Origin of the sequence: Lewinella sp. JB7, from assembly GCF_024297185.1 — a bacterium.
Classification (GTDB): domain Bacteria; phylum Bacteroidota; class Bacteroidia; order Chitinophagales; family Saprospiraceae; genus Neolewinella.
The window spans coordinates 288,358-346,028 of record NZ_JANCTD010000006.1 but is presented as its reverse complement, the minus strand read 5'-3'; the positions used below and the strand labels follow the sequence as shown (position 1 = coordinate 346,028).

The following is a 57,671-nucleotide window of genomic DNA, read 5'->3' as shown; positions in this document are numbered from 1 at the left end:
CCGGCGGGCGCATCAATATTGTCGAATACCACGAGCCTACCGCCACACTGATCATCGTGTACGACAACAGCACCATCGACCTGCTGCGCGACGGGCGCTTCACGACCCTCCGGCAGATCGATAACTTCAACTTCAGTGGCGATAAGCGTATTTACGGCGTCTCCTTCGGGGACAACAACCGGGTATACCTGGCCGCGGGCTACGGAGTATCGGCACTTTCGCTCACCGACGAAACTTTCCTATTTACCACCTTCACCGGCGTGGGCGTGGCCCAGGCGGCCGAGTTCGACGGCAGCCTCTACGCCGCTACCGAAGAAGGGCTCTACCGGGTTCCCCTGACCGGCGTGAACCTGAACGACTTCAACAACTGGGACCTGCTCGGTCCGGGCGTCGGACTACCGGGCGACTACAGCACCAACACGGTGACTGTCTGGAAGGGAAAACTGTACTTCGGCGTGAACGAGGACGTATGGCGACTGACGGGCAGCCGTGCCGACCTGCACTACGATGCTCCCGTGCGGCGAAACCGTCTACAGTACCTCGCCGGCGGCGGTGACCTGCTACTGGCCGGCTACCAGTGTACGACGGGAAACTGCGCCGACCGGGCCGTGATCGCGCTGGAAGAAAATCCGGGGGCCGAACGACAACTTCCCGACTGCGCCTACCGCACCGTCAACGCGATCGAAGACGAGCGGGGGCGCATCTGGTTCGGCGATGCCGCCGAGAGTATCCGCTACCTGACGGCACCGAACGGCGACTGCCGGCGGATAGCCTATCCCGGCCCCCTCGACGACAAGAACTACCGGCTGCTGCACGACGGCACCTCCCTGTGGGTCGCCCCCGGCCAATTGGACGAAAACACGACGCCGACCTTTGACTTTAAGGGCGTATACCGCTTCCGCGACGGCAGCTGGACGACCGTCGATCGCAACAATACTCCCGCCTTCCGGGGACGGAACGGGTCGGTCGGGGGTGACGACGACGTGGCTACCATCATCGACGTTGACTACGACCCCGTCAATCGAGTACACTACTTCAGTTCGTTCTTCGAGGGCGTCGTCGGCTTGGACGCGGAAGGGGAGGCTACCCTGTACGACGAAACCAACAGCAGTCTGCAACTGGCTCCGGATGCGGGGCCCGGTCGCATCCGGGCGGCCGGTGCCGCTACCGATGCCGCCGGCTTTACGTACTTCGGCGTAAGTCGGGCGGACCAGAACGGGATCGTGAGCGTACGGAGTCCGGACGGAGCGTGGGCGGCCCTCGGCCAGAGCTGCGAGTTGAACATTGCCATCGACATTGCCGTCGACCGGCAGGGATATGTGTGGGTGCTGCACCGTGGGGGCGGCGACGGCGGGATCACCATTATCGATCCTATGGGTACGCCGCTGGATCCGAGTGACGATCGCTGCCGCACCATCACGACCAGCACCAGTGAACTGCCGACCAACGAAGTGCGCAGCATCGCGGTCGACCTGGACGGGGCGGTCTGGATCGGTACGACCATGGGCATCGTGGTCTTTGAGTGCGGGGATCGACTCTTTGACGTGACGACGTGTCCGGGCCGGCGGCCCCAGGTGGAAGCGGATGATGGTTTCGGAGGCTTCCTGCTGGAAACGGAAGAGATCCGGGCCATCGCCGTAGACGGGGGCAACCGGAAGTGGATCGGCACGAACGGCGGAGCCTACCTGCTGTCGGAAGACGGGCGTGATCAACTGCGGTTCTTCGACCGGGGCAACAGTCCGTTGCTCGACGATCTGGTGCGCGACATCGCCATCGACCCCAACAGCGGCACGGTTTACTTCGGTACGGAACTCGGCGTGATCAGTTACCGCAGTAACGCTACGCTGGCGGCGCCGTCCTTTGCCCCGGAGCTCGTCGTATTTCCTAATCCCGTGGAACCCGGGTACGCGGGGCAGATCGCCATTCAGGGGCTGATGCGGGACGCCCGGGTGAAGATCACCGATCTGAGCGGTAAACTGGTAGAGGAAGGTACGGCGATCGGCGGGCAATTTACGTGGGCGGGGACCGACTACAACGGACGCCGGGTCACGACGGGGGTTTACCTGATCTTTGCTTCAAGCAACGGGCAATTCAGTCTCGAGAACGAGCAGCACGCCGTGGGGAAGATCGTTTTTCTGCGGTGATCCTGCCCGGGCGGTTATCTTCGCTGGCGTGATACCTGACTATTCTTTCCGGACCGACCATCCTAATCCGCGCACGACCCGGATGCTGCACCTGCTCTTTTACTTCGGAGCGCTGCTCCTCCTGGTAGCCGCCGTTCATTCGCTCTATCTCTACTTCACGGCGTGGACCACGGGGGACGACGGTAGCCACCTGTGGTCGCTGGTGCTGGGGCTCGTTTACCTTTTGGTGAGCGTCCTGATCGCTTACTTCACCTACAACCACGGGGACGACGAAGTCGCCCCCCCGGACCGGTACGTGGAGATCGAAGACGGGGTGCTGATGTTTTCCCTGGATCAGGTCAGTGGCCGGCAGGTCGTGGACCTTTCCGCCGTGGGGAGCGTGAGCCGTCCCTCCGTACGCGAACTCGTGCTTGCCCTGCGCGACGGCCGGCAGGTGGTCTTGCCCGTGTACCTCATCGACGACGAGGAGAAACAGCGGGAGCTGGAAGCGATCCTGACGAAGCTTTAGGCCTTATTGGCCAGTTGACCGCAGGCCGCGTCGATGTCCTTACCGCGGCTACGGCGGACGGTGACCATGATGCCCCGGTCGCGGAGATAGGTAGCGAAGTCGTCGATCCGGTGCTCGCTCGATTTACGGAAGGGGGCGTTGTCGATGGGGTTGTACTCGATAATGTTGACCATGCTGGGTACGCGCCGACAGATCTGGTAGAGCCGTTCGGCGTCTTCGAGGCTGTCGTTAAAATCCTGGAAGGTGATGTATTCGAAGCCGATCCGCTTCTTGGCCTTGGCGTAGAAGTACTCGAGGCTCTCGATAATAGCTTCAAGGTTATTGGTTTCGTTGATCGGCATGATCTCGTTGCGCTTCTCATCGTCGGCGGCGTGGAGGCTGAGGGCGAGATTGACCTTGGTGTCCTCGTCGGCCAGTTTACGGATCATCTTGGCGATTCCGGCCGTGGAGACGGTGAGTCGCCGCGGCGCCATGTTCAGACCGGTGTGGCTGGTGATGCGGTCGATGCTGCCGACGACCTCCCGGAAGGCGAGGAGGGGTTCGCCCATCCCCATATAGACGATATTGGTGAGGGGCTTACCAAAAATCTCGAGGCACTGTTCGTTGACCAGAAATACCTGGTCGTAAATTTCGGCGGCGGTGAGGTTGCGGAGACGCTTCATGCGGCCGGTGGCGCAGAAGGTGCACGTAAGGCTGCACCCGACCTGACTGGATACGCAAACGGTGAAGCGATCGTCGGCCACGACGGGGATCAGCACCGATTCGATCAGGTGGCCGTCGTGAAGGCGGAAGCGGCTCTTCACCGTACCGTCGGCACTACGTTGCAGCTTGTCGAGGGTTACGACGGGCAGCTCGTACTTTTCCTTTAATTTCTCCCGCAGATCGAGGGAGAGGTTAGTCATCTCGTCGAACGAGCGGGCACCCTTCTGCCAGAGCCATTCGTAGACCTGTTTGGCCCGAAACTTTTTTTCGCCGGAAAGAATCAACTGAGAGGTGAGCTCTTCGAGGCTGAGGGAGCGGATATCCATACCTTGCCAACGCCCGACCCGTAAGACTGGTTGAGCACGCAACCTCGACTACCCTGATACGTTAATAAGCCCCGGAAAACATTTCCCACCTTACGGCACATGGACCTACCGCCCAACCATCTGGACCTCTACGAGCAGGCGCTCCGCTACGACAAGGTGGGGGACCCCTACACGGCCGTGAAGCTGCTGAAGAAGGTGACGCGTTTGGTGCCGGAATGGTCCGATGCCTTCCGCAGCCTGGCCGCGATCTATACCCGCCGGAAGGAATGGAAACCGGCCTTCCACTACTGGAGTAAGACCGTCGCGCTGGATGCCGACGACCGCGACGCATGGTGGCAACTGGGCCTGGCCGCCGTGCCCCTGAAGCGGATGCGCGTCGCCCAGACGGTCTGGACTAAATTCGGCTTCGATCGCCTGCGAACCGATGCCCCCCTGGGGCTGCAGCTCCGCCACGAAAAGGGCTACGAAATCCTGTGGATGCAACCCCTGGACGCCGCCCGCGGCCGGGTAGTAAGCATTCCGCATCCCGGTAGCGGCACCCGGTACCGCGACCTCATGCTGTACGACCGGCGGGGCCGGAAGGGCTACAACGTAGTGGCCCGGCGGCGGGTATCGATCTACCAGGCGGTCGACTGCATCAAGCGGTCTCCCTACCAAACGTTCAGCTGCCTATTACACACCAGTGGCGAGGCGGCGATCGAGCAACTCGAGCAATTGTGCTACGATGCCGGTCTGGGATTTGAAGTATGGAGCAACGCCACGCGGGCGGTGCAGCAGGACCGTGCCCAGGCCAGCGAAGACGAGCGCCGGGCTTTTCCCGAATACTACAGCGACTTACTGCCCAGACCGGAAACCGGAAGTACCCTGGTCGCGCTGGCGGCTATTCACCCCGCGGAAGTGGAACGTACCCTCAACGACTGGCAGATCATCTCGCTGCAGCAATACTCAGACCTGCGTGCGTACTGAGGTCCGTGAGGAAGGAGAGCATCTCCTGCAGACCCGCTACCTTATCCACCCGCTCGAATCCGCTCAGATCGTGCAGGCTCGCCTGGTAACCCGACAACAGGAGCCGGGCATCGGGGCACTGCTCCAGCATATCGGCGACCAATTCCTCCACCGGCCGCTCCACGTAGCTGTTGGATAGGAGGGTGAGCAGGTAATCCACGCGGGTAGCCCGGCAGAGGTCCGCCAGGTCGGTGGGGGATATGCCTGTTCCCAGGTACAGGGTAGGGAAGCCGCGCTTGCGCAGGAGGTACTGGATAAAGAGCATACTCAGGTCCTGCCGCTCTCCTTCGGGGAGGAAGAGCACGAAGACGGGTTGCCGCGACCGTTCGGCGGCGGGGAGCCGGTCGGTGGCGGAAAGAATTTTCTGCCGGATGATCCCACCGACGAAGGATTCCTGCACGGGGGCCACGGAACCCGTGAAGTACAGAACGCCCAGCTTATCCAGGAAGGGGTAGACGACCTCCATCATCGTTTCCTCGAACCCGCGCTGCTCGATGTTGGTGTTCAGGATGAGGCTGAACTTGTACTCATTGAGTTCCACGACTGCCAGAGTAAGGGCATCCAGTTGGGTGTCGGGACTGACGTTGAGCGAGGAGAGGGAGGTGACCAGCTCCGTACGCTCGTCCGGACTCATGGCGGCGATCTTACTGATGCGGTAGCCGTGTTTGTTGAGCAGGGCGATGCCGGAGAGCTCGCGCAGATCCTCTTCCAGGTAGTAGCGCACGTTGGCCTTGCTGCGGCGGGGGGCGATCAGGTCGTAGCGTTGCTCCCAGGCACGAAGGGTGTGCGCCCGGATGCCGGTTAGTTTTTCTACGTCGTTGATGGAGTAAACCGCCAAATCGGGGGAATAAAAAGGTGATTGTCTGCTGGCCGGGTGACTAACGCCACGGTACCCAAATGGTTCAGCCACTTTGCCGCACGTCGTTCGCTGCCTTTGTGGTATTTTTCGGACCATGCGACACTACCTACTACCCGCCCTGATTTTGCTCGTAACCGGACTGGGCGCCCAGGACTGTTTCTACCAATTGCGCCTGCAGGACAGTGGGGGTGACGGTTACCGGGGAGCCGCGGTCACCGTGACCGTAGCTGGAGTGCCGCGCACCTTTACCCTCGACGCCACGGTGGACGACGGCAGCCGCCGCGACTTCTTCATTCCCGTGAATAACGGCGATGCCGTCAACGTAGGTTACCGGGCGGAAGCCTTCCCCGAAGAGGTGAGCTTCTCCATTTTTGACAACAACGACAGTCTCATCTACCGGGTAGAAGCTCCGGAAACCAATGCCAACCTCACGGCTTTCACCGCGAACTGCCGCGCCTGCGCCCCGCCGCCCCTCTCCTCCATCGAACTGTACCGGGTACGCTACAACTCCGTCGACATCCGTTTTCGCTCGACGCCCGCCGCCGCCGGACCCACTTACCTGATCGAGTACGGACCGGGGGACTTCGATCCCGCCCAGGGGGAGGGCACGCGGGTGACTACCCAGGATACCATGCTACGTATCACCGGTTTAGCGCCGACCACTACCTATACTTTTTACGTATCGACAACGTGCCAGACGCCGGAGGAGACGACCGTACGCCGGGGCCCTTTCCGCATCCGGACGCCGCTGCAAAAAGACATCGGCGTGACCCGCCTGGTGAAGCCGATCGAAAAATGCGCCGGCAGTACCAGCGATTCGGTGACCATCGCGATCACCAACTTCGGGGGAGAGGCCCAGCAGTTTTTCGAAGTCGATTTTACCCTCAACGACGCCCCCAGCGGGGTAAATACCCCCTTCGACGGCATCTACACCGGGGTACTGGGGGTAGACAGCACCAAAAACTTCACCTTTGACGCCATGGCGGACCTCAGCGTTCCCGGCTATTACAACTTTAAGGTCTTCACCAAACTCGAGGGCGACGAGAATCCGGCCAACGACACCCTGGACGTATCGGTGCTCAGCGTACCGGTGATCTCCACCTTTCCCTACGTACAAGGTTTCGAAAGTGGTACGGGCTTCTGGCGGGACGAACGCGCGGGAGCCGGCCCCTCCACGTGGCAGCGGGCCAAACCCGGCAACACCCTGATCGACCGGGCCGGATCGGGAAGCTACGCGTACGTCACCAACGCCCGGGGCGATTACAGCAACGACGAACGCAGCTACCTACGGTCGCCCTGCTTCGACTTTTCCGGCCTGGCCACCGATCCGTTCCTGTCCTTCCTGCTGTACGTGGACACCGAGGAGAACTTCGACCGACTGTTCCTGGAGTCCTCGACCGACGGCGGGAACAGCTGGCAGCGGCTTGACCGCAACCCGACGAGCATCAACTGGTACAACAACGGTCGCGACCGGGTCTGGGACGGTGACGGCGGCTTCGGCGGCGGCTATGCCCTGGTGGGGCAGCAACTCAGCGGACTGAAGGGGGCCGACAAGGTACAACTGCGCTTCGTATTCACCAGCGACGGAGACGGTCAGCGGGAGGGCGTGTCGATCGACGACATCCGGATCACGGCCGGGAACGAAACGGACCTGGCGGCCGTCAGTGCCCGGGTGGCCGGCTACGGGAGCTGCAACGAAACGGGGGATACCCTGCAATTTACCTTCACGGATGTCGGTACCCAGCGGGTGGATAGCGTAACGGTGAGCTACCGCGTCGGAGACGGCGAAGTCAATTCCACCCGCGCCGCCGCGCCGGCCACCCGGGGCGGCCGACGGACCGTAACGTTCGTGGCCGATCTCGGAGTCACCGCCCCGGATCCGGTCACGATCCGCGCCTGGGTGATGGCGGAAGGCGATACGACCCCGGAGAACGACACGACGACGCTGGTCTTTCAACCGGTGCGGGAACTTCCCTTCCTGGTCGACTTCGAGAACGGTCGCCGACCGACGGACTGGCTACTGGACGGAGATCTCGTAATTGCCCGACGCGCGGGCAATCCGTCGGTGACCCTTGCGGACAACCTCTCGGCGCGGGATACGGCCCTGTCCTTTACCACGGCCCGCTACGGCCCGGTGGCCGCGCAGGACTCCCTCCGGTTCTCGCTGGCTCTGACACCGACCACGGACGGAGAACCGGCTGGTGGCACCTTGCGGGTAAGCGCGCTGATGGACTGCGACGACGAGGCGACCGTACTGACGGAGCAAGAACTTACCGCCGGTAGTCAAGAAATCGCGTTGCCGCTTGACTTCGCCGGTGAGAGCGTGCGCTTCCTGGTTGAAGTGGAATGGAGCACCGGAGATTTTTTTGTGGACATCGATGACCTTCGCGTCCGGCGCTGTACCGGCTCCCTCGACATTCGGGTCACGACGGACCCCCCCTCCGGCATCTTTGCCGACGACGGTACGGCCTACCTCACCGTCCGCGGTGGCCTGTCTCCCTACAGCTACGCGTGGAGTACGGGCGACACTACTCAATCGGTGGGTAATCTGAGCGTGGCGGACTACTCCGTGACCGTCACGGACGTGCTGGGCTGTACGAACTCCCGCACGATCTCGATCGATCTGACGGCGGTCGCGACCCAAAACGAAGGCGCACTCCCCGGGCTGGAATTATTTCCTAATCCCACCTCCGATCGAATAGAGGTACGCCTCGCGCTGCAGCAGTCCCGGGAACTGGAAGTGGAAGTGTACGATCCGACCGGCAGGCGCGTGGAGTGGCTACGCTTCGGAACGGGTAATCAGTTGACGGCCACCATCGACCTCGGTAACCGGCCGGCCGGACTGTACTTCATCCGGGTGCGGGCGGGGGAGGAAACGCGGACGGTGCGGGTCGTGCGCCGCTGACGCCTACCGAATGCCCCGGGCCTTCAGGTTAGCGACGTAGATCGCGATGTTGCGGGAATGGCCGGCCAGGGTACTGGCGAAATTGTGGAGGCCGCTACCGTCGCCGCGGGCGCAGAAGTACAGAAAATTGTGTTCCTCCGGCGACAGCACGGCATCGATGCTGCCCGCGCTGCTCATCGTGATGGGGCCGGGGGGCAGGCCCGGGTAGCGGTAAGTATTGTAGGGGCTATCGAATTCGATGTGGCGGTGCAGTACGCGGCCGACGTCGAACTCCCGGGTAGCGAACACCGCCGTCGGGTCGGCCTGCAACGGCATCCCGATGCGCAGGCGGTTGAGGTAGACACCCGCGATGCGGGGGCGCTCCACGGCCTGCAGACTTTCCTTTTCCACGATGCTGGCCAGGGTGTACACTTCCGCGGGGGAAAGACCGACCGCGGCCGCCTTGTCGAGGCGGTCGTTGGCGCGCCAGAAGCGTTCGTGCTCCTTCACCATCCGGGCGACGAACTCGCGCGGGGTGGCATTCCAGTACATCTCGTAGGTATTGGGAATGAACAGCGTCTGAAGCGTCTCGGGGGTATACCCGATACTATCCACGAAAACGGTATCCTGAAACAAGCGCCAGAAGGCCAGACTGTCGGGTTCCAAAAACCGCGCGACCTTGGCCGCTACGTTCATGGGCTCCCGTTCCGTCGTCAGCACTACGTCGACGGTGGCCTGGGCTCCGCTACGCAGCCGGCGGATAAGCCCGATGGCGCTGGTGCCGGGGGGAAGGGAAAAACGACCGGCGCGCATCGGTTCGCGGCGAAAGCGCATACGGTTAGCAAGGGGATCGAAAAAGGTCCGGTTGGGACGGATGCCCCGCACGGCCAGTGAGTCCATCACCTGCTCGTAACTGCTGCCAGTCGGAAACTGCACTACGATCGGCGCTTCGGAATCCTTTGGGACGACGGGGACCACCATAAGCTGGTAGTAGGCGAAGCCGGCCAGGAGTACGATGGCCACCACGAGGAGTGCGATAATTTTCTTCATCTGTTCGGTACGGCCGGGCCGTGCTAGTACTGTTCTTTGTCGTTCGGAAAATCGCCGGCCTTGACGTCGGTTACGTAGCTTTCCGTAGCCGACCTGATCACGTCGAATAGCTCCGCGTACCGCCGTAAGAAACGCGGATGGAAGTCTTTGGTTATCCCCAGCATATCCTGGGTGACGAGCACCTGTCCGTCGCAGTAGGCCCCGCCGCCGATGCCGATGGTGGGAATATCTACGGATTCACTGACGCGGCGGGCCAGTTCGGCCGGTATCTTTTCCAGCACCATCCCGAAGCAGCCGAGCTCGTCGAGCATCTTAGAATCCTTGAGGAGCCGGCGGGCTTCCGCCTCCTGCTTGGCCCGCACGGTGTAGGTGCCGAACTTGTAGATCGACTGGGGGGTCAGGCCGAGGTGCCCCATCACCGGAATGCCCGCGCTCAGGATGCGGCGGATGCTATCCGCCACTTCCTGGCCGCCCTCTAGTTTGACCGCGTGGGCGCCGCTTTCCTTCATGATGCGGATGCTGGACTTGAGGGCCATCTTGCTGTCGCCCTGGTAGGTGCCGAACGGGAGGTCGACGATGACGAGGGCCCGCTGCACTCCCCGCACTACGCTGGCGGCGTGGTAGATCATCTGATCCAGGGTGATGGGCAGCGTGGTTTCGTGGCCCGCCATTACGTTACTCGCCGAATCGCCCACCAGCAGCACGTCGGCACCGCCCGCGTCGAGTATCCGGGCCATGGAATAATCGTAGGCGGTGAGCATGGCGATTTTTTCTCCGGCTTCCTTCATGGCCTGGAGGGTGTGGGTAGTGACCCGCTTGACGTCAATGACCTTATGTACACTCATTGCCCAAAGGTATACCAGGGCGGGGAGATCGTCCTACCACACCAGCAAACGCCTGCTGCCCCGGCTACCATCAGAGACGGTTAGGCGCACGAAGTATACCCCGGGGACTAGGTTGCGTACGGGAAGCCGCAGTTCGCTCGCGGTCGACGGGACCGGGGAAGCAAGCACCCGACGCCCGTCGGCACCGTAGAGCTCAACGCTCAGGACGGTCCAGTCCGCCGGCCAGTCGACGGTAGTGAAACCCGTAGCCGGATTGGGATGCACGCTCCAGCCGTGATCGGTGAGCACTTGGGGAGGGTCCGATACGCAGTCGTCCCCGAAGTAGATCGTCCGGAAACTGCCCGCCGCGCCATCGCATTCACTGGCGATCTGTACCTCGTAGCTGCTGCACAGATCTACGTTGCGGATGGTGGCGCTTATGCCCTCGACCTTCCTTTCGGTATAGTCGGAGGCGGTACGCTCCCGGTACCGCAGCACGTACTTCCCGCCCGGCGCGGCCGAGGCCCCCCAACTCAGGGTGGTGGAATTGTTGGGTTCATCGTAAAGGGCCGCGACCGAATCCGGTGGTGGACAACCGCGGGCGGGCGTCACGTCCAGGCAGTAATCTTCTACCTCCCCCCCGGGGCGCTGCCCGGAGCCCGTCAGGCAGGGTTCCGTATTGACCGCGGAGAACTGCATGATGAGGCGCATCCGCGTCAGGCCGGTCCGGGCTTCCCCGGGGACCGTAATTACACCGGTCGCGGACTGCCCCGGTGCCGCGGATTGCTGCAGGACAAGCTCCTCGGCAGCAAAAATGCCGTCCTGGTTCCAGTCGACGTACAGGTGAAAATCTTCCGTAAAGCTGCTGCTCCGGAAGCCCGGCAGTAAGCGAACCGGGTAGACCCCGCCGGGAACCATGGCTGCCTCGGTCAGGTCACCGAAGTTGGTGTAGGCGCCGGTGCCCCGCTCCGACGCGTGGTTCAGAATGCCGGGAATATGCACCTCCGCAATCCACTCCTGTTCGTTGCGGTACACCGGCGGACTGCAATAACTGATGTCCAGGCACACACCACAGCCCAGTGTTTTTTGCACCAGCCGCCCCGAGAAGGCGGTGCTCTGCGCGGCGCAGTCCGTGCGTACCTGAAACTCATAGTCGCGGCAGTTGCGCAGGTCGCTCACTTCCACCTGTGGGTCGGGAGTAGTAAACTCCGTCCATTCGCCCCCCACGTTGCGGTAGCGGAGGGTGTAAGTATGGGCGGTAAGGAGGGGGGACCATGCGGCCTCGATGCGCCCACCCGACAGCGCTCGGAGCCGAAAATCTTCGGGGATCCGGCAACATCCGGGCGTCTCCACTTCCCGGATGTCGGTCAGCGCCGACCGGTTGCCGTTGCAGTCCGCCCGCAGCTGCAACTCGTAGGGAGTGCAGGACGGCAGTCCGGTGAGCCGGTAGGGGGATACAACTTCAGCTACTTCCGTCCAGGTAGCCGAACCGACGGGGCGGTACCGGAGCACGGTCCGGGTGACCGACGCGACCGAGTTCCAGGAGAGCAGCAGATCGCTAGACGCGTCGTCCGGCGCGGTGATGGTGAACGAAGTGGGTGGGGCACAGCTACCACACCCCGCCATCAGGGCGGTCAGGGCGGCTCCGGCGTCCAGCGATCCGCCGGTGACGGTGATGCCCCGCAGCGCGGACTGGGGCCGCAGGTTGCCGTAGAGCAGATCGCGGACGTAGCGGGCCGCCGCCGCCGGATCGCTGCGCAGCAGTTCGGCGAAGGAGGGGCAGGGGGCGGAATAAAGTAGGCCTAGCGTACCGGTGACGGCCGGTGCGGCGAAGGAAGTTCCGTACACGGGGCCGTATCCGTTGCCCAGTACGGTCGTGTACACCCCTTCCCCGTAAGCCGCCAGGTCCACGGAGAGGGCACCCCGGGCCGCGTCCTTTACCTTATTGTTGTTCATGCCCAGGCTGGTGACGACCACTAGGTACTCGGAAGTACACAGGGCGGGCAGGTCGCCGACTTCGTCCACGTCGATGTCGCTGTTCGGTACGGCGGCTACGTTCAGGATGCCGTGGTGGCCCAGGGAATCATAGATGGCGCACCAGATCGGACTATCGGAGGGAAAGGCGCGGTCACGTCCCCAACTGGCGTTAGTGGCGACGACGTAGGCCCCCTCGCGGCCACCGGTGGCATCGTAGCGCTGGCGGGCTTCGAGGGCGTAGCTGTAGGCCTGGATCACTTCCGATTCGAGGGGGTCGAAGTTGTTGGTGACCGACATCACCTTCACCCGCCAGTTGACGCCCGTGACCCCGATACCGTTGTTGCCGACCGCGCCGATCTGACCCATGACCGGCGTGCCGTGATCGCCGCCCCCGCCCTCGATGTCTTTCGACTCCAGGGCGGTGTTCCAGCCGAAGCGGTCGTCGACGTAACCGTTACGGTCGTCGTCGATGCCGTTATTCGGGATCTCGTCGCGGTTCACCCAGATGTTTTGCTGCAGGTCTTCGTGATCGAAGTCGATGCCGTTGTCAATGGAGGCGACAACGATGGTATCGCCGTTGGCCGTTACGCCCCCGGTCGTGATGTCCCAGGCTTGCTCCAGATTGTAGTCGGCGCCGGCCGTACCGCCGGCCTGACCGGTATTCCGGTGTTGCCACTGCTGCGGATACCGGGGGTCGTCGGGCCTGCGCAGGCGCATGCTCAGCCGGTGATTGAGTTGGGCACTGATGACGGCGGGGTCGTGCGAATACCGGTCGCGCAGGGTGCTTTCGGCGTAGCGGGTCCAGTCGAAATTTACCAGCAGGCTGTTGACGGTGGTGCCCAATCTGCGCCACGCCGTCACTTCGGGCTGACGGTAGGCCCAGGTTTTGGCGTCCACATCGCTACGGAGCTGAACGATGAGTTGTCCCTGTCCGTAATCCAACGTTTGCGCTCCCAACGATACCGCCCCCAGCAGGCAGAACAACAGGATGAAACGGAGTGGATGCATAGCGATCGGTCGGGGTGCGGGAGGCCGGTAAAATAGGACATCGCCGCGCATTGGCGAGTCGGAGTTTACCGTATTGACACCTGCCTTACGCTACTGCGCGCTCAGCTTTCGCGAAGCCAGGCGAACGAAGAATAAGAGCACGAGAAAGATCAGGACCACGTAGCGGACCGGTAAAAGACCGACGTCCGCGACCTGCACCCGGTCGGCCACCCAGAGCAGACCCAGGGCCAGGAGAATGACGGCGAGGAGGCCCGCCAGGCCGCCGAAACCGGGTAGGGACCGCAATTTCACCTGCGTGCGAACGATCAGTACGGTAGCGATCAGACTAATGGGGGGCAGTAGCGACAACACGAGATCGCTCCGCAGTAATCCGCCGTCCCCGTTCAGCAGGGCATACCCGCTCATACCCAGCGAAAGCAGCGCCGGTACGGCCACCAGGTAGAGTAGCGTAGAGTACAGGTAATTCCAGGGGGGGAGGTGGTTTTCTTCCCGGTTCATCGCGCCGAGCAGCAGGGCCGCCAGGGGAAGCAGGGTGAAGTACAGAATCACCGTCGAAGGATGCTCCGCGGCAAAGCGGACGAAGTCGTTGAACGTCATGGGCCAAAGGTAATCAGGGTAAGTCGTCCAGCCACCGCCAGGGCAGCAGGCCGCTCAGATTGAAACGGACGGACAGGCGGTCCAGCAGACTGCCCCGCTCCTCGAGCAGGCGACGGGTTTCCACGTCGGCGGCCAGCGGTAGGTACAGGTGAAAATGGTCGCGAAAGAGGTTGATCGACAGACCCCCCACCCAACGAAATTCATTGGTTGGGTCGCTGCTAAGTGTGGGCCGGAAACCGTACACGCCCGCGTCGAAGTACACACTGACCGGCAACGGAAAGGGAAGATCTCCGTCCACATTGACGGCCCCCAGATAATTGTTGCTGCGTCCAAAATTAAAGGCCGGCGAGATCGGAGCCCGGAAGCCCCCCTGCCGCCGTTCGATCTGCTGTTCGTAGCCCCCGTCCTGGTTGCGACCGAAGTAGAGGTCGTCGTAGCGGTAGTCACTGGCGGCATTATCGACCAGCGAGAGGCTGTAGGCCGGCGAAGTGTTCCGGTCCCGCGCGTCGTGGTGGAGGAAGTACCCCCCGAAGAACCGCCACCTCAGAAACTTCTTCCGCCGGTACTGGTACCCCCCCGTCAGGGTACCCTCCAACCGCAGATAATCGGCCTCGGTAAAGTTCCGCCGGTCCCCGTTGCGGTACTCCACCCGCAGGCCGTAGGCGAGGGGATTAATCGCCCGCTCGAGCACGCTGCGGTAGCCTACGCCCACGAAATTGGTCTGTAAGTGAATGGGGTCGAGCAGTTGCCCGTCCGCACCGAAGGTGGGGCGGGTTTGCCGCAGGTGGATCAGCTGCGTATAGAAGCTGCTTTCCCGGCGGTCGATGGCGGGGTGCTGCAGGAAGAATTCCGACTTCACCGCACTTCGCGTGTATCCGTAACGAAGATCGAGTTCGCGCAGGCGTATCGCGGGCGGCCGGAAGTCAGTGAACCGTTGTACGCCCGCGCCCACCACTACGCGCTGCAGCCACGGCAACGGACGGGTGATGCGGTATCTCCCCCCCGCGAATCCCGCCAGTTTCTTACTGCCGAAGCCGTACAGGGGGGCCAGCAGGAACTCAAACCGCCGGGGCTCCAGCGTGCGGTTGTGCAGCGCCAGACCCAGCAGGGCCCCGTCGTTGGCGTTGAAGCCGGCCAGCGGGCTTACGAAGAGGGCGGGCCGCTCGCTCTCCTGGTCGGTCACCAGTCCGATGGTGGGTAGTCTTCCGTTCCCGGCCGGGACCCGCCGCCGGGCCCGGGCATTGAAGGTGCCGCGGTCGGTGGTGGTCAGGGCATCGTGCAGGTAGTCCCCGCGACCCGTGGCTTCGTCCATGACGGACAGGAAGTCTTGCGGCTGCGGATGACGGAATTTCCACGTCTCGTAGTACGTGCGGAAGGCGGCATCCAGTCGTTCCGGGCCTAGTTCCCGCTCCAGTTCGCGCAGCAGGAGGGCCGGTTTGCTGTAGGCGGAGATCCAGTAATTCATTTCACCGAGGCTGTCGCTGCGGGTATCGGGCGCCTGGTCCTTTCCCAGCCGGGCGGCCAGCCGGTAACCGAGGGCGTTCACGTCGGTGTCGCGCCCCGGAATGATCTGGATGCGCCCGCTGCGTTCGGGGTAAAATTGCCGGGTGTACCGCTCCTCGTAGTAGGAGTTGAGCCCCTCGTCCATCCAGGCGTGGTCGCGTTCGTTGCTCCCCAGGATGCCGTAGAACCAGTTGTGGCCGATCTCGTGGGCCAGGACTTCGTCGAGGGCGTAGCTACTGCCACTTCGTCCGATCACCGTGATCATCGGGTATTCCATGCCGGCTCCTGCGCTAAGCGCCGATTGCACCCCCGTGACCTGCGGGTAGGGGTAGGGACCCACGTGTTCGGAGTAGAAGCGCGTAGCGCGTTTGAGGTAGTGGGGGGCGTTTTTCCAGAGGTTCGCTTCCGTTTCCGTGAAGAAGGCCCATACGTCGACCGGTTCGTGCGGGCGGGAACGCAGGAGCAACGTGTCGTGGAGAACAGCAAACCGCTTGTCGGCAAACCAGGCAAAATCGTGGACCCCGCGGGCGGTGTAGGTGAGGGTTTTGGTGGCTTCCGCCGATGGGGGGAAGGCTTGGTTAACGTAACCGGCAGCGGTCGCCTCCCCATTGGACATGCCCGCGGCGGTGCGTTCGGCGCGTTCGAGTAGCCACCGACGCTCGGCGGCTTCCTGCAGTTCGCCCGTGGCGGCGACCACGTAGTTCTCCGGTACCGTGACCGACACCCGGAAGTCGCCGAACTCCCCGTAAAATTCGCCCTGGTCGAGGTAGGGCATCGGGTGCCAGCCGTCGCGGTCGAATACGGCGGGTTTGGGGTACCACTGGGTTATCTGGTAGGATTCCCCAACGCGCCCGAGCCGGCTGAAACTTTCGGGGATCTTCACCCGGAAGGGGGTAGTGACGACGATGCTGTCACCGGGCGGCAGTAATTCCGGGAGGAGCAGGACGCCGATGTCTGGGTCGCGGGTGAACGTAAAGGTGGCGTCCTGGTCGTCGACGCGGAAGTCCAGGCTGTCCAGATCACCGCGTTCCGGGTCGGTGGAAAAGTGAAAGCGGGTACTGCCATTGCGCAGCTGCTGGCGGGCGAAGGCCGACCGATCACTGCCGTACGCCCGGGGCCAGAGGTGAAAGACGATGGAATCCAGGGCAACGGGTGCCCGGTTGGTGTAGGTAAGCCGGAGGAAGCACTGCAGTTCGTGCCGGCGGTCGTCGAGGCTGGCCCGGATGTCGTAGCTCACCTCCTGCTGAAAGTAGTCGCCGGATTGCGCGCGGAGCACCACGGATAGCAGGAGCAGTAGCAGAATTCGCATGGGGGAAATGATTAGAGCAGTTCGCCGCTGAAGCCGAAGGGGAGCAGATCGCTGGCCCGGTCGAATACGTAGGTAGGGCCGGTCTCCGCCCGGAGAATCAGGCGCAGTTGGTGGCCGAACCGGCTTTCGTGCTCGCTGAGGATTTGCCGGCAACTCCCGCAGGGGCTGGCGGGGGCGCTCAGTATCCTGCCCGGGGCCTTTACCGTTACGGCCATACTCACCACCGGCATACCCGGTTTTAGGGACGCGGCGGCGGCCAGGGCGTTGGGTTCGGCGCAGATGCACATGGGGTAGGCGGCATTCTCGATGTTCGCGCCGGTGACTATGGTGCCGTCCCGGAGGCGGGCCGCGGCCGCTACCCGGAAGTTGGAGTAGGGGGCGTAGCTGGTGGGCAGGGCGGTGGTGGCGGCGTCGAGGAGTTCGCGGTCGGCCGCCGGAAGGTCGGCGGGATCCGGGAATTCGGTGTAGGAAACGGTAAGTTGCTTCTGGTTCATGGTGGGGCGGAAGAGCGGGCTAAGCTACGCAAAGCGGGGCGGACCGGGGGCAGTGAGAACAAGTGATAAATGGGTCAGGATAATAGTAGCTTTACCTCCATCACCTAAAGTATATGCGGCACCTGGCGCTCCACTGGAAGATCATTATCGGTATGGTACTGGGCGTAGTCTTCGGCTTCGTCGCCAGTGCAATCGGCGCGACGGACTTCGTCGTAGACTGGATCAAACCCTTCGGCATCATCTTCATCAACGCGCTGAAGCTGATCGCCATTCCGCTCATCATTGCCTCCCTCATCAAGGGAATCAGCGACCTGCAGGACATCTCCCAACTCTCACGAATCGGCGGCCGCACGCTGGGCCTCTTCCTGGTAACGACCGTAACCGCGGTGATCGTAGGCCTGGGCATCGTCAATCTGGTGAATCCGGGCCGCGTCGTTTCCCCGGAAACGCGGGAGAAACTCCTGGCCGCCTATGCCAACGACGCCAGTCAGCGGATCGAGATCGCTACCTCCCAGGCCGACCAGGGGCCGCTGCGCTTCCTGGTGGACCTGGTGCCGGACAATATCGTCGGCGCGGCTGCCTACAACGGCAACATGCTGCAGGTGATCTTCTTCGTCGTCTTTTTCGGTATCGGTCTCATCCTGATTCCCCCCGACAAGGCGCGGCCCGTCAAGGCGTTTTTCGACAGCGTGAACGACGTGGTCCTCAAGTTGATCGATCTGCTGATGGCCACCGCGCCCTACGCCGTATTTGCCCTGCTGGCGGCCCTGGTGGTGGAAGCCCCGAGTGCCGATCTGTTCGCGGCCCTGCTGTCGTACAGCCTCTGCGTACTGCTGGGCTTGGGCGTGCTGGTGATGGTGCTTTATCCCCTGCTGGTCCGTCTGCTAACGGGTGTCAGTTACGGGGCGTTCTTTCGCGGCATCGCGCCGGTGCAGTTGCTGGCCTTCAGCACCAGTTCCAGCGCCGCGACCCTGCCCGTGACGCTGGAGCAAACCACTAAACACCTGGGGGTGCCCAAGGAGATTGCCAGTTTCGTACTGCCCATCGGCGCGACCGTCAACATGGACGGCACGAGCCTGCACCAGTCGGTCGCCGCCGTCTTCGTCGCCCAGGTTTTCGGCCTCGAGCTTGACCTGGCCACCCAACTCGGGATCATCATAACGGCCAGTATGGCGTCGATCGGCGCGGCCGCCGTGCCGAGTGCGGGCATCGTGATGTTGGTCATCGTCCTCGGACAGGCGGGCATCCCCGTGGAGGGCATCGCCCTGATCTTCGCCGTCGATCGCCCCCTGGATATGTGCCGCACCATTGCCAACGTGACCGGTGATGCGTCGGTAGCGATGGTGGTCGCTAAGTCGGTGGGGAAGCTGGAGCGCGTCTAAGAGTGTTCTATTGGCTATCGGAAGGTAGCTTATCGACTTGGCTACCAAATGGCCATAGTATAGGGTTATCCAGTAATACTAAATTCATTGGGCGAAGGGCCCTTTGATCAACTACTTCCCGGCCTTTACCCCTGAACACCGTCGATTATTTTGAGCAAGGCACGCTCAGTGCATCGTGTTCAGTTCTTGCATCCGCTTGGTGAATCGAATGCGCTTTTTTATCACATGATGTTAAGCTTCTTCCGCAAAGCGTGGATGGCACCTTAGAATCTTTTCTATAGTACAGCGCGATTGAATGTAATAGTCAAGAGTTTTAATGGGGGTGCGGAACATTTGTAAATATGGTGCCACAAAGGTTAGGTCTAAAACTCTTAGATATGCTTACAGAGGCTATTGTATTTTGTTCTAATATTGAACGCTGTATAACCAGTTTTATATACTAACCGGTGTAGTTGAACCATCATAATTGATTATGTTCATATAAAGTAAATTGAACCTGTCGTCTATGATAGAAATTTCACTCGAATGGACGTCATAATTAAATTCCAGCCATACACCAACTTCAAAGTTGTTAGCTCCTGAATGGGATTTAATATCCCCGGGATACTTCTCCTTTCGGACCGTTCCACCATAATTGCCCAATTCATAATCCCTAGTATTACGATCTTCATGAACTTCGGTGGGGAGGTAATATTGAATGACGGCGCGATCTACATACACCCGAGCAACACCATCTGTTATTTTAGATACAGTTGCGCGTTCCAAGTGGATATTTTTTATTTCCGGCAAGAATACATCAGTGCCAGTAAATTTTTTATCGTGACTAAATGCGCTGACGGTATAACTAAGAATTTCGGGCGAAAAGCTCTTGATAATCTGCTCCTCAACCTCCTCGTGATGCTTGCCGAATGCAGCAGCAACTTTTTCAGGATCTAGTACTGCTTGAGCAACTTTATCAGCCAAATTTATCAACGAGTCTAAGTCCATTGTAGGTATTACCATATCTTCCCTGACACCAAGCAAATCTGGATCCGTAGTCAGTAGATATGCTTTCCCTTTGCGCTTCCGGCAATCAGCTAGTATAGTTTCCAGTATAAATGCATCGGGAAACTGATGTTTTTTTCGCCCAATGCCAAATGGTCGTTGACCTTTGAAATACCTATCAAAGACCATGTCAACACTTGATTTACTAACTTCTACGCACTCAATATCATATTTATCAAATAACCGCGAGAACTCATCCCTTATTTCTTTGAGATAGGCTGGAACGTCAAGCTCATTGTCTTGCTGCAGAGTGTCCAGTAAGGGTGAGGCTGGTAATACTTTTACCTTGCTAGAAAATGCCTGAGTTCTCCTCTTGCGTAATTCAAGCACATCGGTAATCTCTCGGTGTGCCCGGTGTAATACCTCATCAACTACGAGGCTTACCAGTTTAATCGAAAAATTATTGTCTTTAGCTAATTCAGCTAATTTTATAAATTTGGGACTTTGCAAGTATTTTTCTTTTATCACAAAGGATGAATCAAGAAAAATCACCTCTGCCTCTAAGGTGGTGGTCAGTGTCATATAATCGGTATTATTTTTAAGTAAAAATAGCTGAAGCGAATATAGTCAACATAACCAACTAAAAGTATCTTTTCGCACTGTTTTAACACTTTTAGTTTGTGATTAATGTGTGCCACCCTACTTTGATTGTAACGCGTTCTTATGATATAATTGCTGAGACTACGATTAACGAAACCTCCTGAGACACTCTTTGGTATCATGCTTCTTAGCGAAACGGACAAAAGGTACATCTTATATCAGTGCTGGTAAGTCAATTTGCCTGCTCAAAATGCAATAGAATGTATAGTAAAAATTTGTGGCACCTGACACTCATCTACCTTCTACTTCTGAACATACTTTGTTGTAATCCAAAATGTGTAAAGGAAGAAGTGGTGACCTTCTTTGATAATGAGTTGTCAATAATCGAGGAGAATCTTGGGCCAGATTATATAATTGGGGGAAGGTCAATGATAGCGGTTTTCACACTTCAAGAAGTTACTGGCATCCAATCATCAGTTCGCTTCGGGGACACTTCTGTATATCCAGGTTTTGATGGTTTCAACAATGATAAATTGAAATGGATGAGGTGGTTAGATGAAAATGGCTGCGAGTTAAGTATATACCACGTCGAATCCATATTAGAAAAAGTTAAGGCTGAGCACCCGTACTTGATATCTTCCCTTGCCCAGTAAATAGGCGAACACCGTCCTGATTTAGATTGGAAGAACAGTAGCCGGCAATTGCGATAACCCTCCCAGTTCGCCTAGTAGCGAGCGAGAACCCAGGCTATCATTACCGAATTTTCACCTCTTCGGCCGCGTTGACGAACAGTACGTTACCAATGTCGTCGTAGCCGGCGAAGAGGCCTTCCTTCATACGCTTCAGGACCTCGTCGCGGAAGCCTAGAATGACCAGGTCCGCTTCTCCGGACTTGCGGGCGATGACGCTGCGGCTGTCGCTGTTATCCAGGCGGCAGAGCACGTCGATGTTGTTGCGGCTGATGGGCAGCTGACCGGTTTCGATCAGGTCGTACAGGCGTTGTTCCTCCTCGGCAAGCTTGGATTCCTCGAAGACCGCGAAGAGCTTGATCTCGGCGTTCTTCCAGTCGGCGTGGCCCGTCATGATGTAAGCCAGCAGGATCATCAGGTTGGCGCTTTCATAGTGGGCGCGGGTGATCCATACGTGAATGGTGCGCTTAAGCCCGAAGCCCCGCTCCGAGAGGCCCAGGATACCGATGTTGAAATCCACTGACTTGATCAACTTGAAGTTGTCGATGATGTCGTCGAGGCCTTCCCCGGTCTGCTTGCTGTACTCCAGCAACAGCAGGTTGTTCTCCGTACCCGCGATGCCCGGAAACTGGATGATCTGGGCGATGGCGGAAGTGTAGGACGGCGAAACGATAGTGTCGACGTAGATCCGGCTTTCGGTAGCCTCCGCCATCCGGATGATGCGCTTCTTGGTCTCCGCGGCGGCCTCGGAGGTATCGTGGCTCAGGTAGCCGTTGATGTAGTGGAGATAGGTGCCGAAGCCGTACTTCTGGGACAACCACCGCAGGAGGTCGAAGGCGCCCAGGCGGGTGAAGGTGGCATCGCTTACGGCAATGATGCTGGGCCGCCAGCTCTTTTTCTCCTCCTTATCCGCCTTCTGCAGGAAGATCTGAATGCGGCGGCTGATCTGGAAGATCACGCCCTGAAAGATGACCGCCAGACTCCGTTTGTCGGGATTGCTGTGGGCGATGTATACGTAGAGCAAGCCGATGAGGACCACCGCCGTAGCCGCGTAAGTGGAGTTCATGAAGAACATCAGCCCGAAACAGGCGATCGCGCCGAACAGGGAGACGTACCACTTGGAGCGGAAGGTGGGCCGGTAACTCGGGTCGGCGGCGAAGTGGTTCAGGAAGCTAATCAGGCAGAGGGAGCCGTAGGTGACCATGAAGAACATGGAGATGATCTCCGCCACGCTGTCCAGCGCCCCGAGCAAAATGAAAAAAGCGGCCAGCACCACGGTGATCAGACTGGCGTTGTAGGGCTCGTTCCGTTCTCCCTTCCCGCGGGCCAGAAATTGGTTGATGCCGGTGGCGGGAAAGATGTTATCGGCCGCGATCGCCTGTAGGGTACGTGGAGCCACGAGTATGGAGCCCAGCGCGCTGGAAATGGTCGCGGCAGCCAGCCCGAGGGGGATGATCCACCACCCCTGCCAGGCAATGTCGGCCATGATCAGGTTACTCGTGTCGGCCAGCACCTCCGGGGGGGCGGAAGCCGCGAGCTTCCAGGCCATGAAGAAATACACGATCATGCCGCCGATCGTGGCCGCCAGGGTCCCCCGGGGGATGGACCGCCCCGGATCGCGCAGATCGCCGGAGAGGCCGACGCCCGCCGTCATACCGGTGAAGGCGGGAAAGATGATGGCGAAGACCGTAAAGAAGCTCAGCGCCGGGATGGCTGGGGTAGCGGGGGCTGCCGGGGGCGGTTCGGTGGCCCGGGCCACCACCTCACTGCCGGGGTAGTAGACGGAATCCGGGTCGGCCGGTAGTCGCTCGTCGGGGGCGGTAAGCTCCGCCTCGTAACTGTTAAAGAAGGAAACCGAGTGGGTCTGGTCGTAGTCGGTCGTGCCGACGAAGAAGGCCAGCAGGGAAAGCGCCAGAGTGGCCACGACGGTGTACAGCACCTTCACGCCCAGATCGGCTCCCTTGGTAAGGATAAGCGCGGTGAGCACCAGCAGTGCCGGAATGCCGATGGTCTGGGGATAGCCCAGCAGCGTATCGAACCACGGCAGCAGCACGTAGGTCTCCCGTAACCAGTCGATCAGGGGTTTGAAGGCCTCGGTAAATGCCATAATATAGAAGGCCACCGAAATGGCCTGGGACATGAAAAGCGCCATGCCTATGGTGGATCCGATCACGAGGCCGAAGCTTCGGGAGATGATGTAGTACTCCCCGCCGCCTTCCACCTTCTGGTTGGTGGCGATCTCGGCGATGGCCATGGCCGTCGGAATCGTGACGGCGTGGCCGATCAGGATGATGCCGATCGTGCCGGCCAGCCCCACCATTCCGACCGCGAAGCCGAAACGGAGAAACATGATCGCCCCCAGGATGGTGGATATCGCCGTGAAGAAAACCGGAGCGGTACCGAACTTCTGCTTGTCCATACGCTAGCCCGGGCTGGGTGCCTCGGCCAGGTAGAGGTAGTTGGAGAGGATGCCCTCGACGCGGTTACGCAGGGTTTCGTTGCCGCTGTCCCGCAGCTGTAGGATCAGTTGCTGGGCAATGGCCTGCCCCTGGCGGTTTTCGTAGAAGTAGCTCTCGTTGAGCACCTGCTCGTCCAGGCTCTCGTAGTAGTTCAGCCGGTCGGCGGTGTTTTCGGCGAGTTGCGCGATCACGTCGGCCGCCCGCTCGGTGTTACCGCTGCGGAAGTAGGGGTCGAGCATGATGAAGGCCTCGTAGTAGAAGGGGAAGTTCATGTTCGGGAACGATTGGAAGTACTTGTCTCCGATCTCGAGCGCGCGCTCGGTGTCTCCCCGCTGCATCAGTTCGTCCATGGTCCGCAACATGACGCCGCGCATCGACTGAATGGCCGGAGCGTAACTGGTATTGACGTGGGTGTTCACCTTGTCGAAGTTGCCCCAGGTCCACTCGTTCATGATCAGCTCGTAGTTCTTGTCCACGTCGATGCCCCCGGCACCGATGTTCTGGTACCGCTGCGTCTGGGAGGGGGTGCGGGTGGCGGTGAGCTGCAGGGCTAGACCTTCCAGTTGCATGTAGTCCTCCAGCCCCATGAACTTGGAGGGCTGACAGGTGACCGCGAAGTAGATCGGCCGCTTGTAGAAGTTGGAGTTGATGATGTCCAGAATGGCGATCTCGTCCTTCTGCAGCGAGCGCTGGTCGATACGGATCGGGATGTTCTGGGCCACCGGATTTCCGTCGGGCGTCAGCCAGGGAGCCTGGGCCAGGCGACCCTGGTCCACGCGGAGGTTCACGTTGCAGGTCGGGTAGACCGTCTCGATGATGCGGCCGCCCTGTACCGGAAGGTTCTTGTCGTCGGCGATCTCGTTCATGAAGGCCTCCAGGGTCATGGGGGGAGCCTCGTTGCACGCCTGATCGGGATTGCGCAGGTTGTAATACTGCACGCTGTTGCGCGATTTTCCGCGCATTTGATCCTCCGTCAGCTGAAGGTCGATGACCGGCGAGTCGTTCATGCGGTAGCGGAGCAGATCGATGTACCAATCGACCGCGATGAGACTGAGGTTTACCACGCGGACGTCGGTGCGAATCCCTTCGACTTCCTGGGCGTACCAGAGGGGGTAGGTATCGTTGTCGCCGTACGTAAAGATGATGGCGTTTTCGTCGACCGACTCGAGGAAGTTATGGGCATAGTCGCGGGCCGCCGTGTGCTGGGAGCGGTCGTGATCGTCCCAGTTCTGAGTGACCAGTAGGATCGGCGCCACCAGGACCAGGGCCGAAGCACCCACCGCCACGCCGGCGCCGCGGGCACGGAACTGGCGTTTGGCCAGTTCGTAAATCGCGGGGACGGCCATGCCGATCCACATGCAGAAGACGAAGAAGGAGCCGACCAGGACGTAATCGCGCTCCCGCGGCTCGTTCGGTGGCTGGTTGGTGTAGATCGTGATCCCGATACCGGTGATCACGAAGAGGGCCAGCAGGGCCAGAAATTCCTCGCCCCGCCGGCCGGAGTGCCAGAAAAGTCCCAGCAGGCCGAAGAGGAAGGGAAGCAGAAAGTAAGTATTGCGGGAGGGATCGTTCTTGAAGTCCTCGGGCAGCTCGTCGAGATTGCCCAGACGCATTTCGTCCAGGAACTTGATGCCGGTGATCCAGTTGCCGCTGCTCTCGTCCCAACTGAAGTACCCCTGATCGCCGTTCTGGCGGCCGGAGAAATTCCACATGAAGTAGCGCCAGTACATCCAGCCCAGCTGGTAGTTGAAGAGGAAGCCGATGTTGTCGATCTGGTTGGGGCGTCCGTTCGGCAGCGGCTGTGAGGGGTCGAGGCCCATCCAGCGCTTGTAAAGATTGGGGCGCCCCTGGGTGCCGTCGTACATGCGGGGGAAGAACATCTGCTTGTCCTTCTCGTACTCCGGCGTGACTTTGTAGTTCGTGTACTCGTACTTACCGTTGACCAGGCCGTAGCGGTCCTCCACGTCGGTGGCCGTCATCTGAGCGTCGAACTGGGGACCGTAGACCAGGCTTCGCTCTCCGTACTGTTCCCGGTTGAGGTAGGGGAGCAGGCTGGTGACGTTGTCCGGGTTGTTCATATTGACCGGAGTCTTCGCCTCCGCCCGAATGACCACTACGGCGATCACGCTGTAGGCGATCAGGATGCTGGCAATACCCATGGCGGCCAACTGCACTCCCTGATCCCGGTGCCGGTGGGCGTAGCGGAAGGCGAGGTAGAGCAGACCGCCGTAGGTGAGCAGGGTAGGGAGCACGCCGATGTGGACGGGCAGCCCGCTGTTCACCATACCGATCTCGAACCAGTGCCAGACGGAGGGAACGCCGATGATGACCAGGGTCTGAATGATGCCGATCATCAACACCCCGCAGGCGGCGGCAACGAGGAACTGTGCCCAGTGCGCCAGCTTTTTGCCTCCCAGGAAGTACGTTGCTCCCGCGACCGCGCCAATGCCGATCAATTTGCCGGTAAATCCGATGGACGTCAGCAGAAGGCTGGCCGCGAAGAGATAGCCGACGATCTTGCCCACCCGCGTCAGGAAGAGCTGGCCGCGCTCCCGCAGGTAAAACAGAAGGGTGATAAAGGGAAGTACCAGGATACTCAGCAGGTGAACGCCGGACGACAGCCCGATACAGAAGATGCTGAAGATCAGCCAGCGATAAGCCACGTAATCGCGATCGCGGGGCGTAGTATAGTAGCGAACGGCCGCCCAGACCGTCATACACGTAAAGAAAAAGGACATGGCGTACACCTCTCCCTCCACGGCGGAGAACCATACGGAGGTGATGAAGGCCGAACACAGGCCCGCTACCAGTCCGCCACCGGCTACCGCGATGATCTGGCCGCCACCGACCTCGGCGTGCTCGTCGCGGCCGGTGAGGGAAAGCAGGCTGAAACGGATGGTCACCCAGGCAATGAAGGTGGCCCCGAAAGCCGTGCAGAGGGCCGACATACCGTTGACGAAGGCCGCAATGAAGGACGGATCGTCGGACAGCAGATCGCCCACCGCGGCGAACATGCGGCCGATCAGCAGGAAGAGGGGAGCCCCGGGCGGGTGCACCACCTGGAGCTTGTACGCGCCGAGGATGAACTCCCCGACGTCCCATAAACTACCCGTACGTTCGACGCTGAGCAGCAGCACGGTGGCCGTAATAATGAATACGACCCAGCCGGTAAGCTGGTGTAAGCGGTGAAGTTTTCCCATTGCGCAGAGGTTGGATAGTGGAACGGCGCAAAGTTAAGAAATATTAGCCCCGCTAGAGCCAGTCGGTCTGCCCCCCGACGCGGTCGGGGTGGGGAGGTTGCACGTGGTCGGCGGAAAAATTCCAGTCGTAGGTATCGAGCTTGCGGATGGCGGCGGACAGCAGGGCGATGCAGTCGGCGATGTCCTGCTTGCTGGCCATCTCGATGACCTGGTGCATGTTGCGCAGGGGAATGGAGATGGCCCCGGCAATGCTGCCCTTGGTGCCGTAGCGCTGTACGGCGGCCGTGTCCGTACCCCCGGCCGGGAGGAGTTCGAGCTGGGTCGTGATGTCGTCCTCCCGCGCAACGTTCTTCAGGTAATTGACCATGCGGTAGTCCGAGATGACCGAACCGTCGAGCACCTTGATGGCGGCGCCGCAGCCGAGTCCGGTCACCCGTTCCTGGGGCGTGCTGCCGGGCACGTCGTAGGCGATGGTAACGTCAAGCCCGAAGCCAAAATCGGGGTCGATGTGACTGACGCTGCCCATGGCACCGCGCAGTCCGACCTCCTCCTGTACGGTAAAGGTGGCGTACAGATCGTAGGGGATGTCCTGCCCCCGCAGCTCCCGCAGCACCTCCAGCAGAATGAAGACCGAGACGCGGTTGTCGAGGGACTTGCCGGTCACGCAATCGCCGATCTCGATGAGTTCGCGTTCGCGGGTGATGGGATCGCCGACCGCGATCAGCTTCTCGACTTCTTCCCGGGGCAGACCCACGTCGATGAAGTAGTCGGACGTCGGGACCACCTTAGTCCGTTCCTCGGGCTTCATGATGTGAATGGGTTTGCTGCCCATCACCCCGATGACGTCGCGGCGGCCGTGTACCATCACACGCTGGGCGGTCAGGGTTTTCGGATCGAAGCCGCCGAGGGGGAGAAAGCGGATGAATCCCTTCTCGTCGATGTGGTTTACGATGAAGCCGATCTCGTCCATGTGGGCGGCAACCATGACCCGCTTTCGCTCACGGCCCCTGCGCAGGGCGATCACGTTGCCCATGTTGTCGATGCTGACCTCGTCTACGAGATGTTTCACCTCGTCGAGGATGAGTTGGCGGATCCGTCTTTCGAAGCCGGACACGCCGGGGGCTTCACATACGGCCCGGAGGAGATTCAGGTTATTCATAGGTTCATTTGGCAAAAGGCGAGCAAAGCTAAGCTATTGTACGTACAAGGAATAAAGTGAGCCTACAAACCCGTTCGTACCCATATCGTTACGGCCGGGCGGACAATAATCGGATTTTAACGGTTCGCGACGGGTATTTGACCGATTCCGGTCGTCTGCCAACCACCGCAGCCGGCGGGTAGTCTATGGAAGCGGACACTTCCAACTTCCGGAGGTCGTTAAACGTATTTACCCACGAACCACCCACCAGCGAAAGAACGAATATGGACAGCATCAAAATCCTCTGGGCCGACGACGAGATCGACCTCTTCAAGCCACAACTGATTTTCCTCCGCAAGAAAGGCTACGAAGTCGTCACGGTTACCAACGGACACGATGCGCTCGAGGAGATCGAAACGGACAAGGGGATCGACATCGTCTTTCTGGACGAGAGCATGCCCGGCCTTACCGGCCTGGAAACCCTCAGCCGGATCAAGGAGGTGCAACCCTCCATCCCGGTAGTGATGATCACGAAGAACGAGGCCGAGGATGTGATGGAAGAAGCCATCGGCAGTCAGATCGCCGACTACCTGATCAAACCCGTCAATCCATCGCAGATTCTGCTGACCCTGAAGAAGATCGTCGACGAGAAGCGGCTCGTTCGCGAAAAGACCACCAGCGACTACCAGCAGGACTTCCGCCAGCTTCTCATGCAGATCAACAGCGGACTCAATAAGGAAGAATGGGTCGACATCTATAAGAAGATCATCAACTGGGAGCTCAAGCTCGACGACAGCAACAGCGACCAGATGGGCGAGATTCTGGCCGTACAGAAACGGGAGGCGAACGCCGAATTTTCCAAATACATCGAGCGCAACTACCTGGACTGGGTACAGGGGCAGGACGCGCCCATCATGTCGCACAACCTGATGCGGGAGAAAGTCTTTCCCCACATCAATAAGGAGCGCCCCACCGTTATGGTCCTGTTGGACAACATGCGCTACGACCAGTGGCGGGTCATCGAACCGATGATCACCCAGCTGTACCGCGTGGAGGAGGAGGACTATTTCTACAGCATCCTGCCCACCGCCACCCAGTACAGCCGCAACGCCATCTTCGCCGGCATGTGGCCCGCCGAGATCGAAAAGCACTACAAGGACTGGTGGCTCAACGACAGCGACGAGGGTGGCAAGAACAACCACGAGGCCGACCTGCTCGGTAAGCAGTTCGAGCGGCTCATGCGCCGGGGCGACATCAAGTGGGACTACACCAAGGTCACCCGCACCAACTTCGCCCGCCAGATGCAGGACCGCGCCCTGGACTTCCTGAACAACGACTTCAGCGTCATCGTCTACAACTTCATCGACATGCTGAGTCACGCCCGCACGGAAATGGAGGTGCTCAAGGAGCTGGCCGGTGACGAGAAAGCCTACCGCAGCCTCACCCGGAGCTGGTTCGAGAACAGCCCCCTCTGGGCCACCCTCCGCCGCCTGGCCGAACGGGACATCACCCTGATCGTCACCACCGACCACGGCACGATCCGGGTCAATACCCCCAGCCGGGTGGTCGGCGACCGCGACACCTCGACCAATCTGCGTTACAAGCTCGGCCGCAATCTCCAGTACGAGGAAAAGGACGTACTCGAAGTCCGCGAACCCAAGGAGGCCAAGCTGCCCCGCCCCAACCTGAGCAGCAGTTTCATCTTCGCCAAGGAAGATAAGTTCTTCCTCTACCCCAACAGCTACAATTACTACAACAACTACTACCGCGACACCTTCCAGCACGGGGGCATCAGCCTGGAGGAGATCGTCTGCCCGGTAGTGCGCCTCCGCACCCGCTAGTACAACGCGGCCTCCGGCCGCGCTCCATCAACACTTCCAAAGACCAGCCAAAAAACCAGATGTAGTATTTTCGTCTCCGTGTTACTTCCCCACCACACCGCTGGACGCCGCGAAGCCGGCTGCGACGAAGCCGGCCGCGGCTGCCTCGCCGGCCCCGTCTTCGCCGCAGCCGTGGTGCTGCCCCCCGGCTACGACAATCCCCGCCTCAACGACAGCAAAAAACTGGACGAAGCCGCCCGCAACGCCCTGCGCCGGGAAATCGAAGCCGACGCCCTGGCCTGGGCCGTTGCCCGCTGCACCGTGGAGGAGATCGACCGCATCAACATCTTTCGGGCGAGTTACCGCGCCATGCACCGTGCCATCGATCGTCTAGCTACGCCGCCCGACTTTCTCCTGATCGACGGAAAGTTCTTCGTACCCCATACGACCATCGACCACCTCTGCGTCATCAAGGGCGACGGTAAGTACCAGGCCATCGCCGCCGCCGGCATCCTGGCCAAGACCCACCGCGACGAGCATCTGCTAAAGCTGCACGAGACCTTTCCGCAATTCGGCTGGAACACCAACCGGGGCTACCCCACCAGGGCCCACCGCACGGCAATCGAAACCCACGGGGCAACTATCCACCACCGAAAGAGTTTTACCTTACTGCCCGGAGGAAAACAGTATGCCCTCTTTCGGTAGCCGTTATAGTCATGACGATTTCCGCTGACCATTCTGCCTCCCCACCACATTACCCCTACTATTCATGGATATCGTTGCCATCGTCGGACGTCCCAACGTCGGAAAATCTACTCTCTTTAATCGCCTCATCGGGGAACGCCAGAGCATCGTCGACGACCAGAGTGGGGTGACCCGCGACCGGCAGTACGGCCAGAGCGAATGGAACGGCAAGGAATTCGCGGTCGTCGATACCGGCGGATTCGTACGCAACAGCGACGACGTCTTCGAGGCCGCGATCCGCGATCAGGTGGTCATTGCCATTGAAGAAGCTTCCGTGATCATTTTCATGGTCGACGTCACCACCGGCATCACCGACCTCGACGCCGAGATCGCCCAGATGCTGCGGCGGGCCGAGAAGCCCGTCATCCTCGCGGTCAATAAGGTAGACAACAACCGTCGCCAGCTCGAGGCTAACGAGTTCTGGTCGCTGGGCTTCGAGGAAACCTTCTTCCTGTCTTCCGTGACCGGCAGCGGCACGGGTGAGCTCCTCGACGCCGCGGTGGAGTACGTCCGCAACCACGAGGAGGAGGAGACGGAGCTGATGCAGCTCGCCATCGTCGGGCAGCCCAACGCCGGTAAATCCAGCTTCATCAACGCCCTGCTCGGGGAGGAGCGCAACATCGTCACCGACATTGCCGGCACCACCCGCGATACCATCAACAGCCATTACAATAAGTTCGGCAAGGAATTTATCCTCATCGACACCGCCGGCATCCGCAAGAAGGCCAAGGTGCACGAAAACCTGGAGTACTACTCCGTCATGCGTGCCATCCGCGCCATCGAGAAGGCCGACGTGTGCGTCCTCATGATCGATGCCACCGACAAGGTGGAAGCCCAGGATCTGGCCATTTTCCGCCTCGCCCAGAAGAACAACAAGGGCATCGTCATCGCCATCAACAAGTGGGACCTCGTCGAGAACAAGGAAACCAACACCGCCCGCGATTACGAGGCCGAGGTGCGCCGCCGCTTCGCCCCCTTCAATGACCTTCCCATCATATTCATGAGCGTGACCGAAAAGCAGCGCATCATGAAGACCATCGAGGCTGCCGAACAGGTGTACGCCAATCGCACCCGCCGCATCCCCACCTCCCAGCTCAACGACGTCATGCTGCCGGCCATCGAACGCTTCAGTCCGCCCAGCTCCCGCGGCCGCGTGATCAGCATCAAGTTCGTCTCCCAGCTCCCCCTGGCCTATCCGGCATTCGCCTTCTTTTGCAACCACCCCCAGCACGTCAAGGACAGCTATAAAAACTACCTGGAGAATCAGCTGCGCCAGAATTTCGACTTTACCGGGGTGCCGATAACGATCTTTTTCCGGCAGAAGTAGGGGGACAAGTGGGTAGGCATTTAGGTAGTTAGGCTATTAGGTTGGTTAGGCAGTTAGGTTATTAGTTTGTTAGGCAGTTAGGCGGTGGGGGGAGCAACCCGCTACGGTTTCACTTCGGGATGCAACTAATCCAGGTTTGGCCCGGTCATCTGACGAACACCAGCTCGTTGACTTTCGTGTTACTGACGTAACTAAGAATGCCCGTTGCACTCAGGTCGGTATGATTCCGACGCGTAGAGCGCAGCCGCAGATTGCATCGTGCTTCCGCGGCCGAAGGCCGCATTTTACCAGACGAGCGCAGCGAGCATCCACGTGCGGCAGCTACATTTTAAATTTCACATGTTAAATTCCTGTTGCCTCGATCGGCCAACGACGACCACGAGCGCAGCGCGCATCCACGTGCGGCAGCTACATTTTAAAGTTCACATGTTAAATTCCTGTTGCCTCGATCGGCCGACGACGACCACGAGCGCAGCGAGCATCCTCGTGCGGCAGCTACATTATAAATTTCACATGTTAGATTCCTGTTGCCTCGATCGGCCGACGACGACCACGAGCGCAGCGAGCATCCACGTGCGGCAGCTACATTTTAAATTTCACATTTTAAATTCCTGCTGCCTCGATCGGCCGACAATGACCACAAGCGCAGCCAGCATCCCCATAAATTGTAAATGGTACTTTTGAAATTGCCAATTGTAAATTCCATTGACCCTCACCATCCACCCCTTTTCCCTACCGCTGCGCGACCCCTTCCGCATCGCCCACGAAAGTCGCACCGAGCAGCCGACCCTGATCGTCGAACTCCGGGACGGCGCGTACACTGGCCTGGGGGAAGCGCCGATGACCCGCTATTACGGATTGGACAGCCAGACCTGCACGGCTACGTTGAACAAGTTGGCTCCCGCGCTCGCGCCCTGGACGCTAGAGAATGGAAACATAGGGGCCTTGCTAAGTACCCTGCCGCCCGACCTGAGCCCCTTCCTGCGGTGCGCGATCGACGTCGCCCTCCACGACCTGTGGGGGAAAATGGCGGGCCGGCGGGTGGGGGAGCTGTGGGAACGCGAAGCCTCCCGCGCTACGCCGACGTGTTACACCATCGGTCTGGCTCCGATCGCCGAAATGGTGCGCAAACTGCAGGCCTTTCCCTGGCCCGTGTATAAGATCAAACTGGGGCGGGGCGACGACGACGTGGCCATCATCCGGGAGCTCCGCGCACACACGGACGCTCCCTTCTACGTAGATGCGAATACCGGCTGGACGGTACGCCAGACCATCGACTACTCCGGCCCCCTCGCGGAACTGGGCGTGGTATTTATCGAGCAACCGCTGAAGCCGGACGACCGGGCGGGGCAACGCGAAGTACACCGCCACTCCGCCCTCCCCGTGCTGGCCGACGAGAGCTGCCAGACCGAGGCCGACGTGGATACCTGCGCCGAACTGTTTGCGGGCATCAACATCAAGGTGGTGAAGTGTGGCGGACTGCTTCCCGCCCGCCGAATGATCGCCCGCGCCCGGACGCTGGGCATGCGCGTGATGGCCGGTTGCATGACGGAAAGCAGCGTCGGCATCAGCGGCATCGCGCAGCTGCTTCCGGAACTGGATTACGCGGACATGGACGGGGCTATGCTCCTGGCGGAGGATCCGGCGCGGGGGGTCACTTTCGATCCGGCCACGGGGCGGGCGGTGTATCCGGACCGACCGGGTACGGGGGCGTTACTGAAAGCTTAGGGCGGGGCCGCGGGAGCTAAGCAAATCTTAAGAAGCAAACTTATTGGGTAAATGTCGACTTCTAACGGAGTAACTCATCCCGCAACAACACATGTCCGTATCACTCTCCCGAACCTTAGTTCTGCTTCTACTGCCGGCCTTCGCCTTCATACTGCCGAGTTGTGCCACCAACCCCGTAACCGGTAAGAAGCAGATTTCCTTCATTTCCGAAGAACAGGAAATTGCCATGGGGCAGCAGTACGATCCCCAGGTGGTCGCCGAATTCGGGTTGTACGACGACGCCCAGTTGCAGGCCTTCCTGACGGAAAAGGGCAATGCCATGGCCGCAATCTCGGAGCGCCCGAACCTGCCCTGGACCTTCCGGTTAGTCGACTCGGAGGTAGTTAACGCCTTCGCCGTTCCCGGTGGCTTCGTCTACTTCACGCGGGGGATTATGGCGCACTTCAATAACGAAGCGCAGTTTGCCGGGGTACTGGGGCACGAGATTGGCCACGTCACGGCCCGCCATACGGTTGCCCAGCAGAGTAAGCAGCAATTGGCGCAAATCGGTCTGATCGGCGGAATGATCCTTTCTCCGGAGCTCGCCAGCCAGGGACAAACGCTCATGCAGGGGATGCAACTCCTGTTTCTGAAGTTCGGTCGCGATGCGGAGAGTCAGTCCGACCAACTCGGCGTCAAGTACTCCACGGCCATCGGTTACGACGCCAACGAAATGGCCGGCTTCTTCAATACCCTCGATAAGCTCAGCGGCGGTTCGGAAAACCGTGCGCCCAGCTTTCTGAGCACGCACCCCGATCCTTTGAACCGGGAAGCCGAAGTGCTCAAACTGACCAAACAGGCCCAGGCCGCAAACCCCCGCACCGATTACGAAGTCGACCGCGATGGCTACCTGCGCCGGATCGACGGGATCCTGTACGGAGAAGACCCCAATCAGGGCTACGTGGAAAGCGGTGCCTTTTACCACCCGGCCCTGCGGTTTTACTTCCGCATTCCCACCAACTGGCAACTGATCAATTCCCCGACCATGGTGCAAATGGTGAGCCCCGACCAGAACGCGCTCATGCAGATGCGCCTGGCGGAAGGAACGGACCCCGCCGCCGCGGCCCAGCAGTTCGTGACTCAGAATAAAGTCCAGGTAACCAACAGCAGCGATCAGTCCATCAACGGACTACCGGCGACGACCATCGTCGGAGACATCGTGCAACAGGACCAGCAAAGCGGGCAGACGCAGACCCTGCGGACCATCACCAGCTTTATCGCCTACGGGGGAAACACCTACATGATGGCGGGACTATCCACGGCACAGAACTTCAATAAATTTGCCCGGGATATGGAGGGCAGCATTCGCAGCTTCGCGCAGCTGACCGACCAGAGCAAGCTTAACCGCAAGCCGGAGCGCATCAAGATCGTCACCGTCCCGCGCGCGACGAGCCTACAGCAGGCGCTACTCGATGCCGGTATTCCCCAGGCGCGCCTGAACGAATTTGCCGTCCTGAACGGTATGGAACTGAACACCCAACTGCCCGCCGGCTACCTGATCAAGGCTATGAGCGGCGGAGCCTAAACGCTAGGGCCGCTTGCCGACTCCGGCGGTAACGGTAGTGCGCGGACTGGCGGATTTGGCGTCGCGTATAATCGCCTCGTAGGCGGCCGTCTGCACGCTATTCCGGGTATCCAGTTTGCTTAGTTTGTTATTCTCCATATTCGGATACGTCCGATTGGACAGGAAGACGTAAACCAGGTCTTCCACCGGATCGGCCCACACGGCGGTGCCGGTAAAGCCCAGGTGACCGAAGGTGCGGGAGGAAACCCGTTCGGATACGTTAAGGCTGCGGTCGGAATCCAACTGTTTCATATCGAAGCCAAGTCCGCGCCGCATATCGCCGGGAAAACGGTTCGTGAACAGGTGGATGGTTTCCGCGCTCAGGTAACGCCGACCACCGTAGCTGCCCTCCTGCAGCAGCATCTGGAAAAGAGCGGCTACATCGTGGGCCGATCCGAATAGGCCGGCGTGACCGCTAACGCCACCCATCATGCCCGCCCCCATATCGTGCACGAAGCCCTGGATCGCCGACATACGGAAGTAGTTGTCGATCTCCGTAGGGGGTATCCGATCGCGGGAAATCGACCGTAGGGGGTTAAAGGTCAGGGATTCGAGACCCATGGGGCGGTAAAAATAGCGGGCGGCGAACTCGTCCACGGTAAGCCCACTGACCCGGTCGACGAGCTTGGCCATCAGGTAAAATCCGAGATCGCTGTAGCGGTAACGCCCGATATTGGGCAGGGGACTGTCGTAAATCTGCTGCCAGATCGAGTCTACGTACGACTTATTCATGTACAGCTTATCGGTGACCGGAATCACGAAGTTGCCGGTCTGCGCCGTACGGTAATATTGCGAACTGGGCTGAGCGTTGCGGCCCGGACCGAGGGTGTAGCGGTAGAAGGGAATCCAGCTGTGCAAGCCCGCGCGGTGGGCCAGAATCGGGCGGATGGTGATGTACTCCTTATTTGTCCCGGCCAGTTCGGGGAGGTAGTGACTCAGGGGCTTGTCGAGATCGATCTTTCCCTCATCGACCAATTTCATGATGCAGAGGGTAGTGGCCGCGACCTTGGTTACCGAAGCCAGATCGTACACGTCGTTGGTGGTGACCGGGCGTTCTTTTTGGTAGGTTTGGTGGCCGTAGGCTTTTTCGAAAACGATCTTCCCGTGGCGTGCCACGAGCACGACCATGCCGGGGGTTGCTCGTTGGCTGATGGCTTCGCGGGCCAGCACGTCCACCCGGGCGGCCAGTTTTTCACCATCGAGCCCCACGCTCTCCGGTGTACTGTAACCCATACGGAAGTTGGCCGTTGTTTCGAGTCCGGCATTGTAGGGGGCGGCGGGGCTGGCCGTGACGGGGAGGCGGCCCGTCATCCGGTTCGCGCCGAAGAGCGCCTGGGCGGCGGCATCCTGAGCGACCTCGTCGCGGGTATAGGCTTCCAGAATTGTGCCGAATCCATCCAGGGGTGCCAGGCTGTAGGGATTTCCGAAGACGGTAAGGACGAGTTTGGATTTCTCGTCGATCGCCCGCAGTAAACCCAGCAGCGGTGCGGAAATTGGTACTTTTTCGATAAACCGGCTGCCGTCGCTGTACAGGCTTACGATCACGACGTCGTTGGCGCGGATACGGTCGAGGATTTGCTTTTTCTCCGCCGCACTCGGATCGTTGGCCGTAGTGAGGTGGGTAATCTGCCCGTAGTCGTCCAGGCGGGTAGTAAAGGTGGTGGGCTTCGCCGCACCGATCCGTAGGGAGATGATCTTTCCCTTATCCGGGGTCTGTACCGGGACCAGGCCTTCGGCGTCGCGCACGAGCGTCATGGAGGCCTCTACGAGTTCCTGCTTCAGGGTGTAAGCGGCCGGGGTATTCAATTCAGCCCTCAAGTTTTTCAGGGGAGGGAAGGCGGGGTGGGTTAGGCCCAGTCGGTATTTGGCCAGCAGTACGCGCCGTACCTTTTCCTCGATGCCCCGTTCCGTGATCTTTCCTTCCTCCACGTAGCGCTTAATGGCGGTAAAGGAAGCGGCAATATCTTCCGGTAGGAGTAAAATGTCCGAGCCGGCCGCGATGGCTTCGGCTTCCACTTCTCCGTCGCCGTAGTGCTTCGTGACCCCCTTCATTTCGAGTCCGTCCGTAAAGATAAGGCCGGTAAAGCCGAGCTCCTTGCGCAGCAGATCGGTGACGATCGGCTTGCTCAGCGAGGAGGGCCGGTTAGGCCGCGGATCAAGCGCGGGAATCTGTAGATGGGCGGCCATCATGCTGCCGATACCGTAGCGAATGAGGGCCCGGAAGGGATACAGCTCGATGCTGTCGAGGCGTGCGCGACTATGCTTGATGACGGGCAGATCGAGGTGACTGTCGACGTCCGTGTCCCCGTGCCCGGGAAAGTGCTTGGCGCTGGCCAGGATGCCGTTATCCTGCAGGCCCTTCATGTACATGTACCCCTTGGCGGTCACGTTGTAGCGGTCTTCTCCGAAGGAGCGGGTAGCAATGACGGGGTTATCTGGATTGTTGTTGACGTCGAGGACGGGGCTGAAGCTTACGTTCACGCCGAGTCGGTGCATCTGCCGGGCGATCTCCGCCCCCATGTCGTAGAGCAGCTGATTATTGCGGATCGCACCCAGAGCCAGTTGCTTAGGATAACTGATCGTCTGGCCGGGAAGCCGCATCCCCAGTCCCCATTCGGCATCCATACTGACCATCATCGGCAGTTTGCTGAGCCCCTGGTAACGGTTGGTGAGTTCGAGTTGCTTTTCCGGCGTGCCCTGGAAAAAGCAGAGTCCGCCAACGTGGTAGTTCTTGATCTGTTTCTCTACACTGGCCACGTGATCCGGGCCCAGGTCGCTGTGCGCGCGGATCATGAAGAGCTGCCCGAGCCGCTCGTCCACCGACATGGAGGCGTATACGGAGTCGACCCAGCGACGTTCGTCAGCATTCAGGCGGGAGAGATCTCCGTTATAAATGTTTTGACCGAAGTTGTTGGTGGGTGAAAGACAAAGGACGGTAAGGAAACAGAAAACAAGAACTCGCATAAGACTGGGGTAGTAAGCTGGACAAAGTGGCCGCCAGCAAGATAGGGGGCAAGCCATCTTTATCCTAACGCGATTAATATACGCTTACTATACAGTCCCGCCATTAAAAATTCGGTAAAATCCGGATGATCAGCCGACCATTGCCCCTTCGTAGAGCGGGAAGCGGTCCATGAAGGCGTGTACCTCCTGACGTACCCGCTCTAAAAGCTGATCATCACCAGGATTGTTAATCACCTCGTCGATCCAGGCAACCGTCTGCTTACAGTCCTCCTCCCGGAAGCCCCGGGTAGTGATGGCGGCCGTGCCGATGCGGATACCGCTGGTAACCAGAGCGGATTTTTTGTCGAAGGGCACCATATTCTTGTTGAGCGTGATTTCCGCCTTGCCCAGGGCTTCCTCGGCGTCACGGCCGGTGATATCCTTGTTGCTCAGGTCGATGAGCATACTGTGGTTATCGGTACCTCCGCTGATGATGTGGTAGCCACGTTCGTTGAGGGCTTCGGCCATGGCGCGGGCGTTAGCGATCACCTGTTTGCCGTAGGTCTTCCAGTCGGCACTCAGGCACTCCCCGAAGGCTACGGCCTTACCGGCAATGACGTGCTCCAGCGGACCGCCCTGCATACCGGGGAATACGGCGCTGTTCAGGATGGTGCTCATCCGGATGGGGTTGCCCTTCTTAGTCTTCCGGCCCCAGGGGTTTTCGAAGTCTTTGCCCATCATGATGATTCCACCGCGGGGGCCGCGCAGGGTCTTGTGGGTGGTGCTCGTCACGATGTGACAGTGCGGCATGGGGTCGTTCAGCAGGCCGGCGGCGATGAGACCGGCCGGGTGAGCGATGTCGGCCAACAGCAGGGCGCCTACTTCGTCGGCGATCTCGCGGAAGCGGGCGTAGTCCCAGTCCCGGCTGTAGGCCGAGGCCCCGCAGATGATCATTTTGGGTCGTACTTCCCGGGCTTTTTCGGCCACCTTGTCCATATCTACCCGGCCGGTTTCCTCCTCCACGCCGTAGAAGTGGGCTTCGAAGTGCTTGCCGCTGAAGTTCGCCGGGTGACCGTGGCTGAGGTGTCCGCCGTGCGCCAGGCTAAATCCGAGGGTACGATCGCCGGGCTTCAGGCAGGCCAGAAAGACGGCCGCGTTGGCCTGAGCGCCGGAGTGGGGCTGTACATTGGCGTACTCCGCGCCGAAGAGCTCGCACAGGCGGTCGATGGCCAGTTGCTCGATCTCGTCCACCACCTCGCAGCCTCCGTAGTAGCGCTTACCCGGGTAACCTTCGGCGTACTTGTTGGTCAGACAGCTGCCGACGGCTTCCATGACGGCGGCGCTGGTGAAGTTCTCGGAAGCGATCAACTCGATTCCGTGGCGTTGGCGATCGAGTTCGCGCTCAATACGGTCGAATACGGCGGAGTCACGGTTCATGGGGACGGATTTTATGAGGGGGCAAAGTTACGGATTTAGCTGAGCCGGGGAACGATTGTGGTCCTTTTTCCCAAGACAAACGCCCGCCCTGACAGTATCAGGACGGGCGCTCATCATCAAGACCGTTTTATCCTAAGCCTCGGCCGCTTCGGCGTCCGCGGTTTTTCCGCGTCCGTTACGGTTAGCCCGGGCTTCTTCTTCGATGCCCATGAGCTTGGCTTTGATCTTTGCTTCGACCTCATCGGCTACTTCGGGATTGTCGCGCATGAACTGCTTGGCGGCTTCCCGTCCCTGGGCGATCTTGGCCTCATCGTAAGCGTACCAGGCACCGGACTTTTGGATGATGTCCTGGTCAACTCCGAGGTCGACGATCTCACCGTCCTTGGAAATGCCCTCGCCGTACATGATGTCGAACTCCGCGATGCGGAAGGGGGGAGCGAGTTTGTTCTTAGCGACCTTCACCTTGACGTGATTGCCGACGACGTTGCCCTCCTTGTCCTTGATGGCGGCTCCGGTACGGCGGATGTCGATGCGCATCGAAGCGTAAAACTTCAGGGCGTTACCACCGGTGGTCGTTTCGGGGTTGCCGAACATAACGCCGATCTTCTCGCGCAGCTGGTTGATGAAGATGCAGCAGCAGCCGGTCTTGCCGATGGTACCGGTCAGTTTCCGCATGGCCTGCGACATGAGGCGGGCTTGCAGGCCCATCTTGCTGTCGCCCATCTCTCCCTCGATCTCGGCGCGGGGCACCAGAGCGGCTACGGAGTCGACGACGAGAATATCGACGGCACCGGAACGGATGAGGTTCTCGGCGATCTCCAGGGCCTGCTCGCCGTTGTCGGGCTGGGAAATGAGCAGGTTGTCGGTATCGACCCCCAGGCTCTGGGCGTAAAAGCGATCGAAGGCGTGCTCCGCGTCTACGATGGCGGCAATGCCGCCGCGCTTCTGGCACTCCGCAATGGCGTGGATGGCCAGCGTCGTTTTACCGGAAGATTCGGGACCGTAGATCTCAATGATCCGTCCCTTGGGGAAGCCACCGATGCCGAGGGCGACGTCCAGGCCGAGGGACCCGGTCGGGATGGCCTCCACGTTGGCGGCCTGGCTCTCGCCGAGGCGCATGATGGTGCCCTTGCCGTAAGCCTTGTCGAGACGATCGATCGTCATCTGCAAAGCCTTCAGCTTAGCGGCGGTGTCTTTGTTACTATCTGCCATTATCCTGTTTGTTTAAAACTGCTTTTGTTTTGCGACGCTACAAATATAAACATGTTGTTCGGGTCACGCAAGCTTTTTGTGACTTATACCCGAATAAAAGTTAGCTAATTGCATACATAATCGAGTATGTAAATTATTTGCTTACTAAATTTGTTTGAATTTGCTTGTTCAGCTCCCGCGCTCCGCCGGCCCCCTTAATTTTTGGTTGTTGCGGTGGCGGTCCGCGTCGCGTCGGGTCTTCTTCGCCAAGTTTGCCCGGAGGGCATCCGTCAGATTTACGCCGGTTTGGTTAGCCAGGCAGATCAGGACGAAGAGAACGTCGGCCATCTCATCGGCCAGAAGGGCGGGGGCGTCCGCCTCCTCGTCCGGATCTTTGAAGGACTGTTCTCCGTAGATCCGGGCCATGAGTCGCGCCACCTCTCCGGTCTCTTCCGTCAGGATGGCCATGTTCGTAAGCTCGTTGTAGTACCGTACCCCGGTGGTCGTGATCCACGCATCGACGGTGTCCTGGGCTTCCTGGAGGGTCATGGGTAAGGTTTAATGAAACGGGGCACTGAAGTGACTCAGCGCCCCGCTCCGTGGATCTATTGTGGTAAACGTCAGTAGGAGTTCTTCAGCGTAAAGGAGGTTCCGTTCACCTCGACCGCGTCGCCGTTGTGCTTGCCGCGCAGGGCCAGGTAAAGCGGACTGTCGGTGGAGATGCCCCGGTACTTCTTACCGTTCACCTCGAACTCATCGCTGGCCGCGCCCACGAAAAAATTGCCGCGGTCGGTTTCGATGATGTCGCCGAGCTGAATTTCTTCCGTCGGCTCGATTTCGTCCAGGTTCGAAAGCACGTTGATATCGTGCTGCAGTGCCTCGACGACCGAAGCGCGCGCCTCGACGCGGTTGATGGACTGGTCGACCTTGCCGTCCTCGAACATGTTCTGCTCGTTCTCATTCGTGTCCTCCGCCTCGCGCAGATCGGCGCTCTGCATCGACATCATATTCTGGTAGGAATTCTCTTTAATGGTCAGTAACTGGGCGGCGACGGCTTTTTTCGTCTCGGTCTGCTCCTTGGTAAGCTGCATGTGGGTATATTTTGGTTGGTGCCCGACCGCTCCGGCCGTGGCACTCATTGCAACGGATGGAGGGGACGCATGTTTGCCCGGCAGCGGTAGGCCACCGTTGGTGCAACGAACATCTTCGGCTATTTTGCTTTCCATAGAAGGCTGCCGGTCCCCGGTTTGCCACACGGTTCATCACCGATCACCCACTCGGGAGTTTGAAGCTCCGCTGAACATACCATCCCGCGAACCGGGGTCGTAGCTCAGCGTAGCGGCGACTTCTTGCATGTCCTGTCCTTATCGCGGTTGCCGGGCCCCCTCTTCCCGGCAGATACCGCAAAATTTAAGGTCATGTCTTTTGCTGGGTTTTTGGTTAATGTTCGGGCAAGTTGGTTCGTCCAGCTTGCCTTTTTTATTTCCCCTCACCGCTGTTTGGTCACCCACGCGATGTGCTTACGGATACGTTCATCCGCCAGCAGTTTCTCCTTGGTGTTAAAGTCGCGGGCCAGCTCTTTCTCGTCCGGGATCAGTCGGTGAATGCCCCGGTGGCATGCCCGGCACACCAGGATACGTCGGTGCGTCATCTCCTCCTTCGTAAAGCGCTTCTGGAAGTAGGTTTTCCGGTGTACCGCGCGCGGGATCAGGTGGTGCTCCGTGAGGGGTTTGGTGCGGCCACACAATTCGCACTCCCCCACGGGCCCCGTCATCCGCTCCGTATAGTTCTTTCCCTTTCTCGGCATGGCAAGTCGGTTTCCCTTACTTCGGAGTAAGTCGGTTACCGACTATATCGTTCACTCTGCCCGGCTGCGGTAAATCCAGTTTAGTGCGCTTCGAGCCAGTTTTCTCCGACTCCCGTCTCCACTACGATCGGTACGTCCAGATTGGGAATGGCCTCCCGCATCAGCTCTTCGATGAGGGGGGTTACGCGCTCTACCTCCTCCTTTGGCGCGTCGAACACCAGTTCGTCGTGTACCTGCAGGATCATCCGCGTTCTGAATCCCTGCTCCCGTAGTGCCTTGTGGATGCGGATCATGGCCAGCTTGATCATATCGGCGGCCGTGCCCTGGATGGGGGTGTTCATGGCCATGCGCTCGGCATTGGCACGGGCCAGACTGCTCCGGCTGTTAATGTCGCGCAGGCTCCGCTTCCGCCCCAGCAGGGTCGTAACGTAGCCCTCTTCCTTAGCCTGTTCCACGGTACCGCTCATGAATTGCTTCAGGCCGGTGAACCGCTCGTAGTAGTTGGAGATGAGCTTGCTGGCTTCGGCCCGGCTGATTTCCAGCTCCTGCGTCAGCCGCTGGGCGCCGGCCCCGTACAGGATGGCGAAGTTGATCGTCTTGGCCTGGTAACGTTGAATGCGGGTGACCTCCTCGTAGGGAACGTCGAAGATGAGCGCGGCCGTGGCCGTATGGATGTCCTTGCCCGTCCGGAAGGCGTCGAGCATTCCCTCGTCCTGACTCAGGGCGGCAACCAGCCGCAGTTCGATCTGGGAGTAGTCGGAAGCCAGCAGGACGTGCTGCTCGTCGCGGGGGATGAAGGCCTTGCGTATCTCCGCTCCCTCCGGCGTGCGCACGGGAATGTTTTGCAGGTTGGGATTGTTGCTGCTCAGGCGACCCGTAGCGGCAATGGTCTGGTTGAAACTGGAGTGAATACGCCCGTCTACCGGATGCATCAGCTGGGGCAGGGCATCCACGTAGGTGCCCAGTAATTTGCTCAGACTACGGTGCCGCAGGATCGACTTCACGATGGGGAAGTCCACGCTCACTTCGGCCAGCGTGGCCTCGTCGGTCTTAAACTGTCCGGTTTTCGTTTTGCTGCCCTTGTACGGCACGCCCATCCGCCCAAAGAGAATCTCCCCGATCTGTTTGGGCGAGCCGATGTTGAATTCGGACCCGGCCATCTGGTACACCTCGCGCTCGATGGACTGCAGTTCCTCGGTCAGAACCTTGCTGTAGGCCTGTAGAAATTCTCCGTCGACGTTGATGCCCTCCAGCTCGATGTCCCGCAGGACCGGGATCAGGGGCGCCTCCACGGTTTCGTACAGTTCCACGAGATCTTCCTCCTCCAGTTCCGGCCACAGGGCGTGGTAGAGGCGCAGCGTGATGTCGGCATCCTCGCAGGCGTAGTCGACGACCTTTTCCACCGGCACGTCGCGCATGGTCAACTGCTTTTTTCCCTTGCCGATGAGGGATTCGATGGGTACCGGTTTGTAGTTCAGGTACTCCTCGCTGAGGAGGTCCATCTTGTGGCGCTTATCGGGGTGCAGCAGGTAGTGCATCACCATGGTATCGAGCAGTTTCCCCTTCACGGGGGCGCCGTAGCGTTCGAGTACGATCATGTCGTACTTCAGGTTCTGTCCTACCTTCTGGATGCTGTCGTCGGCGAGCACGGGAGCGAACTCGGCAACGATGGCTTCGGCCTGTGCGCGGTCGGCGGGAACGGGCACGTAGTAGGCTTCTCCGCTCTTCCAGGCAAAGGACATGCCCACCAGCTCGGCCACCGTCGGGTCGATGGCGGTCGTTTCCGTGTCGAAGGAAAACAGGGTTTGCCGGGTGAGCTGATCCAGCAGGGCGGCGCGTTCCTCCGGCGTTTCGGCCTTGTGGTAAGCCTGTTCGGTGTTGCCGATGTTTTCGTCGGCCACGGTATGGGCGGGTGGCTCTTTGTAACCTTTTTTGGGCGGGGACGCGGGTGCTGTGTCGGTGGAAGGAGCAAAGAGATCCCCCTGGGCCGATCGCGGCTTCGGTTCTTCCTCTACGCCCAGAATTTCATTGGCGATGCTGCGGAACTCCAGCTCGCGAAACACGTCGGTCAGGTAATCCCGGTCGAAATCCTCGATGATGTAGGCCTCCGGATCGAACTGGATGGGCACTTCGATATCGATCGTTGCCAGCCGCTTGCTGAGGATGGCCTGCTCACGGAACTCCCGTAGTCGCTCCTGATTCTTGCCCCGGATCTTGTCGGTGTTGTCGAGCAGGGCTTCCATGCTGCCGAACTGCTCGATGAATTTCTGGGCGGTTTTCGGCCCGATGCCGGGGACGCCGGGAATGTTATCGACCGAATCGCCCATCAGGCCCAGCATGTCGATCACCTGCAGAGGATGGGTGATGCCCCACTTTTTCTTAATGTCGTCTACGCCCAGAATCTCTACGCCGTTGCCCATCCGGCTGGGCTTGTACATCAGGATCTTCTCCTCGACCAGTTGGCCGTAGTCCTTGTCGGGGGTCACCATATACACTTCGTACCCCTGGCGGGCGGCCTGTTTGGCTAGGGTGCCGATCACGTCATCCGCCTCGAAGTTGGGCACGATAATGATCGGGATTTTGAAGGCCTGCAGGATCTGGTGCACGTAGGGAAAGGCAATGCCGATGTCCTCGGGTTGTTCCTCCCGGTTGGCTTTGTAGTCGGCCGCCAGCTCGTTGCGGAAAGTGGGCCCCTCCGGATCGAAAACGACCGCCAGGTGGGTGGGTTGCTGGTTCTTCATCAGGTCCCACAGCGTCCGGGTGAATCCGTGCATGGCCGAAGTGTTCACCCCCTTGGAATTGATCAGCGGCCGGTTGATGAAGGCAAAGTGCGCGCGGTACACCAGGGCATGGCCGTCGAGCAGGAATAGACGTTTGTCGGTAGCGGGATTGGGCATGGGGCGAAGATAGGGCAGCACAGGGTGAAACCCTATGCTGCCGAAGGACGACCCCTCCGGGGTCGATTTATGTATTCCCCCGCCGACCCCGGAGGGGTCGTCCTTCCTCAGCGAAGGGTGAAACCCTTCGCGGACAAAGCGGCTCCTATCCGGTGATCTCGTACCAAAGACGTTTCCCCACCAACCCCGGAGGGGTCGTCCTTCCTCAGCGAAGGGTAAAACCCTTCGCGGACAAAGCGGCTCCTATCCGGTGATCTCGTACCAAAGACGTTTCCCCACCGAGCCCGGAGGAGTCGTCCTCCCTCAGCGAAGGGTTTTACCCTTCGCTGACTGGTTGTTTTTAGCTCCCGCGTCCCCGCCCAATCCTACCCAAAAAGAAAGAAGACCCCGCCCTTACGGACGGAGTCTTCTTTTTAGGGGCTGTAGCTTCCTTAGTTGTTGGGCCAGCTGCCCCAGTTGCTGCAGTGACCGCCGTTGTCGGTACCGTCGATCTCGGTCTGGAGACCGGAGTAGGTTGCGTTCATGACGGCGCGGGGGGAGAAGTGCACCTTGCCGTTCTTGTTGGTGCGGAAGGCCTTGCCGAAGTGACCCTGGCTCAGACCGTGTCCGGCTTCGTGAAGGGAAACGGTTTCGATGTCGATGCCCGATCCGTCGCTCCAGTTGAAGCGGTCGTTGTAGTAGATCTCGCGCCAGGCAACGTCGCCCTTACCGTCATTGTCCTCATCCAGAATGTTGCCGTTATTGTCGATAAATACGAGCGTGAAGGTGACGCCCAGGATCGAACGGCTGCCGTTGGGGGCAATGCGATCGAAGAACTGAGCGGGCATCCAGCCGTTGTGTACCACGTCGGCGACGTAGTCCAGGCTACCACCGAAACCGAAGAGGAAGCTGTAAAAGCCGGTCGCGCGGCCGTTGTTCGGAACCCGGAACATGCTCAGATCGGAGCAGGTTACGTCATTCCAGGTGTCCATCGAGCGTACAATGGCATCGGTGCTGACCTCTACGGGTACGTCGTCGGAGGGGCGGGTCTCGTCTACGTAGTAGGAGATGGCGTCCGTACCGTCGATCGACTGACCGGGGACGAAGTCGAAGCTCAATTGCTTGTTGCCGCGATTGTTGAAGAATACGGTGTTACCCATCTCATCGCTGTCGGCGGCCGTGATGTATTCAGCCATGGCAACGGTGACCGAGCGTCCGTCGGCGCTCTTACCGAGAGTAGCGGTACCGCCCTTAGCGGCTGGAAGATCGAGGAAACGCGGAGCGGCGGTCTCGATCTCCATGACTTCCGTGGTGGTTTCCTGCTCACACGAGAACACAAGCAGGGATAGGGGCAGCAGGGCGGCTGCTCGCAAGGAGAAAACTCTCATAAATAGGATTGGTATAGTCGTTAAAAAAATGTGAGAGACGTGAGTGGCTGATACCCCAAAATTAGCTTTAGGAATACCAACCGTTCGGCTCCACCGATGATTAGGGGAGACCAAGCTAAGAAAAAACCTCCGAACACTAAAGTTCGCAAGGCAAGAAAGCGTCGCCCCGGAGGGGAATCAGATCACGCAATAGCGTGTAAGTAATCGGGGCAATAGTCCTAATCCTAACTGATCCCGTAGGGCGTTGCACTCCACCAGAACGCGGCGAAATGAATTCATATTTGGCTGTTAAGGAAATTAAGAACCTTTCTTTCTTACTGGTAACCGACGGCCACCGCCGATAGCAGGCCGAGCCAGGCCCACGCCAGGATCACTCCCGTCAGCGGCAGCACGAAGCGTAGCCAGCGATCGAAGGGTACCCGGCAAATGCCCAGCATGGCCACTAGGCCGCCCAGGGAAGGGTTGAACAGATTGGTCACCCCGTCACCAATCTGAAAGGCCAGAATGGAGATCTGCGGACTCAGCTCCAGGGCCCGACCGAGGGGGATCATGACCGGCAGGGTGGCCAACGCTTGTCCGCTGCCGCTGGGGATGAGTAGGTTAATGCCACTCTGCCCGATCGACATTCCCACGGCGGAAGCATAGGTCGGCAGACCATCGAGTAACTGCGCCAACCCGTAGCTGATCGTATCCTGAATCTGGCCCTGCTCCATAATCACCTTCACGGTGGCCGCCATCCCGATGATAAAGGTAGCCGGGGCCATCTCCGCTACCGCCCGCATGGCCGCATCCGTAAAGGCCCGGGCGGTAAGCCCACTCGTAATCGCGCAGACGACGGTGACGACCAAAAACACCGCCGATATTTCGTTGATGCCGAAACCCCAGCGGAAGACGCCGTACAGCACGATCCCGAGTCCCATCAGGAATACCCCGAGCAGCCACCAGTTGCGCTTACTGATCCGGTATTCCGCCAGCGGTTTGGAGAGCGCCAGTCCGGAACTGTCCAGGCCGATTCCGATCCCCGATTCCGGATCCGTCCGCAACCGCCGGTAGTACCGAACATTGTAGTACGCCGTGATCGCCAGCGCTCCGGCACATAGTACGCTCCGCAACCACCATCCGCTGAATAAGGGCAAACCGGCAATTTCGTGGCCGATACCAACGGTATAAGGATTGATGGGCGAAAGACCGAAGGCCACCGTCATGCCTCCGAGACTTACGCCCGCGGCCAGGACCAGGTCGCCTCCCAGCGCCAGGACGACGACCACCGCAATCGGCACGGTCGCGATGTTGTTTTCGTAGCCGACCAATACCCCTAACATTCCGTAAACCAGGGTGAGTAAGACGATTATGAGTTCCGCACGCCGGGTACCCATGCGATAGACAAGGCGTCCGACGGCATTCTCAATCGTCTGCGTGCGCTCCAGTACGGAGAACATGAGCGCGCTCGCCAAACAAATGAAAATAACGGGCGTGGCCAGACGATACCCCTCCGGGAAGGCGCGGAACAAGTCGAAAAAACCTACCGGGGTGGGGGAGACCTCCGCGTAGCTGTCCGGAACGACCCGTGCCCGCCCGTCCACCACCACCCGTTCGTACAGTCCGGCGGGCAGCAGATAGGTCATGACCGTCACGGCGACGATGATCAGGAATAGCATGACCAGGGGCGGGGGAATACTGGCGTACCAGGGGCGGGGTTGGGGCATAGGCCAAAGATATGTAGCGACGGCTTCAGCCCTTATGCCGACATTATACGTAGCTCAGGCGGCATGTCGACTGAAGCCGACGCTAGCCGGCCGCCTGCTGCTCCCACAGCATCCGAAACGTCCCGCTGGCCCCCAGCAGCTCCTCCAGCGTGCCCTCGTGGACTACCCGCCCGCCTTCGAGGTAATAGATGTAGTCGAACTCCCGCAGCAAGTGTAGACGGTGCAGGGTGGAGACGATCGTCTTATCCGGGAAAGCGGCGAAGAGCCGCTGGTACACCAGGGTTTCGGAGTGGGGGTCGAGACTGCTGGTCGGCTCATCCAACAACAGGAGGGTAGAAGTATCGGCCGCTAATAATCCCCGGGCGATGCTAAGCCGTTGCCGCTGCCCACCGCTAAGGTTGGCGCCGCCTTCGGAGAGGTGAGTATCGAGACCGTGCTCGGCCTTGGCTACCACGTCCTCCATGGCGGCCAGGTGCAGCGCCTTATCAATGGCGGCCGGCTTTCGGGGTAGACCCATGGTAAGGTTCTGCAGGATGCTATCCTCGAAGATCTCGGGGCTCTGGGGAATGAGGGTTGTCTGCTCATACAATTGGGCGGCGGAGTCGACTGGTTGCCCGTCGAAGCGTACCGTGATCGAATCCGGAGGGTAAAGACCACGCAGGTTGTAGAGTAGGGTAGTCTTGCCGCTGCCACTGGGTCCGATAAACGCGATGCGTTGCCCGCGGCCGAGGGTAATGCTCACGTCGGTGAGGCCCCGGGCGTCTTCGCTCTCCCGGTCGTACGTGAAGTGGAGGTTGTCGATACCGATGGTCTGCCAACCCTTGTTCACCTTAGCACCGGCGGGCAGTTCGGGGCGCGACCGGCTGCGGTAGGCTTCCGTGATGGGGTCGATGGCGGCCAGGTCCGCCCGCAGCCGAATGACGGTATTGTACTGCCCGGTGAGGGCGTTGAACATGTTTGTGAACTGGGTGACGTAACCGATCAGGGTCACCAGCCCGCCTACCAGAAATACCCTCCCGGGCACGTAGTTCTGGTATACGTAGCCCACCACGATGGTCACGTACATCAGTCCGATGAGCACGCCGGTAGTAAACCACTTCTGCTCGTTGAGTTGAGTATTCCGCAGAAACGGTGGCCATACCGCGGCGATGCGCTTGTCAATCCGTTTGAGCGTCTGCTTGCCGAGCCGTAGGGTGGTGACGGTGATGATGTTGCCGAGATTGTCGGTAAGGCCGGCCAGCAGGTCATTCTCCCGCTCGTTGGTTTCTTTCGTGACCGCGATGATGGGGCGGTCGAATGCCAGTACCGCCAGCACGATCAGTATCCCCGTGGCTCCCGCGACCCCGCCGAAAACGGCGCTGAAGTAGATGATGGCCACGATGGAAAAGAACATGCGCACCAGGGTCTGGAAGTACACGAACCCGTCGTCGAAGAAGGTCTTGAGCGCCTCGTAGGCCTTGCGCGTCCGGTTAATGGTATCCCCGCTGTGGTGCCGCCGGTGCCATTCCAGGGGTAGGTGCACCACGCGGTCGTAGGTTTCGGTGAGCAGGCGACGGCTGATCTCGTAGGCCATGCGCCGCTCCATCAGGCGGGCGGGCCACTGAAAGGCCCAGAATCCCAGAATGGTGGCCAGGTATGCCCCACCGTAGATCCAGGCCGCGGTGATGAGGTCGCCCCGCCCCTCCTGGAGGTAGTTGATGAAGTAGCCGAAAATGATGGGCTGCAGGGAGACGATGAGGTTCACGCAGGTGAACATGGCGTAGATCAGTACGTACCGCCCCCGCATCCCCCGGGCGTAGTGCCAGGACGTGCTCAACAGGTGCTGGTAGGGGTTGCTGGAGAAGAACTCAGCCCACTGCCGCAGGGTGCCTTTCAACTTTTCGATACTTTTAGCCCGTTAGATCCATCACAAAGCTATACCATAATGTCGCGTTACTTGCTCGCCGGGCTGTGCCTTTTGTTTCTCCTGCCGCTCTCCGGACAGGAGCATAGCCGGAAACTCCCCCTCGATACCGCCATCTTTTCCAACCATACCGTCACCATCGGCGGACAGCGCGTCCCCTACCGCGTTGAGACCGGCGTACAGCCCGTTTACGACGACAAGGACAAGGTAACCGCCGGCCTGCACTACACCTACTACCGGCGCACGGACGGCGATGACCCCAACCGTCCGCTCCTCATCAGTTTCAACGGCGGGCCGGGATCGGCCTCCGTATGGATGCATCTGGCCTACACCGGCCCCAAGGTGCTCAACATCGACGAGGAAGGCTACCCCGTACAGCCCTACGGCGTGAGCGATAACCCCTTCTCGGTTCTCGACGTCACCGACATCGTATTCGTCAACCCCGTCAATACCGGCTTCAGCCGCATGGTGGAGGGCGCGGACCGGGAACAGTTCTTCGGCGTCAATCAGGACATCGAATACCTGGCCGACTGGGTCAGCAACTGGGTCAGCCGCCACGATCGCTGGCGCTCCCCCAAATTCCTGATCGGCGAGAGCTACGGCACCACCCGCGTTTCCGGCCTCGCTCTCGAACTGCAGAACGCCCGCTGGATGTACCTCAACGGGGTGATCCTGGTATCGCCCACCGACATCGGCATCGAACGCGACGGCATCGTGAAGGCCGCCAACCGCTTGCCCTACTTCGCCGCGGCGGCCTGGTACCATAATCGCCTGCCACCCGCCCAGCAGGGACAAGAGCTGGAAGTGCTGCTGGAAGAGGTGGAAGCCTACACCCGCGACGAACTGCTCCCCGCCCTGGCCGCCGGTATGAGCCTCGATGAGGAGCGCAAACGCGAAATCGCCTATACCCTCACCCGCTACTCCGGCCTCGACCCCCAGGAATGGATCGATAACAACCTGATGATCTCGACCAGCTACTTCTGGAAGAACCTGCTCCGCGGAGAGGATGCGGGCAATTACACGGTCGGTCGCCTCGACAGCCGTTACCGGGGCATCGATGCGATGGCCGCCGGCGACTCGCCCGACTACAACAGCGAACTCACGAGCTGGCTGCACTCCTTCACCCCGGCCATCAATTACTATCTCCGCGAGGAACTGGGCTTCCGCACCGATCTGCAGTACAACATGTTCGGACCCGTCCACCCCTGGGATCGCTCCGGCGACCGCACCGGCCCCAACCTCCGCCAGGCCATGGCACAAAATCCCTACCTCAACGTGATGATCCAGTCGGGCTACTTCGACGGCGCCACCAATTACTACGACGCCAAGTATAACCTCTGGCACCTCGATCCCAGTGGGCGCATGCGGGATCGGCTGAGTTTCAAGGGTTACTTCAGCGGACATATGATGTACCTGCGTCGCGCCGACCTGGAAGCCGCGAACGACGACCTGCGCACCTTCATCCGCGACGCCTTGCCCGGAGAAAAACCCGCCCGGTACTGACCGGCGACATTCGGGGCGGGCGGGCGGTTTTACCTTTAGCACCCACAACCGCCCCGTATGCCGCTTTTTTTACTCCTGGGCCTCCTGCTGACGGGGGCAAATGTTTGGTCTCAGTCCGCCTTCACTTTCCAGCCCCTCACGTCGTCCACTCCGGTGGAGGTGCAGGGGACGTACGTGGAGACGCGTCTCGACCTGGGGCATTTCCGCCGGCAACTCCACGCCAAGAAGTTGACGGTCGAGCTTCCGCTTCCGAACGGGAAGTACGCTACCTTCCGGGCGGTAAGCGATCCCGTATTCGCGCCCGAACTGGCACGCCGGTACCCGAGCATCGGCAGCTACCGGGTAGAGGGAGAATGGGGTGCCGGACGGATCGCCGTGTCCCACCGGGGCGTGGATGCCCTCCTGCGCGGACCCCGGGGCACCTTTGCCATACAGCCGGCGGAGGCGGGTAAGGGCCTTCATCTCGTATTTTATTCCGCCGAGTACGCCGGGGCGGAAGACAGCGCCCCGCTCGCTTGTGGCTACAATCCCGCCGACCCCCTCAACTACGTAAAGCCAGATAAGCTGGGCGGGGCCGCGGGAGCCGCATTTACTCCCAAAAGCTATGCCGCCGCCCGCGAACTCCGCCAGTACGATCTGGCCCTCACCAATACCGGAGAATTCGCCCGGCGGGTGGGCGGCACGAAGGAGGACGTGCTGGCGGCCTTCAACACCGCCGTAAGCACCATCAACGCCATCTTCGAGCGGGAGGTCGGCGTGCGCATGAACCTGCTCGCCGTTTCCGAACAACTCATTTTCCTCGATCCCGCCACCGACCCCTTTACCGATTCGGACGAGGGCGGCGGCCTGCTGGAGCAGGTGATCGAAGCCTTCCGGATGAACGACATTCCCTCTACGGCCTACGATCTGGGCCACGTGCTTACCTCCAGCTGCATCGACGTGGGCGGGGTGGTGAGCGGACTGGCCTGCAGCGGCAGCAAAACCCGGGGCGTGACCTGCTTGCAGGGCACCAACGTCGCCCGCACCGCCGAACGGATCATGGCCCACGAGATCGCCCACCAGTTCGCGGTTTCCCACACCTTCAACAACTGCCCGGGCGCTCAGGAGCAACGGGCCGGCAATACCGCCTACGAACCCGGCGCCGGCACCACGATCATGTCCTACGGCGGTGCCTGCGGCAGTCAGAACATCGGCCCGGTGGATCCCTACTACCACACCGCCAGCCTGCAACAATTCCTGTATACGACGCGGCAGGGCGTCGCCAGTTCCTGCGCCACCGTGATCGAAACGGAGAACGTGACGCCCGCCGTCCGGCTGGACTACGCCGACGAATTTTACATCCCCCGCAGCACTCCCTTCCGGCTTACGGGGACGGCCACCGACGCCAACGACCCGGCGGAGCAGCTGACCTACAACTGGGAACAGTACGACCTGGGGCCCGCTTCGGACATCAATGATCCGGAGGGCACCGCCCCCCTGTTCCGTTCCGTACCGCCCACCGCGGACGGCCACACCCGGTACTTTCCCCGTGTCGACCGGGTAGCCAATAAGATCAGCTCCAACGACGAAGTACTGCCCGACTATGCCCGCGATATGACCTTTCGGCTCACGGCCCGCGACAATAACGAAGCAGCGGGCGGAGTGGACTGGGCCACGGTCAGTTTCGCCGTCGCGGCCGCGGGTCCCTTCACCGTCCGCGATCCGGAACTCACCGATGGGGAGCCGTGGCGGGTAGGGGAGTACCGGGAGGTCACCTGGGACGTCGCCGGCACCGATACCTTTCCCATTTTCGCCCGCCGTGTCAACGTTTTGCTGTCCGGAGACGGTGGACTCACCTTTACCCAGGTGCTGGCGGCGAACGTAGCCAATACCGGCAGCGCCTTCGTGACCGTCCCCGACACGCTGGGCACGGCCATGCGCCTGGTCGTGGAAGCGGCCGATAATATCTTCTACAACATGAACGGGGAAGACTTCACCATTGCCGCCGCCACGCAGCCCACATACACCCTGGATTCCGATCTGCGGTACCGGAATGTTTGCCTGCCCGCCACGGTGACGGCAACCTTCACGGCCGGTGGCGTCCTCGGTTATAACGAGCCGATCGGCCTTACCCTCGATACCGCCGGACTGGCCTCCGGACTCGTGGCTTCCCTCGAGCGTACGCAACTTCTGCCCGGCCAAACGACCACGCTTACGCTCGATCTGGAGCGGGTATCGACCACCGGGCGCCTTGTCGTCCCCCTGATCGTAAGGGCTTCCGGCACCGCGGACACCCGCCGGGAAATCGTCCTCGACGTCGTAGCTAATGACTTCTCCGATCTGCAACTGGTCGGGCCCGCCGAGGGAGAAGCGGACATCATACTGACCACCGACTTCGACTGGACGCCTTCCGGCAACGCGGTGACCTACGACCTCCAGATCGCCACCTCACCCTCCTTCGCGCCGGCCACCGTGGTCGCGTCCGCCACCGGACTGACGGAGACCGAATTTACTCCCGAGGACTTCTTCCCGGCCAATACCCTGCACTTCTGGCGCGTCCGGCCGGTCAACTCCTGCGGTCCCGGCCCGTGGACGGAGACGGCCTCCTTCCGCACGGTCAGTAGCCGCTGCGACGTGCTCAACAGCAGCGATACCCCGATCAGCCTGCCCGGATCGGGAGGGGCCTTTACGCGGGAATCTAAACTCTTCGTGGAACGACGGGGCAGCATCAACGACCTGAACCTGCCCAACGTGACGGTCAACTACCAGTTTGCTTCCCGGGTATCCCTCAGCCTGACGAGCCCCGCCGGCACGACCGTTAAGCTGTACTCCGAAAAGTGCTTCAGTACTAATTCGATCAACCTCGGATTTGACGATGACGCTCCGGCGGAAGTAGTCTGCCCCCCCGACGATAAGCGCGTGTTCCGACCCGAGGGTCAACTGGAAGATTTTAATGGAGAAGACACCTACGGCGAGTGGGTACTCACCGTCGCGGTCAGTGAAACGAATGGCGCAGCCGGTCAGATCGTCAGTTGGAGCGTAGAGTTCTGTTCCGATGCCGCCGCCGTCCCTACCCGCACACTGGTCAACACGGCCACCGAAGTGCAACCCCTCGGTCGCAACGCCGTTCTGCGCGGTGAACTCGAAGTAAGCAGTGAAGGACGGCCCGCCGCGGAGACTTACTTCATCCTCACCCGCGGCCCGGCGCTCGGTCACCTCGAACTGGCCGGACGGATGCTCGCCGTCGGCGACACGTTTACCCAGGCCGATATCAACGCCACCCGACTCGTCTACGAAAATACGGACACCACCTCCCGCAACGACGACTTCGGCTTCGTGGTCACGACGGCCGCCGGCGGGTACCTTCCCACGGAATACCACGAAATTCTTATTACCCCCGATGCCATCAGTCCCGTACGTGGGCCGAGTCCGCTCGAGGCCAGCCTGAGCGTGTTTCCCAATCCTACCGCAGGCGACTGGCAGCTACGCTGGTCGGCACCCGGCAACCGGGATATTTCGGTAGAGCTCTACGATCTCACGGGGCGCCGCTGGATGCACCAACGGCTTCCCGTTTCCCTGGGCACGACGGTGGTGCGGGCCGGCGACCTGCCCGCCGGGGTGTATCTCCTGCGCGTCGACGGAGCCGTTCGCCGCGTCGTGCGTCGGTGATCAGACCATGAGCTCCCGCGCCCGGGCGTAGATCGCGTCGACCACCTCGGCAATGAAGTCACCGTGCAGGATGGTGTACCGGTCGGGGTGGTTCACGACGTTCGCGGGAAGGGGGCGGCCGTACCGCTTTTCCAGGGCCTCGCGTTTGTGGGCGTAGAACAGGACGGGTACTTCCCGGAGTACCGGATCGAAGGCGAGCATCGCCGCGAAATCTAGGCCCCGGGTGCTTTCGCTGCCCTCGGTTTCGTCGCGAGTCACGTCGCTGATGATCAGATCGATACGGTCGTCGGGGTCGTGACTGGCCTTATTGTTACTCATCAACAGCTGGTGGGCCTCGTCGCTCGTCCGCATGGTGTAGCAGTACGTATGCAGCCGGTCCAGAATGGCCATTGGGAGGGGGTAGGTGAGGCTGTCGTCGATCCAGAGGATGTTGTAGGGCTTTTCGCGCTCCTTCAGGAAGGAGATCTTGCGCTTGATCTCTTCGTTGTCGCGGATGCCGAAGGCCTCCAGGGTGCGGTCCAGGTCCTTGACGTCACTGAGTTCCCAGAGGACGGGCTTGATGCGCTGCAGGAGGTTGGTCTTGATGTTGGACTTGTATTCGAGCCAGTTAAAGCGCCGCAGGAAGCTGGCGGCCGCCTCGGCCCCCCGGCGGAACAGCCGCATCTTGTCGGCGTCGGTGATGTTGAAATTGATCCAGCTGAAGCCTTCGACGTCGATGTACTCCACCAGGTCCTTGTACTCCGGGTTGTTGCGGATGAATTCCAGATCGCGCAGGTTCCGTACGCCTTCCTGCATGCTGCCGAGAAACTGGCCGAGCGAGGTGATCTTGCTGGCATGCTTGCGGTCGACGCCCAGTTTTACGCCGATGGTCGGGCGTTGGGGCACGGTGTCGGCTTCGTGGAACAGATCGATGGGGAAGTTCGACATCACGCCGCCGTCCACGAAGAGGATCTCTTCGGGCAATTCTCCGGTGTAGCCCGCCAACTTCCGCCACTGCCGGCGGACTTCTTCCTCCTTGCCCTCGGTCCACCGTAGCGACACCCGTTTGGGGGTAAAGAAGAAAGGGATCGACATGGATGCCCGCACGAAACAGGCCGGGTTCTGGGCCGCCGGGTGTTCGTAGTAAAGGTGGGCCATTCGCGGAAATTCCACCTTCGTTTGGGTCGTAATGTCCGCGGCTACGATGGCGATCTTGGGCTGCAGCTCCGCTACCCCGACCGGGTGCCGCTTGTTGCCGAAGTCGGAAACGTGCATCAGATCGTCGGGTAGGGTGCGTAAGTTATCGCTTAGTGCCTGCCAGTTCTGGTTGTTGAGCAAACCGGACAACCAGTCCTCGAAGTGATCGCCGGGGTTAATGCCGAAGTCGTTAAAGATCTCGGGCAGATTGCCGGACGCCAAAAGTAGGGAGGGCAGTTTGGACATTACGTCGATGCCTTCCCCGAAGCGGATGCCCGACTGGATGAGTTCGGTCAGCTTGCGCGCATCGCTCCCGCCGTCCACGAAGTCGCTGAAGCGTTTGCGGGTGATCCGGTCCAGGATATGGGCGCTCTTCTTTTCCTCCGGAGTCCCTGCGTCGGCCATCAGCAGGGTGTTGATCGAGCCCGCGCTGGTACCGCCGAGACTGAGAAACCGTATACCCATCTCCTCCAGCACATAGGTAAAACCGACCAGGGCAATGCCTAGTACCCCTCCGCCCTCCTGCACCAGATTGACGTACTGTAGGGTTTCCGGTCGGCCGTCGACCTCGGTTTCCTGAAGGATGTCGGAGAAGCGGAAGCGGTCACCGCACTTTTCCCGGTAGGCGCGCAGGTCTTCCAGAATGTCAAAAACGGCTTGTTCGTAGTCTTCGGTGTGCATAATGGATTTGTGATCGTCGGTGTTTTCCCCTAATTTATAGGTAATCACCCAATTGGGACGGCAGGACTAACCGGCGGGGACGCGGGAGCAAAAGAATACACCATGAACCAACCTATGTACATTATGCTGGTGGGCACCCTCGTGTTACTTGCGGCCTGCAACCAGCGCAACCAGCCAAGCCAACCATTTACCGCCGTTACCGAAGTGCCTACGCGCTGCGCGCCGGCTACCGATGACCGCGCGTGGTACGCGGAAGACCAAACGGCCCCCCTCTTCGATCAACTGGGCAACCTGGAATTTCCCGTTACGGTCAAGGACTCCCTGACCCAACGGTACATAAATCAGGGATTGACGCTCGCCTACGGCTTCAACCACGCCGAGGCCGCCCGGTCCTTCCACTACGCCACCCGGCTGGAGCCCGATTGTCCGATGGCCCACTGGGGGTTTGCCTACGTGCTGGGTCCCAACTACAATGCGGGCATGGGTCCGGACGAATACCCCCGCGCCTACGCGGCGGTACAGCGGGCCGCCCAGCTGGCCGAAACAAC

The 57,671-nt window shown here is 60.2% G+C and carries 37 protein-coding genes (2 of these 37 only partly in view); 14 read left to right on the top strand and 23 right to left on the bottom strand.

Annotated features, from left to right (window positions below; translation table 11 throughout):
- Both NMA52_RS12990 and NMA52_RS12985 read left to right on the top strand, forming a co-directional pair.
- Positions 1-2,144, top strand: partial view of a hypothetical protein gene (locus NMA52_RS12990; protein ID WP_254828115.1) — the 3' portion only. 223 nt of this gene lie to the left of the window's left edge; only the last 2,144 of its 2,367 coding nucleotides appear in the window; its start codon lies beyond the left edge, outside the window; the stop codon is at positions 2,142-2,144.
- A gap of 28 nt (positions 2,145-2,172) precedes the next feature.
- A complete protein-coding gene (locus NMA52_RS12985) occupies positions 2,173-2,652 on the top strand; it encodes a hypothetical protein (RefSeq protein WP_254828114.1) in 480 nt (159 codons plus the stop codon).
- On the opposite strand, the gene rlmN is transcribed toward NMA52_RS12985, so the two are convergent.
- Positions 2,649-3,680, bottom strand: a complete 1,032-nt coding sequence (gene rlmN, locus NMA52_RS12980) for a 23S rRNA (adenine(2503)-C(2))-methyltransferase RlmN (RefSeq protein ID WP_254828113.1) — start codon at positions 3,678-3,680, stop codon at positions 2,649-2,651. The genes NMA52_RS12985 and rlmN overlap by 4 nt on opposite strands.
- A 99-nt stretch (positions 3,681-3,779) precedes the next feature.
- Between rlmN and NMA52_RS12975 the strand changes: the two genes are divergently transcribed.
- Entirely contained in the window at positions 3,780-4,646 is an 867-nt protein-coding gene (locus NMA52_RS12975) for a M48 family metallopeptidase (RefSeq protein ID WP_254828112.1), read from the top strand.
- Here the strand turns inward: NMA52_RS12975 and NMA52_RS12970 are convergent.
- Positions 4,606-5,523: a MerR family transcriptional regulator gene (locus NMA52_RS12970; protein WP_254828111.1), complete on the bottom strand. Its 918-nt coding sequence runs from the start codon at positions 5,521-5,523 to the stop codon at positions 4,606-4,608. The genes NMA52_RS12975 and NMA52_RS12970 overlap by 41 nt on opposite strands.
- Positions 5,524-5,638: 115 nt before the next feature.
- Here NMA52_RS12970 and NMA52_RS12965 point away from each other — a divergent pair, with 115 nt between their 5' ends.
- Entirely contained in the window at positions 5,639-8,449 is a 2,811-nt protein-coding gene (locus tag NMA52_RS12965) for a T9SS type A sorting domain-containing protein (protein WP_254828110.1), read from the top strand.
- A gap of 3 nt (positions 8,450-8,452) precedes the next feature.
- Here NMA52_RS12965 and mltG read toward each other — a convergent pair whose 3' ends face one another.
- The 6 genes from mltG to NMA52_RS12935 all read right to left on the bottom strand — a co-directional run bounded on the left by mltG (position 8,453) and on the right by NMA52_RS12935 (position 17,190).
- Positions 8,453-9,478: an endolytic transglycosylase MltG gene (gene mltG / locus NMA52_RS12960; protein ID WP_254828109.1), complete on the bottom strand. Its 1,026-nt coding sequence runs from the start codon at positions 9,476-9,478 to the stop codon at positions 8,453-8,455.
- Positions 9,479-9,501: 23 nt separating this feature from the next.
- Positions 9,502-10,323 carry a 3-methyl-2-oxobutanoate hydroxymethyltransferase gene (gene panB / locus NMA52_RS12955; protein WP_254828108.1) on the bottom strand — a complete coding sequence of 274 codons (822 nt, stop codon included), beginning with the start codon at positions 10,321-10,323 and terminating at the stop codon, positions 9,502-9,504.
- Between the two features lie 33 nt (positions 10,324-10,356).
- On the bottom strand, positions 10,357-13,287 hold the full coding sequence (locus tag NMA52_RS12950; RefSeq protein ID WP_254828107.1) for a S8 family serine peptidase: 2,931 nt from the start codon (positions 13,285-13,287) through the stop codon (positions 10,357-10,359).
- A gap of 90 nt (positions 13,288-13,377) precedes the next feature.
- The gene (locus NMA52_RS12945) at positions 13,378-13,884 is read right to left on the bottom strand and encodes a hypothetical protein (RefSeq protein WP_254828106.1); all 507 of its coding nucleotides are present in this window, start codon (positions 13,882-13,884) and stop codon (positions 13,378-13,380) included.
- Positions 13,885-13,897: 13 nt separating this feature from the next.
- The gene (locus NMA52_RS12940) at positions 13,898-16,696 is read right to left on the bottom strand and encodes a M1 family metallopeptidase (protein WP_254828105.1); all 2,799 of its coding nucleotides are present in this window, start codon (positions 16,694-16,696) and stop codon (positions 13,898-13,900) included.
- Between the two features lie 11 nt (positions 16,697-16,707).
- A complete protein-coding gene (locus NMA52_RS12935) occupies positions 16,708-17,190 on the bottom strand; it encodes a cytidine deaminase (RefSeq protein WP_254828104.1) in 483 nt (160 codons plus the stop codon).
- A gap of 113 nt (positions 17,191-17,303) precedes the next feature.
- Here NMA52_RS12935 and NMA52_RS12930 point away from each other — a divergent pair, with 113 nt between their 5' ends.
- Positions 17,304-18,572, top strand: a complete 1,269-nt coding sequence (locus tag NMA52_RS12930) for a dicarboxylate/amino acid:cation symporter (RefSeq protein ID WP_254828103.1) — start codon at positions 17,304-17,306, stop codon at positions 18,570-18,572.
- A gap of 432 nt (positions 18,573-19,004) precedes the next feature.
- Here the strand turns inward: NMA52_RS12930 and NMA52_RS12925 are convergent, their stop codons facing one another.
- The gene (locus tag NMA52_RS12925) at positions 19,005-20,138 is read right to left on the bottom strand and encodes a PIN domain-containing protein (RefSeq protein WP_254828102.1); all 1,134 of its coding nucleotides are present in this window, start codon (positions 20,136-20,138) and stop codon (positions 19,005-19,007) included.
- Between the two features lie 278 nt (positions 20,139-20,416).
- Between NMA52_RS12925 and NMA52_RS12920 the strand changes: the two genes are divergently transcribed.
- Positions 20,417-20,809 carry a hypothetical protein gene (locus NMA52_RS12920; RefSeq protein ID WP_254828101.1) on the top strand — a complete coding sequence of 131 codons (393 nt, stop codon included), beginning with the start codon at positions 20,417-20,419 and terminating at the stop codon, positions 20,807-20,809.
- A gap of 100 nt (positions 20,810-20,909) precedes the next feature.
- On the opposite strand, the gene NMA52_RS12915 is transcribed toward NMA52_RS12920, so the two are convergent.
- Genes NMA52_RS12915 through NMA52_RS12905 form a run of 3 tightly spaced genes read right to left on the bottom strand, consistent with a single transcriptional unit; the run spans position 20,910 to position 27,663 of the window.
- Complete coding sequence (locus NMA52_RS12915; protein ID WP_254828100.1) at positions 20,910-23,264, bottom strand: amino acid permease; 2,355 nt, start codon at positions 23,262-23,264, stop codon at positions 20,910-20,912.
- A gap of 3 nt (positions 23,265-23,267) precedes the next feature.
- Positions 23,268-26,504, bottom strand: a complete 3,237-nt coding sequence (locus tag NMA52_RS12910; protein ID WP_254828099.1) for a DUF2723 domain-containing protein — start codon at positions 26,502-26,504, stop codon at positions 23,268-23,270.
- Positions 26,505-26,556: 52 nt separating this feature from the next.
- Entirely contained in the window at positions 26,557-27,663 is a 1,107-nt protein-coding gene (locus NMA52_RS12905; protein WP_254828098.1) for a M42 family metallopeptidase, read from the bottom strand.
- 263 nt (positions 27,664-27,926) lie between these two features.
- Between NMA52_RS12905 and NMA52_RS12900 the strand changes: the two genes are divergently transcribed.
- The 5 genes from NMA52_RS12900 (at position 27,927) to NMA52_RS12880 (ending at position 34,825) form a co-directional block, all read left to right on the top strand.
- Positions 27,927-29,483 carry a response regulator gene (locus tag NMA52_RS12900; protein WP_254828097.1) on the top strand — a complete coding sequence of 519 codons (1,557 nt, stop codon included), beginning with the start codon at positions 27,927-27,929 and terminating at the stop codon, positions 29,481-29,483.
- A 78-nt stretch (positions 29,484-29,561) separates the two neighbouring features.
- A complete protein-coding gene (locus NMA52_RS12895) occupies positions 29,562-30,167 on the top strand; it encodes a ribonuclease HII (protein WP_254828096.1) in 606 nt (201 codons plus the stop codon).
- A gap of 64 nt (positions 30,168-30,231) precedes the next feature.
- The gene (der, locus tag NMA52_RS12890) at positions 30,232-31,533 is read left to right on the top strand and encodes a ribosome biogenesis GTPase Der (protein ID WP_254828095.1); all 1,302 of its coding nucleotides are present in this window, start codon (positions 30,232-30,234) and stop codon (positions 31,531-31,533) included.
- 705 nt (positions 31,534-32,238) lie between these two features.
- Positions 32,239-33,261 carry a dipeptide epimerase gene (locus NMA52_RS12885; RefSeq protein ID WP_254828094.1) on the top strand — a complete coding sequence of 341 codons (1,023 nt, stop codon included), beginning with the start codon at positions 32,239-32,241 and terminating at the stop codon, positions 33,259-33,261.
- Positions 33,262-33,352: 91 nt separating this feature from the next.
- The gene (locus tag NMA52_RS12880; RefSeq protein WP_254828093.1) at positions 33,353-34,825 is read left to right on the top strand and encodes a M48 family metalloprotease; all 1,473 of its coding nucleotides are present in this window, start codon (positions 33,353-33,355) and stop codon (positions 34,823-34,825) included.
- Positions 34,826-34,828: 3 nt separating this feature from the next.
- Here the strand turns inward: NMA52_RS12880 and NMA52_RS12875 are convergent, their stop codons facing one another.
- The 10 genes from NMA52_RS12875 to NMA52_RS12830 form a co-directional block, all read right to left on the bottom strand.
- Positions 34,829-37,828, bottom strand: coding sequence for a glycoside hydrolase family 3 N-terminal domain-containing protein (locus NMA52_RS12875; RefSeq protein ID WP_254828092.1), 3,000 nt, complete (start codon positions 37,826-37,828; stop codon positions 34,829-34,831).
- 129 nt (positions 37,829-37,957) lie between these two features.
- Positions 37,958-39,244 carry a serine hydroxymethyltransferase gene (gene glyA / locus NMA52_RS12870; RefSeq protein ID WP_254828091.1) on the bottom strand — a complete coding sequence of 429 codons (1,287 nt, stop codon included), beginning with the start codon at positions 39,242-39,244 and terminating at the stop codon, positions 37,958-37,960.
- A gap of 132 nt (positions 39,245-39,376) precedes the next feature.
- On the bottom strand, positions 39,377-40,456 hold the full coding sequence (recA, locus tag NMA52_RS12865; RefSeq protein WP_254828090.1) for a recombinase RecA: 1,080 nt from the start codon (positions 40,454-40,456) through the stop codon (positions 39,377-39,379).
- A gap of 168 nt (positions 40,457-40,624) precedes the next feature.
- Complete coding sequence (locus tag NMA52_RS12860; RefSeq protein ID WP_254828089.1) at positions 40,625-40,984, bottom strand: nucleotide pyrophosphohydrolase; 360 nt, start codon at positions 40,982-40,984, stop codon at positions 40,625-40,627.
- A gap of 71 nt (positions 40,985-41,055) precedes the next feature.
- Positions 41,056-41,526 carry a hypothetical protein gene (locus tag NMA52_RS12855; protein WP_254828088.1) on the bottom strand — a complete coding sequence of 157 codons (471 nt, stop codon included), beginning with the start codon at positions 41,524-41,526 and terminating at the stop codon, positions 41,056-41,058.
- A gap of 398 nt (positions 41,527-41,924) precedes the next feature.
- Positions 41,925-42,242: a hypothetical protein gene (locus NMA52_RS12850; protein WP_254828087.1), complete on the bottom strand. Its 318-nt coding sequence runs from the start codon at positions 42,240-42,242 to the stop codon at positions 41,925-41,927.
- A gap of 80 nt (positions 42,243-42,322) precedes the next feature.
- Entirely contained in the window at positions 42,323-45,139 is a 2,817-nt protein-coding gene (polA, locus tag NMA52_RS12845) for a DNA polymerase I (protein WP_254828086.1), read from the bottom strand.
- Positions 45,140-45,570: 431 nt separating this feature from the next.
- Complete coding sequence (locus NMA52_RS12840; protein WP_254828085.1) at positions 45,571-46,506, bottom strand: hypothetical protein; 936 nt, start codon at positions 46,504-46,506, stop codon at positions 45,571-45,573.
- 314 nt (positions 46,507-46,820) lie between these two features.
- The gene (locus NMA52_RS12835; protein ID WP_254828084.1) at positions 46,821-48,212 is read right to left on the bottom strand and encodes a YfcC family protein; all 1,392 of its coding nucleotides are present in this window, start codon (positions 48,210-48,212) and stop codon (positions 46,821-46,823) included.
- 82 nt (positions 48,213-48,294) lie between these two features.
- Complete coding sequence (locus NMA52_RS12830) at positions 48,295-50,088, bottom strand: ABC transporter ATP-binding protein (protein WP_254828083.1); 1,794 nt, start codon at positions 50,086-50,088, stop codon at positions 48,295-48,297.
- A 48-nt stretch (positions 50,089-50,136) separates the two neighbouring features.
- Here NMA52_RS12830 and NMA52_RS12825 point away from each other — a divergent pair, with 48 nt between their 5' ends.
- The gene (locus NMA52_RS12825) at positions 50,137-51,618 is read left to right on the top strand and encodes a S10 family peptidase (protein WP_254828082.1); all 1,482 of its coding nucleotides are present in this window, start codon (positions 50,137-50,139) and stop codon (positions 51,616-51,618) included.
- A 57-nt stretch (positions 51,619-51,675) separates the two neighbouring features.
- Positions 51,676-55,266 carry a reprolysin-like metallopeptidase gene (locus NMA52_RS12820; RefSeq protein WP_254828081.1) on the top strand — a complete coding sequence of 1,197 codons (3,591 nt, stop codon included), beginning with the start codon at positions 51,676-51,678 and terminating at the stop codon, positions 55,264-55,266.
- Here the strand turns inward: NMA52_RS12820 and NMA52_RS12815 are convergent, their stop codons facing one another.
- The gene (locus NMA52_RS12815) at positions 55,267-57,123 is read right to left on the bottom strand and encodes a patatin-like phospholipase family protein (protein ID WP_254828080.1); all 1,857 of its coding nucleotides are present in this window, start codon (positions 57,121-57,123) and stop codon (positions 55,267-55,269) included.
- Between the two features lie 102 nt (positions 57,124-57,225).
- Between NMA52_RS12815 and NMA52_RS12810 the strand changes: the two genes are divergently transcribed.
- Positions 57,226-57,671, top strand: the 5' end (the start) of a protein-coding gene (locus tag NMA52_RS12810) for a hypothetical protein (protein ID WP_254828079.1). It continues 1,282 nt past the right edge of the window; the window shows 446 of its 1,728 coding nt (coding positions 1-446); its start codon is at positions 57,226-57,228; its stop codon lies off the right edge, out of view.

Coding starts and splice junctions, on each gene's coding strand:
- NMA52_RS12905 (WP_254828098.1), bottom strand. CDS start 27,663: ATGAATAACCTGAATCTCCTCCGGGCCGTATGTGAAGCCCCCGGCGTG.
- glyA (WP_254828091.1), bottom strand. CDS start 39,244: ATGAACCGTGACTCCGCCGTATTCGACCGTATTGAGCGCGAACTCGAT.
- NMA52_RS12965 (WP_254828110.1), top strand. CDS start 5,639: ATGCGACACTACCTACTACCCGCCCTGATTTTGCTCGTAACCGGACTG.
- NMA52_RS12875 (WP_254828092.1), bottom strand. CDS start 37,828: ATGCGAGTTCTTGTTTTCTGTTTCCTTACCGTCCTTTGTCTTTCACCC.
- NMA52_RS12855 (WP_254828088.1), bottom strand. CDS start 41,526: ATGCAGCTTACCAAGGAGCAGACCGAGACGAAAAAAGCCGTCGCCGCC.
- NMA52_RS12835 (WP_254828084.1), bottom strand. CDS start 48,212: ATGCCCCAACCCCGCCCCTGGTACGCCAGTATTCCCCCGCCCCTGGTC.
- NMA52_RS12815 (WP_254828080.1), bottom strand. CDS start 57,123: ATGCACACCGAAGACTACGAACAAGCCGTTTTTGACATTCTGGAAGAC.
- NMA52_RS12850 (WP_254828087.1), bottom strand. CDS start 42,242: ATGCCGAGAAAGGGAAAGAACTATACGGAGCGGATGACGGGGCCCGTG.
- NMA52_RS12935 (WP_254828104.1), bottom strand. CDS start 17,190: ATGAACCAGAAGCAACTTACCGTTTCCTACACCGAATTCCCGGATCCC.
- mltG (WP_254828109.1), bottom strand. CDS start 9,478: ATGAAGAAAATTATCGCACTCCTCGTGGTGGCCATCGTACTCCTGGCC.
- NMA52_RS12910 (WP_254828099.1), bottom strand. CDS start 26,504: ATGGGAAAACTTCACCGCTTACACCAGCTTACCGGCTGGGTCGTATTC.
- polA (WP_254828086.1), bottom strand. CDS start 45,139: ATGCCCAATCCCGCTACCGACAAACGTCTATTCCTGCTCGACGGCCAT.
- NMA52_RS12820 (WP_254828081.1), top strand. CDS start 51,676: ATGCCGCTTTTTTTACTCCTGGGCCTCCTGCTGACGGGGGCAAATGTT.
- NMA52_RS12975 (WP_254828112.1), top strand. CDS start 3,780: ATGGACCTACCGCCCAACCATCTGGACCTCTACGAGCAGGCGCTCCGC.
- NMA52_RS12950 (WP_254828107.1), bottom strand. CDS start 13,287: ATGCATCCACTCCGTTTCATCCTGTTGTTCTGCCTGCTGGGGGCGGTA.
- NMA52_RS12930 (WP_254828103.1), top strand. CDS start 17,304: ATGCGGCACCTGGCGCTCCACTGGAAGATCATTATCGGTATGGTACTG.
- NMA52_RS12825 (WP_254828082.1), top strand. CDS start 50,137: ATGTCGCGTTACTTGCTCGCCGGGCTGTGCCTTTTGTTTCTCCTGCCG.
- NMA52_RS12915 (WP_254828100.1), bottom strand. CDS start 23,264: ATGGACAAGCAGAAGTTCGGTACCGCTCCGGTTTTCTTCACGGCGATA.
- der (WP_254828095.1), top strand. CDS start 30,232: ATGGATATCGTTGCCATCGTCGGACGTCCCAACGTCGGAAAATCTACT.
- NMA52_RS12880 (WP_254828093.1), top strand. CDS start 33,353: ATGTCCGTATCACTCTCCCGAACCTTAGTTCTGCTTCTACTGCCGGCC.
- NMA52_RS12940 (WP_254828105.1), bottom strand. CDS start 16,696: ATGCGAATTCTGCTACTGCTCCTGCTATCCGTGGTGCTCCGCGCGCAA.
- panB (WP_254828108.1), bottom strand. CDS start 10,323: ATGAGTGTACATAAGGTCATTGACGTCAAGCGGGTCACTACCCACACC.
- NMA52_RS12900 (WP_254828097.1), top strand. CDS start 27,927: ATGGACAGCATCAAAATCCTCTGGGCCGACGACGAGATCGACCTCTTC.
- NMA52_RS12840 (WP_254828085.1), bottom strand. CDS start 46,506: ATGAGAGTTTTCTCCTTGCGAGCAGCCGCCCTGCTGCCCCTATCCCTG.
- recA (WP_254828090.1), bottom strand. CDS start 40,456: ATGGCAGATAGTAACAAAGACACCGCCGCTAAGCTGAAGGCTTTGCAG.
- NMA52_RS12945 (WP_254828106.1), bottom strand. CDS start 13,884: ATGACGTTCAACGACTTCGTCCGCTTTGCCGCGGAGCATCCTTCGACG.
- NMA52_RS12920 (WP_254828101.1), top strand. CDS start 20,417: ATGTATAGTAAAAATTTGTGGCACCTGACACTCATCTACCTTCTACTT.
- NMA52_RS12860 (WP_254828089.1), bottom strand. CDS start 40,984: ATGACCCTCCAGGAAGCCCAGGACACCGTCGATGCGTGGATCACGACC.
- NMA52_RS12925 (WP_254828102.1), bottom strand. CDS start 20,138: ATGACACTGACCACCACCTTAGAGGCAGAGGTGATTTTTCTTGATTCA.
- rlmN (WP_254828113.1), bottom strand. CDS start 3,680: ATGGATATCCGCTCCCTCAGCCTCGAAGAGCTCACCTCTCAGTTGATT.